This is a genomic window from Meridianimarinicoccus aquatilis, assembly GCF_004358675.1.
GTDB classification, from domain to species: domain Bacteria; phylum Pseudomonadota; class Alphaproteobacteria; order Rhodobacterales; family Rhodobacteraceae; genus Meridianimarinicoccus; species Meridianimarinicoccus aquatilis.
Window position 1 is genome coordinate 1 of sequence record NZ_SMZO01000025.1, and the last position, 54664, is coordinate 54664.

55 protein-coding genes and 5 pseudogenes are annotated in these 54664 nt (G+C 56.4%); 27 read left to right on the forward strand and 33 right to left on the reverse strand.

The window, feature by feature from the left end; all coding sequences use genetic code 11:
- The coding region (locus E2L05_RS11770; RefSeq protein WP_133343109.1) for an NAD(P)/FAD-dependent oxidoreductase at nucleotides 1-803 on the reverse strand (803 nt) is incomplete at its 3' end.
- Between the two features lie 102 nt (nucleotides 804-905).
- Between E2L05_RS11770 and mnmD the strand changes: the two genes are divergently transcribed.
- The gene (gene mnmD, locus E2L05_RS11775) at nucleotides 906-1577 is read left to right on the forward strand and encodes a tRNA (5-methylaminomethyl-2-thiouridine)(34)-methyltransferase MnmD (RefSeq protein ID WP_133343110.1); all 672 of its coding nucleotides are present in this window, start codon (nucleotides 906-908) and stop codon (nucleotides 1575-1577) included.
- Nucleotides 1578-1598: 21 nt separating this feature from the next.
- Here the strand turns inward: mnmD and E2L05_RS11780 are convergent, their stop codons facing one another.
- On the reverse strand, nucleotides 1599-3524 hold the full coding sequence (locus tag E2L05_RS11780) for a lytic transglycosylase domain-containing protein (RefSeq protein ID WP_165971747.1): 1926 nt from the start codon (nucleotides 3522-3524) through the stop codon (nucleotides 1599-1601).
- 213 nt (nucleotides 3525-3737) lie between these two features.
- On the opposite strand from E2L05_RS11780, the gene dapA reads away from it, so the two are divergent.
- The 5 genes from dapA to E2L05_RS11805 all read left to right on the forward strand — a co-directional run bounded on the left by dapA (nucleotide 3738) and on the right by E2L05_RS11805 (nucleotide 7030).
- Nucleotides 3738-4610, forward strand: a complete 873-nt coding sequence (gene dapA / locus E2L05_RS11785; protein ID WP_133343112.1) for a 4-hydroxy-tetrahydrodipicolinate synthase — start codon at nucleotides 3738-3740, stop codon at nucleotides 4608-4610.
- Complete coding sequence (locus tag E2L05_RS11790; RefSeq protein ID WP_133343113.1) at nucleotides 4610-5092, forward strand: TrmO family methyltransferase domain-containing protein; 483 nt, start codon at nucleotides 4610-4612, stop codon at nucleotides 5090-5092. The genes dapA and E2L05_RS11790 overlap by 1 nt, the downstream gene beginning before the upstream one ends.
- Before the next feature lie 45 nt (nucleotides 5093-5137).
- Nucleotides 5138-5614 (forward strand): SsrA-binding protein SmpB, encoded by a 477-nt coding sequence (gene smpB, locus E2L05_RS11795; RefSeq protein ID WP_133343114.1) that lies wholly within the window; start codon nucleotides 5138-5140, stop codon nucleotides 5612-5614.
- An 85-nt stretch (nucleotides 5615-5699) separates the two neighbouring features.
- A complete protein-coding gene (gene sseA / locus E2L05_RS11800) occupies nucleotides 5700-6551 on the forward strand; it encodes a 3-mercaptopyruvate sulfurtransferase (protein WP_133343115.1) in 852 nt (283 codons plus the stop codon).
- 92 nt (nucleotides 6552-6643) lie between these two features.
- Nucleotides 6644-7030: a rhodanese-like domain-containing protein gene (locus E2L05_RS11805; RefSeq protein WP_133343116.1), complete on the forward strand. Its 387-nt coding sequence runs from the start codon at nucleotides 6644-6646 to the stop codon at nucleotides 7028-7030.
- Between the two features lie 274 nt (nucleotides 7031-7304).
- Here the strand turns inward: E2L05_RS11805 and E2L05_RS11810 are convergent, their stop codons facing one another.
- Entirely contained in the window at nucleotides 7305-8639 is a 1335-nt protein-coding gene (locus E2L05_RS11810) for an ammonium transporter (protein ID WP_133343117.1), read from the reverse strand.
- Nucleotides 8640-8672: 33 nt separating this feature from the next.
- Nucleotides 8673-9011 (reverse strand): P-II family nitrogen regulator, encoded by a 339-nt coding sequence (locus E2L05_RS11815; RefSeq protein WP_133343118.1) that lies wholly within the window; start codon nucleotides 9009-9011, stop codon nucleotides 8673-8675.
- Between the two features lie 270 nt (nucleotides 9012-9281).
- On the opposite strand from E2L05_RS11815, the gene E2L05_RS11820 reads away from it, so the two are divergent.
- From E2L05_RS11820 to E2L05_RS11830, 3 genes are all read left to right on the forward strand, one after another.
- Nucleotides 9282-11537 carry a transglycosylase domain-containing protein gene (locus E2L05_RS11820; protein ID WP_133343119.1) on the forward strand — a complete coding sequence of 752 codons (2256 nt, stop codon included), beginning with the start codon at nucleotides 9282-9284 and terminating at the stop codon, nucleotides 11535-11537.
- Between the two features lie 586 nt (nucleotides 11538-12123).
- On the forward strand, nucleotides 12124-12582 hold the full coding sequence (locus E2L05_RS11825; protein WP_208016253.1) for a hypothetical protein: 459 nt from the start codon (nucleotides 12124-12126) through the stop codon (nucleotides 12580-12582).
- Nucleotides 12583-12955: 373 nt separating this feature from the next.
- Nucleotides 12956-13300: a DUF2794 domain-containing protein gene (locus tag E2L05_RS11830; protein WP_133343121.1), complete on the forward strand. Its 345-nt coding sequence runs from the start codon at nucleotides 12956-12958 to the stop codon at nucleotides 13298-13300.
- 27 nt (nucleotides 13301-13327) lie between these two features.
- Here E2L05_RS11830 and E2L05_RS11835 read toward each other — a convergent pair whose 3' ends face one another.
- The 3 genes from E2L05_RS11835 to E2L05_RS11845 form a co-directional block, all read right to left on the reverse strand.
- Nucleotides 13328-14092, reverse strand: coding sequence for a C40 family peptidase (locus E2L05_RS11835; RefSeq protein ID WP_133343122.1), 765 nt, complete (start codon nucleotides 14090-14092; stop codon nucleotides 13328-13330).
- A gap of 37 nt (nucleotides 14093-14129) precedes the next feature.
- A complete protein-coding gene (locus E2L05_RS11840) occupies nucleotides 14130-15524 on the reverse strand; it encodes a leucyl aminopeptidase family protein (RefSeq protein WP_133343123.1) in 1395 nt (464 codons plus the stop codon).
- Between the two features lie 105 nt (nucleotides 15525-15629).
- Nucleotides 15630-16004, reverse strand: a complete 375-nt coding sequence (locus E2L05_RS11845) for a hypothetical protein (RefSeq protein ID WP_133343124.1) — start codon at nucleotides 16002-16004, stop codon at nucleotides 15630-15632.
- A 129-nt stretch (nucleotides 16005-16133) separates the two neighbouring features.
- On the opposite strand from E2L05_RS11845, the gene E2L05_RS11850 reads away from it, so the two are divergent.
- Nucleotides 16134-16805, forward strand: coding sequence for a carbonic anhydrase (locus tag E2L05_RS11850; RefSeq protein ID WP_133343125.1), 672 nt, complete (start codon nucleotides 16134-16136; stop codon nucleotides 16803-16805).
- A gap of 5 nt (nucleotides 16806-16810) precedes the next feature.
- Here the strand turns inward: E2L05_RS11850 and E2L05_RS11855 are convergent, their stop codons facing one another.
- The 7 genes and pseudogenes from E2L05_RS11855 to E2L05_RS11885 all read right to left on the reverse strand — a co-directional run.
- Entirely contained in the window at nucleotides 16811-17371 is a 561-nt protein-coding gene (locus tag E2L05_RS11855) for an acyloxyacyl hydrolase (RefSeq protein WP_133343126.1), read from the reverse strand.
- Nucleotides 17372-17378: 7 nt separating this feature from the next.
- Nucleotides 17379-18401 (reverse strand): aspartate-semialdehyde dehydrogenase, encoded by a 1023-nt coding sequence (locus E2L05_RS11860; protein ID WP_133343127.1) that lies wholly within the window; start codon nucleotides 18399-18401, stop codon nucleotides 17379-17381.
- A gap of 83 nt (nucleotides 18402-18484) precedes the next feature.
- Entirely contained in the window at nucleotides 18485-19633 is a 1149-nt protein-coding gene (locus E2L05_RS11865; protein WP_133343128.1) for a capsular polysaccharide export protein, LipB/KpsS family, read from the reverse strand.
- A 5-nt stretch (nucleotides 19634-19638) separates the two neighbouring features.
- The gene (locus E2L05_RS11870; protein ID WP_133343129.1) at nucleotides 19639-20487 is read right to left on the reverse strand and encodes a universal stress protein; all 849 of its coding nucleotides are present in this window, start codon (nucleotides 20485-20487) and stop codon (nucleotides 19639-19641) included.
- Nucleotides 20488-20496: 9 nt separating this feature from the next.
- Nucleotides 20497-21978, reverse strand: a complete 1482-nt coding sequence (locus E2L05_RS11875) for a SulP family inorganic anion transporter (RefSeq protein WP_133343156.1) — start codon at nucleotides 21976-21978, stop codon at nucleotides 20497-20499.
- A gap of 249 nt (nucleotides 21979-22227) precedes the next feature.
- Nucleotides 22228-22512, reverse strand: a pseudogene (locus E2L05_RS11880) (IS3 family transposase); the annotation flags it as partial.
- A 23-nt stretch (nucleotides 22513-22535) separates the two neighbouring features.
- Nucleotides 22536-22966, reverse strand: a pseudogene (locus tag E2L05_RS11885) (IS66 family transposase); the annotation flags it as partial.
- A gap of 113 nt (nucleotides 22967-23079) precedes the next feature.
- Between E2L05_RS11885 and istA the strand changes: the two are divergent.
- A pseudogene (gene istA / locus E2L05_RS11890) lies at nucleotides 23080-24082 on the forward strand (IS21 family transposase).
- Nucleotides 24060-24289 (forward strand): annotated as a pseudogene (locus E2L05_RS11895) (ATP-binding protein); the annotation flags it as partial. The pseudogenes istA and E2L05_RS11895, both read left to right, overlap by 23 nt.
- A 79-nt stretch (nucleotides 24290-24368) precedes the next feature.
- Here E2L05_RS11895 and E2L05_RS11900 read toward each other — a convergent pair.
- Genes E2L05_RS11900 through E2L05_RS11920 form a run of 5 tightly spaced genes read right to left on the reverse strand, consistent with a single transcriptional unit; the run spans nucleotide 24369 to nucleotide 28761 of the window.
- Nucleotides 24369-26366: a hypothetical protein gene (locus E2L05_RS11900; RefSeq protein ID WP_133343130.1), complete on the reverse strand. Its 1998-nt coding sequence runs from the start codon at nucleotides 26364-26366 to the stop codon at nucleotides 24369-24371.
- Nucleotides 26363-27232 (reverse strand): flagellar motor stator protein MotA, encoded by an 870-nt coding sequence (motA, locus tag E2L05_RS11905; protein WP_133343131.1) that lies wholly within the window; start codon nucleotides 27230-27232, stop codon nucleotides 26363-26365. The genes E2L05_RS11900 and motA overlap by 4 nt, the downstream gene beginning before the upstream one ends.
- Nucleotides 27233-27288: 56 nt before the next feature.
- Complete coding sequence (locus tag E2L05_RS11910) at nucleotides 27289-27888, reverse strand: MotE family protein (protein WP_133343132.1); 600 nt, start codon at nucleotides 27886-27888, stop codon at nucleotides 27289-27291.
- Nucleotides 27885-28268, reverse strand: a complete 384-nt coding sequence (locus E2L05_RS11915) for a hypothetical protein (RefSeq protein WP_133343133.1) — start codon at nucleotides 28266-28268, stop codon at nucleotides 27885-27887. Before E2L05_RS11915 ends, E2L05_RS11910 begins: the two co-directional genes overlap by 4 nt.
- A 7-nt stretch (nucleotides 28269-28275) precedes the next feature.
- The gene (locus tag E2L05_RS11920) at nucleotides 28276-28761 is read right to left on the reverse strand and encodes a flagellar basal body-associated FliL family protein (RefSeq protein WP_133343134.1); all 486 of its coding nucleotides are present in this window, start codon (nucleotides 28759-28761) and stop codon (nucleotides 28276-28278) included.
- A 123-nt stretch (nucleotides 28762-28884) separates the two neighbouring features.
- Here E2L05_RS11920 and fliF point away from each other — a divergent pair, with 123 nt between their 5' ends.
- The 4 genes from fliF to fliP are packed head-to-tail and all read left to right on the forward strand — an operon-like array spanning nucleotide 28885 to nucleotide 32220.
- Complete coding sequence (gene fliF / locus E2L05_RS11925) at nucleotides 28885-30567, forward strand: flagellar basal-body MS-ring/collar protein FliF (RefSeq protein WP_133343157.1); 1683 nt, start codon at nucleotides 28885-28887, stop codon at nucleotides 30565-30567.
- Entirely contained in the window at nucleotides 30567-31172 is a 606-nt protein-coding gene (locus tag E2L05_RS11930; RefSeq protein ID WP_133343135.1) for a flagellar biosynthesis protein, read from the forward strand. The genes fliF and E2L05_RS11930 overlap by 1 nt, the downstream gene beginning before the upstream one ends.
- Nucleotides 31165-31464, forward strand: a complete 300-nt coding sequence (locus E2L05_RS11935; protein WP_243721954.1) for a FliM/FliN family flagellar motor switch protein — start codon at nucleotides 31165-31167, stop codon at nucleotides 31462-31464. The genes E2L05_RS11930 and E2L05_RS11935 overlap by 8 nt, the downstream gene beginning before the upstream one ends.
- A gap of 12 nt (nucleotides 31465-31476) precedes the next feature.
- Nucleotides 31477-32220 (forward strand): flagellar type III secretion system pore protein FliP, encoded by a 744-nt coding sequence (fliP, locus tag E2L05_RS11940; RefSeq protein WP_243721955.1) that lies wholly within the window; start codon nucleotides 31477-31479, stop codon nucleotides 32218-32220.
- Nucleotides 32221-32229: 9 nt separating this feature from the next.
- Here the strand turns inward: fliP and E2L05_RS11945 are convergent.
- The 9 genes and pseudogenes from E2L05_RS11945 to E2L05_RS11985 form a co-directional block, all read right to left on the reverse strand.
- Nucleotides 32230-32702 (reverse strand): annotated as a pseudogene (locus E2L05_RS11945) (IS5 family transposase); the annotation flags it as partial.
- A 6-nt stretch (nucleotides 32703-32708) separates the two neighbouring features.
- Nucleotides 32709-33548: a DUF1217 domain-containing protein gene (locus tag E2L05_RS11950; protein ID WP_133343136.1), complete on the reverse strand. Its 840-nt coding sequence runs from the start codon at nucleotides 33546-33548 to the stop codon at nucleotides 32709-32711.
- Entirely contained in the window at nucleotides 33545-33952 is a 408-nt protein-coding gene (flbT, locus tag E2L05_RS11955) for a flagellar biosynthesis repressor FlbT (protein ID WP_133343137.1), read from the reverse strand. The genes E2L05_RS11950 and flbT overlap by 4 nt, the downstream gene beginning before the upstream one ends.
- The gene (flaF, locus tag E2L05_RS11960; protein WP_243721956.1) at nucleotides 33949-34326 is read right to left on the reverse strand and encodes a flagellar biosynthesis regulator FlaF; all 378 of its coding nucleotides are present in this window, start codon (nucleotides 34324-34326) and stop codon (nucleotides 33949-33951) included. The genes flbT and flaF overlap by 4 nt, the downstream gene beginning before the upstream one ends.
- 88 nt (nucleotides 34327-34414) lie before the next feature.
- On the reverse strand, nucleotides 34415-35626 hold the full coding sequence (locus tag E2L05_RS11965) for a flagellin (RefSeq protein ID WP_133343139.1): 1212 nt from the start codon (nucleotides 35624-35626) through the stop codon (nucleotides 34415-34417).
- A gap of 697 nt (nucleotides 35627-36323) precedes the next feature.
- Nucleotides 36324-37349, reverse strand: coding sequence for a hypothetical protein (locus E2L05_RS11970; RefSeq protein ID WP_133343140.1), 1026 nt, complete (start codon nucleotides 37347-37349; stop codon nucleotides 36324-36326).
- On the reverse strand, nucleotides 37346-37708 hold the full coding sequence (locus E2L05_RS11975) for a hypothetical protein (protein ID WP_133343141.1): 363 nt from the start codon (nucleotides 37706-37708) through the stop codon (nucleotides 37346-37348). The genes E2L05_RS11970 and E2L05_RS11975 overlap by 4 nt, the downstream gene beginning before the upstream one ends.
- A 54-nt stretch (nucleotides 37709-37762) precedes the next feature.
- Entirely contained in the window at nucleotides 37763-39736 is a 1974-nt protein-coding gene (locus E2L05_RS11980) for an alpha/beta fold hydrolase (protein WP_133343142.1), read from the reverse strand.
- 338 nt (nucleotides 39737-40074) lie between these two features.
- Nucleotides 40075-40323, reverse strand: a complete 249-nt coding sequence (locus E2L05_RS11985) for a hypothetical protein (RefSeq protein WP_133343143.1) — start codon at nucleotides 40321-40323, stop codon at nucleotides 40075-40077.
- A 39-nt stretch (nucleotides 40324-40362) separates the two neighbouring features.
- Between E2L05_RS11985 and E2L05_RS20785 the strand changes: the two genes are divergently transcribed.
- Nucleotides 40363-40521: a hypothetical protein gene (locus E2L05_RS20785; protein ID WP_165971748.1), complete on the forward strand. Its 159-nt coding sequence runs from the start codon at nucleotides 40363-40365 to the stop codon at nucleotides 40519-40521.
- Nucleotides 40522-40632: 111 nt separating this feature from the next.
- On the forward strand, nucleotides 40633-41481 hold the full coding sequence (locus tag E2L05_RS11990) for a CPBP family intramembrane glutamic endopeptidase (protein WP_133343144.1): 849 nt from the start codon (nucleotides 40633-40635) through the stop codon (nucleotides 41479-41481).
- A 265-nt stretch (nucleotides 41482-41746) separates the two neighbouring features.
- Here E2L05_RS11990 and E2L05_RS11995 read toward each other — a convergent pair whose 3' ends face one another.
- From E2L05_RS11995 to E2L05_RS12005, 3 genes are all read right to left on the reverse strand, one after another.
- Nucleotides 41747-42145 carry a hypothetical protein gene (locus E2L05_RS11995; RefSeq protein WP_133343145.1) on the reverse strand — a complete coding sequence of 133 codons (399 nt, stop codon included), beginning with the start codon at nucleotides 42143-42145 and terminating at the stop codon, nucleotides 41747-41749.
- Between the two features lie 355 nt (nucleotides 42146-42500).
- On the reverse strand, nucleotides 42501-42836 hold the full coding sequence (locus E2L05_RS12000) for a hypothetical protein (RefSeq protein WP_133343146.1): 336 nt from the start codon (nucleotides 42834-42836) through the stop codon (nucleotides 42501-42503).
- 8 nt (nucleotides 42837-42844) lie between these two features.
- Nucleotides 42845-43159: a rod-binding protein gene (locus E2L05_RS12005; RefSeq protein WP_341776749.1), complete on the reverse strand. Its 315-nt coding sequence runs from the start codon at nucleotides 43157-43159 to the stop codon at nucleotides 42845-42847.
- A 105-nt stretch (nucleotides 43160-43264) separates the two neighbouring features.
- On the opposite strand from E2L05_RS12005, the gene E2L05_RS12010 reads away from it, so the two are divergent.
- The 3 genes from E2L05_RS12010 to E2L05_RS12020 all read left to right on the forward strand — a co-directional run bounded on the left by E2L05_RS12010 (nucleotide 43265) and on the right by E2L05_RS12020 (nucleotide 46207).
- Nucleotides 43265-44500 (forward strand): flagellar hook-length control protein FliK, encoded by a 1236-nt coding sequence (locus E2L05_RS12010; protein ID WP_133343147.1) that lies wholly within the window; start codon nucleotides 43265-43267, stop codon nucleotides 44498-44500.
- A 15-nt stretch (nucleotides 44501-44515) separates the two neighbouring features.
- The gene (locus tag E2L05_RS12015; protein WP_133343148.1) at nucleotides 44516-45181 is read left to right on the forward strand and encodes a flagellar hook capping FlgD N-terminal domain-containing protein; all 666 of its coding nucleotides are present in this window, start codon (nucleotides 44516-44518) and stop codon (nucleotides 45179-45181) included.
- Between the two features lie 177 nt (nucleotides 45182-45358).
- A complete protein-coding gene (locus E2L05_RS12020) occupies nucleotides 45359-46207 on the forward strand; it encodes an aminoglycoside phosphotransferase family protein (protein ID WP_165971749.1) in 849 nt (282 codons plus the stop codon).
- Here the strand turns inward: E2L05_RS12020 and ubiB are convergent.
- Nucleotides 46193-47728, reverse strand: coding sequence for a 2-polyprenylphenol 6-hydroxylase (gene ubiB, locus E2L05_RS12025; protein WP_133343150.1), 1536 nt, complete (start codon nucleotides 47726-47728; stop codon nucleotides 46193-46195). The two genes, E2L05_RS12020 and ubiB, sit on opposite strands and share 15 nt — an antisense overlap.
- Complete coding sequence (gene ubiE / locus E2L05_RS12030) at nucleotides 47729-48484, reverse strand: bifunctional demethylmenaquinone methyltransferase/2-methoxy-6-polyprenyl-1,4-benzoquinol methylase UbiE (protein WP_133343151.1); 756 nt, start codon at nucleotides 48482-48484, stop codon at nucleotides 47729-47731. It abuts the gene before it with no gap.
- Nucleotides 48485-48579: 95 nt separating this feature from the next.
- Here ubiE and mutM point away from each other — a divergent pair, with 95 nt between their 5' ends.
- The 6 genes from mutM to E2L05_RS12060 form a co-directional block, all read left to right on the forward strand.
- Nucleotides 48580-49443, forward strand: coding sequence for a bifunctional DNA-formamidopyrimidine glycosylase/DNA-(apurinic or apyrimidinic site) lyase (gene mutM, locus E2L05_RS12035; protein WP_133343152.1), 864 nt, complete (start codon nucleotides 48580-48582; stop codon nucleotides 49441-49443).
- Nucleotides 49444-49507: 64 nt separating this feature from the next.
- On the forward strand, nucleotides 49508-50284 hold the full coding sequence (locus tag E2L05_RS12040) for an enoyl-CoA hydratase-related protein (protein WP_133343161.1): 777 nt from the start codon (nucleotides 49508-49510) through the stop codon (nucleotides 50282-50284).
- Between the two features lie 111 nt (nucleotides 50285-50395).
- Nucleotides 50396-50659 (forward strand): 30S ribosomal protein S20, encoded by a 264-nt coding sequence (gene rpsT, locus E2L05_RS12045; protein WP_133343153.1) that lies wholly within the window; start codon nucleotides 50396-50398, stop codon nucleotides 50657-50659.
- Between the two features lie 582 nt (nucleotides 50660-51241).
- Complete coding sequence (gene dnaA, locus E2L05_RS12050; protein ID WP_133343154.1) at nucleotides 51242-52627, forward strand: chromosomal replication initiator protein DnaA; 1386 nt, start codon at nucleotides 51242-51244, stop codon at nucleotides 52625-52627.
- Between the two features lie 97 nt (nucleotides 52628-52724).
- On the forward strand, nucleotides 52725-53846 hold the full coding sequence (gene dnaN, locus E2L05_RS12055; protein ID WP_133343155.1) for a DNA polymerase III subunit beta: 1122 nt from the start codon (nucleotides 52725-52727) through the stop codon (nucleotides 53844-53846).
- A 116-nt stretch (nucleotides 53847-53962) separates the two neighbouring features.
- On the forward strand, nucleotides 53963-54664 hold a 702-nt coding region (locus tag E2L05_RS12060; RefSeq protein ID WP_341776750.1), incomplete at its 3' end, for an AAA family ATPase.

The window sequence follows — 54664 nt, forward strand, 5'->3', positions numbered from 1 at the left end:
GCCGCGATTGCACGGGCCAATATGTCATCAAGCTGTGCGTCTGTACTCGTCGGATCCGTGAAATCACGTTCGCTGGTTGATCCAATGGCAACTGTGCCGTCTTGATGCGGGACGATGTGCAATCCGTCTGCAAAAAGCTGGGGTTCGCCGCGTCTGTCCAAGTCCAGCAATATGGCTTGACCTTTGACACCGGCACCGACTGACCGCCCGAGGTCCACTGACAGGTGCGCCAAGCCCTCGTAGCCGGTTGCCCAAACCTCGGGCCCGACACGGTCGGCTTCGGTCACAATTTCGCCCCCTTGCGCGACAACAGATGCAGCAAGGGCGCGGCAGGCCTGCGCCGGGTGTAGTCGCGCGGTCAATGTATCGCGTACCAACCATCCAGATGGGCTGTGCGGTGCCCAATCGCCAGCCTCGCTGCTTTGAAGCAACGTCCAATGAGCGAAACTCTGCCAAAGGGTTGCTGCATTTTCAGCCCGTGACCTGGCCAAAACAACAGCCCGCTCATCTGCCAAAGGCTGCAGGCGTCCCAACCTTGCATATCCCGCCGAGAGGCCAGACACCTTGGTCACGTTGGCCCACCATGCTTCTGCCAACCTAAGACTTTCAAACTGAAACGCCTTCTTTGCATTCCAATTTTCGGGCGTGTGCGGGGCAAGCGCACCGACGATCCCGCCTGAAGATCCGGCACCAATACCGTTCGGATCGACCACCCGAACACGCGCGCCCTGCCCCGCGCAGGCATGCGCCACGGCGAGTCCAAAGATGCCAGCGCCGCGGATCGTCACATCAGGCTGAACCAAGGTAGATACATCCTTCTGATATCTTTATAATGACACTTGTATGTATGCCGTAGTTTCAGTCCTGATCGGACAGCGCGGCACCATGAACAGGAAGCGTCAGGTATGACAGCCGAAACAGTCGAAATCCAGTGGCGAGACGATCATGTTCCCGTCTCAAGAAAGTTCGACGATCCCTATTATTCGCTCGAAGACGGGTTGGCAGAAACACGCCATGTTTTTCTTGCAGGGAACGATCTACCCGAAAGGTTTCGACCCGGCTTTCACATTGCCGAACTTGGCTTCGGGACCGGTCTGAACCTGTTTGCGACTCTCTTGGCCTGGCGAGAAGCAGGAACGCCCGGCGTTCTGTGCTATACCGGCTTCGAAGCCTATCCGCTGCTTGCAGAAGAGATTTCGCTGGCCTTGCAAGCCTTCCCCGAAATTCGCGCCGTGGCAGAGCCATTCCTGGCAGCCTGGGAAGCTGGGGAAACGCAATTCAAAGCCGATGACTTAAATGCCCAGATCATAATTGGGGATGCCCGTGAAACCTTGTCGCGTTGGGATGGTGTGGCGGATGCGTGGTATCTTGATGGATTTGCTCCGGCGCGAAATCCAGAGCTGTGGGAAGCTCCACTGCTGACCGATGTGGCGCTGCACACTGTTCCCGGCGGCACGCTTGCCACTTATACCGCCGCGGGCGTGGTACGCCGCGGGTTAGAGGCTGCGGGCTTTTCCGTCAGCAAAGTGCCTGGATTTGGGCGCAAGCGTCATATGACCCTTGGCCGTCTGGGCTAACGGCCCCTTTCCAACACCAAATTATCTACCGGCAAGCTCTTTGGACAAACGCAGCGCTTCGGTTTGCCCGGACAGTCGCGCCCGATATGGCGCAAGGCTTTCTGACACACGCATCACGTAATTCCTGGTTTCGCGATAGGGAATCGCCTCAACCCACGCCACAACATCAACGCTGCTGCTGCGCGGATCGCCCAAGTCGCGCATCCACTGCCGCGCCCGCGCAGGCCCCGCGTTATACCCCGCCGCGACCAGAATCGGGTTGTTGCCGAATTCTTCGATCAACCCTTGCAGATAAGCCGTTCCAAGCCGCGCGTTGTATACTGGATCGGTGCCGAGGCGAGGCAGGGAATAGGTTATGCCAAGGTCGCGCGACACGTCAGCAGCCGTGCCCGGCATGACCTGCATCAATCCGCGCGCCCCTGCCGGGCTGACCACTGTCGGATTGAATTCGCTTTCGCGCCGGGCAATGGCGAGAGCAAGCTCGGGACTGACGCCCGCGCGCCCATCCACTGAAATCTCTTCAAGCGGAAAATAGTCGCGGTGGAACGTGTGGCCTTGGTCTGCAGCACGTTTAGCGATCACAAGCTGGATATACGGCTCGCCCAACTGCTCTGTCAGCGTCAGAAGTCTGCCAATGTCCCCTCTGTCCATCGACTCGGCCATATGCGCAAAGAACCGTCCCGCAAGGGTCAAATCCCCGATCGCGTTCAGGGCCACCCCTGCTTTGTAAACGCTCGACGCGGCGATCGAACTTTCGCGCGACACCGGGAATGTTTCAAAGCCCGTCAATCGCGGGTCCATGGGCACTCCGCCGCGTTCAGCCGCCAGCTGGCCATAAAAGCTGGTCTGGAATTCAGCGCCAAAGGCATAGGCTGCGGCCGCTTCCGCCGTTTGGCCCAACGCCTCGTGGGCGCGCCCTTCCCAATACCCGGCACGGCCAAGGCTGATCGGGCTGGAAACCCCCGCGCGGAACCGCCGGAAATGTGCCAGAGCGGCGGCAGGGCTGTCCAGCTTGGTCAAAGCCAAATACCCTGACAACCATTCCAGATCAGCGAAATTTGCGCCCTCTGTCAGATAGTTTTGGGACGCGACCAGATACGCCTCGCGCGTTTTTCCGTCCCCGAACAGGGTGCGCGCCACAAGCCTGCGACGCGGCCCCCAAGCTTCGGGTCGTCCAAGTCGGTCCGCAGAAATCGAGCGGTCCAGCAGAATTTCGATCACGCCGGCATCGCGGCCCTTGCGGGCACGCCACTGCATCCGTTCGAAGGCAAGGCCCGGATCATCGGACAGCCCGTCAGGCACGGCCGCAATCCGGCTGTCAACACCCGGTGCATCGTTGCGTAGAGCCGCGCGAGCATCGTGCAGCAACCGCCATTCTTCGGGAACGCGCGGGCGCTGACGCGCCGCGGCCTCAAGCTCACCGCGCCACAAAAGGTCGTCCATCCGGGCAATTTGGTGATCGGCCAGCGCCGGACCATGGCGCGACATCAGAACATTTTCCGCTTCCGTATTGAGCGTCATGGACCGCCACGCAAGCACAGCAAGCGCATCTGCATCCGCGCTCCGGTCGGTCTGCGTCAGCGCATTGGACAGACGCAGTACGCCGTCAGGTGTTTGCGGCAAATGATACGAGAAAAACTCAATGACATCTCGCGCTGGGGCTGACGGCGCAATCGCCTGTTCGCCACGGCGCACCAACAACGGCAAGCCCGGCCAATCCGGGTACGCGCGCAGGAATGCCAGGTACTCGTCCAACGTGCCTTGGCCCGACCTGAGCCGGTGCCATTGCGCCACCGCAACCGGGATCTCGCCGCCGCGCTGTGCGGCTGCCAATGCCGCCGACCAATCACCCGCACGCACATGGCCCATGGCCGCAGACAGGTCCGCCTGCGCAGGGCTTCCGCCTATCGCCAGTAGAGCCACGCCGATTTTCAGCCAATTGCGCATCGCATTCCCCGTTGTCACCTGTGACAGTCCCCTAGGCGCGAGACGTAGCAAGCCTGCCGCGCGGTGCAACTCAAAATCCCGGCACGTGTGGGCGATCTTGGCAATTCCCGCGCGTCCATGTATGTGCCACCGGGTCGCCCGGGTTGCCCCGGTGCGTCAACTTACAACAGACTAGGCCACATCCCAAAGGCCACTACAATTAAGGAGCGTGTCATGTTTAAAGGGTCCTTTCCAGCCCTGGTCACCCCGTTCAAGAACGGTGCGGTGGATCATGACAAGCTGAAACAGTTGGTCGAATGGCACATTGAACAAGGCTCGCACGGGCTTGTTCCCGTGGGCACCACCGGGGAAAGCCCGACGCTCAGCCATGTTGAACACCAACAGGTCATCGAAACTGTGGTTGCCGCTGCGGCAGGCCGCATTCCAGTGATCGCAGGCGCCGGATCGAACAACACCGCTGAAGGCATCGGCCTCATGCAACACGCGGCCGAGGTTGGCGCAGACGCCGCGCTGGTTGTGACGCCCTATTATAACAAGCCAACGCAAGCTGGGCTGATCGCGCATTTCACCGCGCTGCACGATTGCTGCGAGTTGCCGATCATCATCTATAACATTCCGGGCCGGTCCGTGGTGGATATGGTCCCAGCAACGATGGCGGCACTTGCGGCCCTCCCGCGGATCATTGGCGTCAAGGACGCGACCGGCGATCTGGCACGGGTCAGCCAGCAGCGTATGGCCTGCGGCAGCGATTTCATCCAACTGTCCGGCGAAGATGCCACAGCGCTTGGGTTCAATGCCCATGGCGGCGTCGGGTGCATTTCGGTCACGGCAAATGTCGCGCCGAAACTGTGCGCCCAGTTCCAAGAGGCAACACTGGCTGGTGACTATGCCGGAGCGCTGGCTCTGCAAGACCGGTTGATGCCACTGCACGAAGCGATCTTTCTTGAGCCCGGCGTTGCGGGCGCAAAATATGCGCTCAGCAAACTGGGCTTGTGCAGCGAAGATGTGCGGCTTCCTCTGGTTGGCCTGACAGACCCGGTCAAGTCGCGGATTGATGCTGCACTGGCTCATGCCGGCCTGATCTGATGGGCGATACGCTGCGCCCCGGCGAACAGACCCTGGCCTTTGATCCGGGCGCACGCGCCGATGCTTCGGTCTGCTTTATCGGGCATATCCGGTCCCCTTGGGGGCCGGACACCGAAACCCCGAAAAATATCGGCAAAGCCCGCGCGACCGGACAAGACGCGCGCATCGAACTCGCAGACGGGTTTGGCGACGGGCTTTTGGGCCTGAAGGTCGGGCAGCCGTTGATTGTCACCTATTGGATGCATCTGGGGCGGCGCGATCTGATCGTACAGGCCCCGCGCCATGCCGATGGACCATGCGGCACCTTTGCATTACGCTCGCCCCGCAGGCCAAATCCAATGGCGATGTCGACCGTCTTGATCACTTCACTTGACCAAGGCGCCGGTGTGATCGGGATCGACGCCATAGATGCGTTCGACCGCACACCCGTGGTGGACATCAAACCATGGCTTGGAACAGTAGACTTGCCCCCAAACCGCTGATCGCGGCTTGGCGCGGGGCTCACAAGCCACTATGTCTTGCCCGTCATGGCAAAAGAAAAACAGAATCCGAATTACAAGGTCGTCGCGGAAAACCGGCGTGCGCGGTATGATTACGCAATCGAAAGCGACATCGAATGCGGCGTGATGCTGTTAGGATCCGAAGTGAAATCACTTCGGGTTGGCGGCTCGAACATAGCCGACAGTTATGCAGCTGTTGAACAGGGCGAACTGTGGCTCGTGAACAGCTATATTGCGCCTTACAAGCAAGCCAAGACGTGGGGCCACGAAGAACGCCGCAGGCGCAAGCTTCTGGTCAATGCCAAGGAATTGTCAAAGCTTTGGGCCGCGACACAACGCGAAGGCATGACGCTGGTGCCACTTGTTTTGTATTTCAACCACAAGGGCATCGCCAAAATCAAACTTGGCATCGCCAAAGGTAAGAAAAATCACGACAAACGCGCCACGGAAGCGAAACGCGACTGGCAGCGCCAGAAGTCGCGCCTGATGCGCCACGAGGCTTGAAGGTCGCGGACAAGCCTCTCAGGCTTGCGCACACGCGCGCACCCGTCTAGCAATAAAATTACGTCCCCAGCGAAAAGAGATCGTAATGCCGAACAGCGACCCCAAGACACTGGTTTCAACTGACTGGCTGGCCGCCCATATGCGTGACCCTGACCTGCGGGTGCTGGATGCGTCTTATTTTCTGCCAGACATGGGGCGTGATGCGCGCGCCGAGTATGATGCAGTTCATATTCCCGGCGCCCGGTTCTTTGACATCGACGATATCTCGGACCACCGGTCGGATTTGCCGCATATGGCGCCGCCAGTAGAGAAATTCATGTCCCGCCTGCGCAAACTCGGGGTCGGTGACGGTCATCAGGTCGTGGTTTATGACGCGGCCGGGCTTTTTTCGGCAGCACGGGTTTGGTGGCTGTTCAGACTGATGGGCAAGACAGATATCGCTGTTCTGGATGGCGGATTGCCGAAATGGCGCGCCGAAGGGCGGGAAACCGAAGATTTGCCACCAGTTATCCGTGACCGTCACATGACCGTTCAGCGTCAGGCAGCGCTTGTCCGCGACGTGACCCAAGTGGCGCGTGCAGCCAAATTGGGTGATCAAGTGATCGTTGATGCCCGCTCACCAGACCGTTTTGCAGGCAGCGTGCCAGAACCCCGCGAAGGGTTGCGTGCCGGTCATATTCCCGGCTCGCGCAATGTGCACTACGCGACCTTGCTGAACGACGATGGCACCATGAAAGACACCGACGCGCTGCGTGCAGCATTTGAAGCTGGCGGTGTGGATTTGACCAAGCCGATCATCACCACCTGCGGGTCCGGGGTGACGGCGGCGATCCTCAACCTCGCATTGACGCGGATCGGCAAGAGCGACCACGCGCTGTACGATGGATCTTGGGCTGAGTGGGGCATGTTCGGCGATCTGGAAGTCGGCAACAGCTGATACGCCTTGCGTTCGCAATGCATAACCTTATGTGAATGTGATGCTGCGCCTCATTGGATGCGTAGCCCCATTGACCAAAGGCTAAAGCACCCATGAAACGCGAAGAGTCCGAAGAAGGCATTTTGGAAACCTGGACACCGGACGAAGTACAGGCCGCCTTTGATGCGAACGAGGTCGCGCTGATCGACGTCCGCACGCCGCAAGAATTCATGTTTGAACACATTGGCGGGGCCTTGTTGCTGCCGTTGTCTTTCTTTGACGCCAGCAAACTGCCTAGTCAGACAGGCAAACGCATTGTCTTCCACTGTGGGTCCGGCATCCGATCCGAAAAGGTGGCACGGGCCGCGCTCGCCGCTGGGTTTGGGACTGTGGCGCATCTCGAAGGGGGCTTTGCAGCGTGGAAGGCAGCTGGCAAACCGTATACGGGGACTGACATGGCCACAGGCGCCCCGATCAAGGTCGCTGCAGCTACCACCTGATACCTACCGCCCAAGCCACACGCACAAAGCCCACAGCGCGGCGCGAGAATGGAATCTCCACTTTCGGAACACCGGACGCGCCGCTTTCGGCGGTCTTTTCGCGCGTGCACCTCGCCCTTCAATGATGTGCATCACATCGTCACGATGGCGTGTCCACACGCCCTCAATCAATTGGCTTTGACTTCGATCTGCACGGGCATGTGGCCAAGCAGCAGACAGCAAAAAGCCCGGGCGAAAGACGCCCGGGCCAGGTTCAGGCTGACTGGAAGGGAGATCAGCCCTTAGAGAACTCAGGGTACGCTTCCATACCCATCTCGGCCATGTCGAGACCATTCACTTCGTCTTCTTCGCTGACGCGGATTCCCATCACACCCTTCAGGATCAACCAGACGACGGCAGATGCGACAATTGTAAAGCCACCGATCGCACCGATACCGTAGAGTTGCGCACCAAGCGTTGCATCAGAGTTGGTCCAGACAACGATCAGCGTGCCCCAGACACCGCAAACGAGGTGCACAGGGATTGCGCCAACAACATCGTCGATCTTGAGCTTGTCGAGCAGCGGAACCGCGAAGACAACCAACACACCACCGACGGCACCAATGATGGTCGCCTGCCCCAAGCCTGGGGTCAGTGGTTCTGCTGTGATCGACACAAGACCTGCCAGCGCGCCGTTCAGGATCATCGTCAGGTCAGGCTTGCGATACAGGATCTGCGTCAGGATCAGCGCGGCAACAGCACCACCAGCCGCAGCGGCGTTGGTGTTCGAGAAGATCCGCGACACGTCGGCAACATCCCCGACAGAGCCCATGGCAAGCTGCGAGCCGCCGTTGAAGCCGAACCAACCCAGCCACAGAATGAACATGCCGAGTGTGGCAAGCGCCAGGTTCGAACCGGGGATCGGGTGGACCTGACCATTCTTGTACTTGCCGATGCGCGGCCCAAGGATGATCGCGCCGGTCAAAGCAGCCCAGCCGCCGACAGAGTGCACGATAGACGAACCCGCGAAGTCAGAGAAACCAGCTTCGGACAGGAAGCCGCCGCCCCAGGACCACGATGCCTGCAAAGGATAGATGATGGATGTCAGGATGACGGTGAAGATCAGGAAGGGCCACAGTTTGATGCGCTCAGCCACAGCACCCGACACGATGGACGCGGTCGCCGCACAGAACATCAACTGGAAGAAGAAGTCCGACCCGGTTGACGCGTAGCCGTAATCATCTGCGCCGGCGGCATCAACGCCAACGGCTTCAAGCACGCCAACGGCAGGGAACAGTGCCGAGAACACGCCATCGACGGCCCAGTCGCCCAGCGGGTACATCAGATTGTAACCGATGAGGTAGTAGAAGATCGCGGCAAGCGAAAACAGCGCGACGTTTTTTGTCAACTGCATGGTCACGTTCTTGGACCGCACAAGGCCCGCTTCGAGCATGGCAAAACCGGCAGCCATAAAGAACACGAGGAAGCCGCCCACGAGGAACAGCAACGAGTTAAGGATAAATACTACATCAGTGGGCACTGCGGCAGGAACTTCCGCCTCCTGCGCCATACCGAGTGCCGGAAGAGCCGTAACAGCGGCTGCCAGCAGGAGTGTCTTAGTCATTTTCATAAGGTTTCTTCCCCTTCTCAGGTCGCGCTGGAGTTACAGAGCGTCTTCGTTGGTTTCGCCGGTCCGTACGCGCACAGCTTGCGCAACGTCCAAAACGAAAATCTTGCCGTCGCCGATCTTGTCGGTTTTGGCCGTTGTCTGAATGGTCTCGACGACCTGGTCTGCCATCGCGGCGTTGACGACGATCTCCAGTTTGACCTTAGGCACGAAATTCACGGCGTATTCGGCGCCACGGTAGATTTCGGTATGGCCGGACTGCGAACCGAAGCCTTTGATCTCGGTGACCATCATGCCGCGCACACCGATGGCGGTGAGAGCTTCGCGCACCTCCTCGAGCTTGAACGGCTTGATTGCTGCTATGATCAGTTTCACGTTGTTCCCCTTCCATTGGGCTGGATGCCTTTGGTCAACACCCCGCATATCTTCACGCCGCCAATAGCGCCGGTCGCGCCGAGGTTCACAAGAACGCCATGCATGTGAAACTGGCAGAATCCACGCCTTTATGCACAATTTTTGCACATTTGGTGTTTTGAGATTACTTTTTGGGCGGTTTGAAATCTTGCAGTCGCAGCATCGTGGGTCCACATGCCGCCAGAGGTGAGATAGAGTGTTCCCAACAAATACCCGTAAAGAGGGCATGTCATGAGCAGAACAGGCAAGGGCAAGGGCCCGCTTCGGGCCGATCGGCGCTACCCCGCGTCAACCGCGACTCGCAAGCGATCAACTGCCGCGAAAACAGGCAAGTCGCCTGCGGTTAAGTCATCGGCAAAGACCGCCGCCAAGCGGGTACGCAAACCTGCCCGCCGGACAAAGCGGTCTGGCGGCGGTGGTTTCTTTGGCCCAATCCGCGCGTTGTTTCGTTGGATTCTAAGGCTGATTTGGTCCATTGGCTGGCGCGTCGGCGCCGTGCTTGGTGTTGTTGTCGCGGGTGCAGTGGCGTTTGTCTATAACACGCTGCCAGACGCGACGGCGCTGATCGATGGGCGGGCCCGCGGGTCTGTCACAATGATGGACGACACGGGCGAAGTCTTTGCATGGCGCGGCGACCAGTTTGGCGGGATGATCACCACAGACACCGTGTCACCGCATCTCAAAAATGCGATCATCTCGACAGAAGATAGGCGATTCTACAGCCATTTCGGCGTCAGTCCGCGCGGTGTTGCAAGTGCGATTCGCATCAACCTGACCGAGGGGCGCAGCGCGTTGTCCGGGCACGGTGGGTCCACTATCACGCAGCAGACAGCAAAACTGCTGTGCCTTGGAACGCCCTATGATCCTTCGGAATGGAAAAGCGAGACAGAGTACGAAGCAGATTGCCGACGTGGCTCGCTCGCCCGCAAGATCCGCGAAGCGATCTATGCACTGGCGATGGAAGCGCGCTACACCAAGGATGAGATCCTGACGATCTATATGAACCGGGCCTATTTGGGCGCCGGAGCACGTGGGTTTCAGGCCGCCGCGCAACGCTATTTTGGCAAATCCGCCGCCGAAGTGAACCCAGCAGAGGCTGCAATGCTGGCGGGACTTCTTGTTGCACCAACCCGCTATGCGCCGACGTCCAACCTTGAACGTTCGCAAGAGCGAGCCAGCCTCATCATCGGCCTGATGGAGCAGGAAGACTACTTGACCGCGGCCGAGGCGACGCAGGCCCGCAACGCGCCCGCGCAGTTGTCAGAAGCCGCAGAGGCGCGTGCCGGCGGCTATTTCGCCGATTGGGTCATGGAAAGCGTGCCTTCTTTCCTTGCATCCGAAACAACAGAAGACGTGCTGATCCGCACCACCTTCGATTCGCGCCTGCAACGCGCCGCAGAAGGAGCGATGCAGACCGTTTTCGCCGAAAAGGTCCGGGAAGGATCAAAAGCTCAGGCCGCGATCGTCGTGATGAGTGCCGATGGCGCTGTTCGGGCGATGGTGGGGGGCCGCAAGACACGCGTGTCGGGCCAATTCAATCGCGCCACGCAAGCGCTGCGGCAAACAGGGTCCGCCTTCAAACCTTTCATCTACGCGGCCGCACTTGATCTGGGGTACAGCCCGAACAGCATCGTCGTCGACGAACCGATGACGCTAAACGTGCCCGGCTCTGGCCCGTGGTCCCCACAAAACTACACCCGCAAATTCGCGGGCCGCGTCACACTGACTGAAGCGTTGGCCGACAGCCTGAATATTCCTGCTGTCAAAGTGTCAGAAGCCGTTGGGCGCGACGCGGTTATCGCGGTTGCGACTGGTTTCGGGATCAGCACGAAAATCGACAATGTGCCGGCGATGGCGCTTGGCACATCTGAAACGACGCTTTTGCAAATGACGGCCGCCTATGCGGGCATCCTAAACGGTGGCAGTTCGGTTACTCCATATGGCCTGACTGAATTGAAACTTCTGGGGGATGAGAGCGCGCTGATCGGGCAAGATGGTGGCATCGGTGAACGCGTCGTCTCGCAAAGTGCGGCACGGCAATTGGTCTGGATGATGCACGAAGTGATTGAATCGGGCACCGGACGAAGAGCCAAGCTTGACGGGCGGCCTGCGGCCGGAAAGACCGGCACCACGTCAGCGGCACGGGATGCCTGGTTTGTCGGGTTTACCGGCGAGTACGTGGTTGGTGTCTGGATGGGGTATGACGACAACACGCCACTGACAGGCACAACGGGTGGCGGGTTGCCTGCCGACATTTGGCGCGAAACCATGGTCCGCGTGAACGACGGTCTACCCGTTACCCCACTCCCGATGGACCCACCTTCGAACGGAAGCGACAATCGCCTCGCTGGTGGCGGCTCGTCCGATGGCCAGCCGTCAAACGGAACCTCCGCCCCGCTGGAAGACTTCGGGAATACGGGTGACCGGATTGTACGCGATACCGAAAGAGCAATCACCAATGTCCTCAAATCGCTGTTCGGCGGCTAAGAAGGGCTGTGTTGCACAAATCGGCTGAAGGCCGTGGGGCCCGTTTTCCCGGACGGCACTTCCCACAGATCCAGTGAAGGTGAGCCACGGCCCAATTTTAAGACAGGATTTGCTGCAAATTCAGCTACTCTTTGCACCTGCTGATCTGGTTGGATTGTTTCATTTCGCTGGCGATAGATCTAAGCGGGTGACTTTTCACCCCCCGCGGAATGCGTGCGCTTGTGATTGCAGAACTCATTCCGTTTACGGATGCTGTTGATTTCCTGTGAGAAGTTTCCCGGTGGCCCTCCAAATCGTCACTGAGAATTGACCCATGTGAAAACGTTGCCCCGACGGATTCGGTCGGGGGGATTTGGAGTGATCGACATGGGATTTTTGAGTGTCATCAGCCGCTGGGCATTGCGTGGCAAAATACCAATCCGCGAGAATTCTTGGCGCACCGTGCTGTCTCGCAACACCATCAGAAAGTACCTGCNGCCAGCACCGCGGGCATATTGACGCCGCTGCACACGCACGGCGCACCGGCCCGCTGGCCGCACAAGAAGATCTGATAGGGCGGTTGGGCGCGCGACTGGGCAGCACCGGCGTGACGCGGTTGCACCCCGGCGACAGCCATATTCCAGAGAAAACGGCGATTACGCTGACCGCAGGCTGGTCGCAAGCGGCGCAGGACTGGCCCCCGGCCCCAACCCCGCGCCCGGTGCTGGTTTGGCAAGCCGAGCAGATCACACCAGTAACCGCAGCCTCCCCCACTCTGGATGCAGAGAACATTCAAACCCTTGCACCCCACCAGGATTACAGGGTGCCAAACGTGCTCAGGCCGCCGCCTGCGTGGTTCCGCTGGCGCAGACAAGACCATGCCTGCCTTGAGGTTATCGGCCCCGAACGTATCGCACCAGAATGGTGGTTTGACGACCCGCTGTGGCGCAACGGCGTGCGGGATTATTGGCAAGTCACAACCGGCAGCGGGGCGCGGTTATGGCTGTATTACGCGCATGGCGCGGCGATACCGGGCGGCTGGTTCTGTCAGGGCGCCTTTGCCTGAAACGCAATATCGCCTGAACGGCATACACACCCCGCAAAAATCCAGCAGATTTCAAAGATGATGCGGGATCAAGATCAAGGACACAGCGGGCGGCGTCCTCTTCCGCCCGCCGTCATATCTTGCCAAGTCACCGCAAGGTGATCCCAGTTTACCCCCCCAACCCCCGGCGCCGCAAATGTGGGGGCAATTGATATGGCGCCGGGGTATGACGCAACGCGCCACAAACCATCAATAGCAGAATTAACTAATGAATATCAGGGGCTTCCGAGGTCTAAATGCCAATGTTTAGACACAGCTTTTCAGCAAAAACCGGCTATCTTGCAAGCCTCTGGAAGTGCTTGATTTCACCTCTGGACGGCCCCACACTCAGGGCATGACAATGCAACCGCCCTCCATGTCTCCCTCGCCCGGATCCACCCCTGAACAGGTGTCTTTTCACCGAACAGAACTGTCTGTGATCCTTACGCTTTATGGCCGCATGGTCGCTGCTGGCGAATGGCGGGACTATGGTATTTCCTGCCTGAAAGACCGCGCCGTATTTTCTGTATTCCGCCGCACGGCCGAAAACCCGATCTATCGAATCGAGAAGACTCCAAAGTTGAGAAACCGGCAGGGCATGTACGCAGTAATCGCAATGGACGGCCAGATCCTGCGCCGCGGGCATGATCTGCGCACCGTCATGCGGGTGCTGGAGCGTAAACTGATCAGGCCCGTCTAACGAACCACCTGTAGCAGAACCCGGCTATCAGCCCAAGCGACGGCGCCCCGTGACGGCCCCACCGCCTTGCCCCGAAATGCGCCGGATCGCATCTTCCGCCCCTTCATAGACAACAGCCATGTGATGAGCGTTGGCATGGATCAGCGTCGCATCATCAATCGCCATCGCCACGTGGCCGCGCCAAAATACGAGATCCCCCCTTGCCAGAGGCGCATCTGCCGCAACCGGGTTTCCTGCGGTTTCTTGCTGTTGGCCGCTATCACCCGGGCAGGCAATGCCGCAGGCAAGGCACGCGGCTTGCACCAGACCTGAGCAATCCAAACCCAGCCTGCTGTTTCCACCCCACAAATAGGGCGTACCCAAGAACAGATCCGCCACAGCAACCGGGTCTGAAAACCGCCGCCGTATCGGCGCAATGTGGGCCATCGGAACGAAATATCCCGCATGCGTCCGGCCAAAACTGCCCGCTTCCGCAACCACGGCAAGCTCGGCACCAAGGGACAGACTGGCAAGGTCGGGCGATTTGATGTCGGGTGACGTGTACAGATGCGTGGCAAGCGACGTGACATGATGCGTGGCCGCGACGGCTGCGCCAAGATCATCGGCGCGGACAAAACCCGTGTACCCATCACGACGGGCAGAAATTTGCCGCCACTCACCATGACTGCCAGTCACGTCGACGACAGCGCCATACAGGATCTGACGCTGACGCGCGCCCTCAGGTTTGTCTAAAATATCCACGACCGGTACGACGGCCTGTGCCACGGGGTGTGTCTGGGTCTGTCCGGTCATCGCATTCGCCTGTCATGAGCTATGCAGCGTGCCTACCTCATGCACCGCCGGCGTCAAGCAGCCCCGGCAGCGCATGCAAGATTGCGCGCACGCCTTGCCCCGCGCCCCCCTTGGGCCGCGCAGGTGCCGGGCTGGGCTGCCAGCCATAGATATCGAAATGAACGTAGCGCGGCGTATCAGTCACGAACCGGTTCAGAAACAACGCCGCCGTGATCGATCCCGCGAAGCCGCCGCTTGGCGCATTGTCCAAATCAGCAATGCCCGGCTCTAGCATCGGTTCATAAGGCGCATGCAAGGGCATTTGCCAAACCGGATCACGGATCACGGACCCAGCTGCCGCAAGCGCTGATGCGGTGCCCGCGTCATGGGTAAAGAAGGGTGCGATATCCGGGCCAACGGCAACGCGTGCGGCCCCTGTCAGCGTCGCCATGGACACCATAAGGTCTGGCGGCGTCTCATCCGCCAGTGCCAGTGCATCGGCAAGAACCAGCCGACCTTCGGCATCGGTATTATTGATCTCAACGCTGAGTCCCTTGCGCGAGCGCAAAATGTCGCCGGGCCGAAACGCAGATCCGGACACCGCGTTTTCTACGGCGGGAATCAACACACGTAGTTTGAAAGGCAATTTCAGCGACATGATCGCGTGGGCAAGCCCAAGCACCGCTGCCGCTCCGCCCATATCTTTTTTCATAAGGCCCATGGACCCGCCTGGCTTCAGGTTCAGTCCGCCCGTATCAAAACAGACCCCTTTGCCAACCAGAGTCAGCGTCGGCCCCGCGCTTCCCCAGGACATATCAATCAACCGCGGCTCTCGCGGCGACGCGCGCCCCACCGCGTGGATCATCGGGAAACCTGCTGTCAGAAGATCATCCCCCTTGGTCACATCAATCTGCGCACCATGGTCCCCCGCCAGATCCCGGGCGGCTTGTTCCAACTCGTCCGGCCCCATGTCGTTGGAGGGCGTGTTGATCAGATCGCGCGTCAGCGCCTCACCTGCGGCCATGGCTTCGACCCGAGCAGCATCGACACCTTCGGGGGCGATCAACTGCGCAATCTTGCGAGGGCCACCGGCATACTGCGTGAACCGGTAGCCCGCCAACAGCCAACCCAGCGCCTGCTCTGCAGCATCTTCACTATTCTGGGTTCCGGACAGCCGCCAAGGCCCCTCCGGCAACTGCCCGACTGCAGCCGCGACCGCAAAGCGCGTTCGGGCTTGCGCCGTACGATCACCCAGACCAAAGGCAGCCCCTGAAACCTCGCCAGTCTCTCCGGGCAACAGACACAGCGCCCCAGCGGTCGCTGAAAACCCCGAGGCCTCAACCCAAGTCTGCTGTGCCTTTGGCAAACTGTCACGCCAGCGGGACAAGTCATCCGGCGCCACAAGGTGCAGAACGCGCGCATCTGGCGTGTCGGGAACGAAGGTCACAGGCATGGAGATCCTTTCAAGCGGAACGGAAGTACCACCCGACCCTAGGCCCCGGCATTGCTGCCGAAAAGAGGGCGCACAGCTATTTTACGTCACGAACGGTCCGACACACTAAACAGTGTGATATTGTGGGTCCCAAACGGCAGAAAGCGATCTATCTCCCACGCGCGATAGGCGCGACAAGGTCGCTTGCAGGGCGGGAACATCAGTTCGGCGCGCGCAAATGCTAACGCTACCTGCAACATGCGCGAGCTTTGGCAGCCCGATTCTCGCACATAAGGCAACCATACCATCGGCCAAATCAGCGATGGCCTCTAGATCATCTGCCCGGTGTGCCCGGCCGATCCTCGCAAGTGAAAGCGCAAGATCCTCCATCGCGTCACAGATCAACCTGTCCGCCTCGCGATCGCCATGATCCCGATACAATCGCATCAACCTCACTGCGTCGACTCCGACTGTTTCATCAAACTCCAGAACACGCATCATGCTCACCCCTTACTAGAAAACGGGTGCCCCCGCCGACAGTGACCATAGAAAGGGCAGATTGAACAAAACCTTGCCCCTGCGGCGAAAACTGCCTCGAATTAAAATCTGTTTGCGCGTATCCCTTGATCTATGAATAGCAAAGTTACCGTTCCGTACCTGACCAAACCCCTGCCCGGCTACCTGCTACAGCGGTATCGTGGCTGGAAGGCTGTCGACTATTCCGAAAACCAGGTTTGGTACCGCCGCCTGGCCACGGAAGGACAGAGGCCACGCTGCATGGTGATCAGTTGTTGCGACAGCCGGGTCCATGTCACACAATTGTTCGGCGCGGGGCCGGGCGAGTTCTTTATGCATAGAAATATCGCAAATCTTGTCCCGCCTTATGCGCCCGACACGGACCACCACGGCACATCCGCGGCTGTGGAATATGCCGTCAACGTTCTGAAAGTGACCAACCTTATCGTGATGGGGCACTCGATGTGCGGCGGCGTCGAAGGCTGCCGGACCATGTGCAGCGGACATGCGCCAGAGCTCGAAAAGCCGGAAAGTTTCGTTGGGCGTTGGTTGGATATCCTCCGTCCGGGGTACGAACGGGTGAAAGACATCGAAACGCCTGAAGCACAGCAAACAGCCCTGGAACAGCAAACTGTTCTGGTATCCCTTGAGAACCTGAGCACATTTCCCTTTGTCCGCGACGCTGTCGAGAATGGCAATCTCAGCCTTCACGGGGTCTGGGTCGATATCGCATCAGGTGAATTGCAGGTGCTCGACAACGCCACGCAGAATTTTACCACAGTTTGACGCGCTCAGCGGGGGCTGTTTCCCAAGGGCATACGGAGCCCTAAAAGCACAGCATTCGACCCTGTGCGCGCGTCAAATGTCTCCCACGCATGGGATCGGTGATGCAGTCGCAGATACGGCCGCACATGTGTGTCGTCATTGCCGAATTCTAGCTCGAAAAACCAATGGGCCAGCAATTCGGTGCTCTCACCGGTGCGCGCGATTTCGGTCTTGGACGGTTCGGTCGCATACGACAAGCCAAGACCATAGGCCAGCGACGGCAGCGCAACATGGCGCGGGCGCGGGGTCCGCAGGAATATTGGTGTCGTGATTTCGAAATGGGTCTGCTCGCCAAAATGCCGAAGCGCCTGAAGTTCGGCCCCAATGAACCCGAACCGGCCCAGCGACCATTCATGCCCTGCATTTGCCCCAACTTGAGTGGCATCGCGCCAACGAACCGCGCCCCAGTTGTCGAACAATTCGCCCCATTCATTGTCAGTCATCTGCCCGGCGAAAACAGAGACATAGCCGCGCCCATCCGCAAGAGCGCTGACAGGAAGGGTCGCGCTGAAAGCCAGCGCGACCAAGGCAAGTTTAGCCTTTCTTAAGTACCCTGTTCCCCAGAGTTTCGGCGATCTGCACCGCATTGAGGGCCGCCCCCTTTCGCAGGTTGTCACTCACGCACCACAGGTTAATCCCGTTGTCGATCGTGCTGTCCTGGCGGATCCGGCTGATGAAAGTCGCATAATCGCCGACGCATTCGATCGGAGTTGTGTATCCTCCGGGCTCGCGCTTATCGACGACCATGATGCCAGGCGCCTCCCTAAGGATATCTCGCGCTTCCTCTTCGTCCAGATGATCTTCGAATTCGATGTTGATCGCTTCTGAATGACCCACGAAAACCGGAACCCGAACGCAGGTCGCCGTGACCTTGATCGACTTGTCCATAATCTTCTTGGTTTCAGCGACCATTTTCCATTCTTCCTTGGTCGATCCGTCCTCAAGGAACACGTCGATCTGCGGAATCACGTTGAAGGCGATCTGCTTCTGGAACTTGTTGGGCGGAACCTCCGTTACCGGATTATAGATGGACTTTGTCTGGTCCCAAAGTTCATCCATGCCCTCTTTGCCCGCGCCTGACACGGACTGGTAGGTGGACACAACGACCCGCTTGATCCGCGCACGGTCATGCAGCGGCTTCAGCGCGACAACCATTTGTGCAGTCGAACAGTTCGGGTTCGCGATAATGTTCTTGGCCGAATACCCGACAATCGCGTCGGCATTCACCTCGGGAACGATCAGTGGCACCTGCGGGTCGTACCGGTACAGCGACGAGTTATCGATGACGACACAGCCGGTTTTGGCGGCCTTCGGCGCATAGATTTTGGTCGCTTCCGATCCCACAGCGAACAAAGCCATGTCCCAACCGGTGAAATCAAATGTGTCAAGATCCTGCGTCGTGAGTGTTTTATCGCCAAAGCTCACTTCGGTTCCCAGCGATTTGCGCGAGGCAAGCACTGCGATTTTGTCCACGGGGAACTGACGTTCCGCGAGGATATTGAGCATTTCGCGGCCCACATTACCTGTGGCACCTACGACGACGACGTTATAGCCCATTGGCCGGGTCTCCTTTGTCTGCGACGCACGCCACATAACCGACATGCGTACCGCGCGAAAGGGGGGTGTCGCGCTATCGCTTGTCAGGCTGCTGGATAGGGCAGTTTGGGCAACACAAGGTCTGGCACGACGCGAACCGTGCCATCTGCGCCGGTTTCGACCCTCGGATAGTAGACCTGATCGAGGTAATTCATGAACACGTCCCTGAGGGGCGCATCAAATGCGAGCATGTCAATTCGCGCAAATATGTCTGCGAGATGTTCGGCACTGTCCGCAGGAGCGACCAAGCCCTCTATCCGGAAAAACGCCTGCCCCAGAACGATCACAGGTTTGTCGAAAAAGAACGCCTGTAGTCCGACAGAGGAATTCAGTGTTACGACCGCGCGCGATGCCGCGACCTGTTCAAAGGTGTCCGTTGCGTTATCAACGACGACCCGCGGCCCATGCTTGTCCGTGATCCGGGCCAAAGCTTCCGTCAGGGATATCTTGGAAGATGGGTGCTCTTTAAAACGCAGATGCCACCCATCGGGAAGCGCGGCCACGGCAGACGATACGGCGTCAAGAAACCCATCAAGGGTCTGAACCCAGCCAGAGAACTGAGTGATTTGAGTGTCATCCGGAACTTGAAGCGGACAAAAGACAAAGGGGCTATCGGCCAAGCCTTCACGCCCTTTTCCTTGCGTGACATCGGACCTCTTAGGGGCGCGGGCAACCAATTTCGGCGCCATGTCGCGCCAGCTTGCGCCCTGCCGCTGGGGGATTTCAGCGGCCCAATCACGATAGAAGTGCGGCTCTCGCGGGATGCTTCCGGTTTGATTGACCCCGACAGGATCCACGGTGATCCGGCCCGGCAGTGGCGCACGCTCAAGATAAAGGCACGGGCGGCCCGCATCACGGGCGGCCGCCATAAACGCAGCCCGTGTGCCTGTGATCCCGTTCCAAGCAACGGCAACTGAACGCGGCATTGTTTCAAAGCGGTGCCGGAACGCATTGTACTGATGCGCATAAAGCCGCCGCTTCAGTGCGCGGTGCAGTCCGCTTTTGGGTTGCTTTCTCGCCGTTTCAAGCGATTCAGCCGCGCGCCGGGCCGTTTCCGGATACCCGGAAAGGCGTAGTGATCCTGCCGACATATGTTGTATCGGCCCGCCAATTTCCGCGACAGCATCCAAAAGCGCGTCAGGCTCTTTTCGGCCGTACCGCAAAACAACGTAGTGTCCGGGGCCTTCGTTCATTACGGTCAGCGGAACAGCAGGATCGGCACCTGACAGGACCGGACCAACTCTGTTGTGGTTGAGCCAATGATAAGGCTGCGAATCCGCGTGTGGTTGAATGCCCCCATGACAACCAGATCAGCGTCACCCGCCGTGACCCGCTTGGAAATAACCTCGTCAGCTTGCCCCGGCAAAATGTCGATTTCCACTTCAAACCCACCGCCACTTAAGAGGGCTGCGGCGCCTTCCAGTTTGCGGCGAACGTCAGGGGTGTCATTTCCAACCGAAAGGACGGTCATCGCGCGCCCAGCCAAAAGTGGACTGCGCGCAACGTATTCCACTGCCTTCATCGCACTTGCACCGCCGTCAAAGGCGATCAGAACGCGCTTGATCGGCCGGAAATTGCGAGAGCACACCAAGATGGGTTTCTTTGTCGAACGCGCAACACGCTCAAGGTTCGACCCGAGATGCAGCTTGGCAAAATCGGCCGCCTCTCCACGCTTGCCAATCAAAACAAGTTCGGCGTTTTCTTCCATCTCATGCAGTGTTTCCACGAGATCGCCGTTACGCAGCCTTGTTTCAACAAGATCGACGCGCTGTGCTTCGATCCGCGCTTTGGCATCCTCAAGGATCGCACGGCCACGCTTCTGCGCCAACCGTGCCTTGGCTTTGTCGAGCTCTGCCAATTCCTCTAGCAGGGCAGTGCGAGCACCAAGACCAATGTTCCCGCTTAAATCGGCCTTTACGCCTTGCCGATGGCCAAGAATATGAGCAACCGTGACCGAGCTGGACAGCCTGGTCGCCGCCCAAGCCGCATGGTCACAGACGCTTTCAGAATAGGTGGAGCCATCCACCAGCGCGATCAGTTCGGACATGGGAACTCCTTAGTGATCCATCAATTTGTCGAGCCCGCCGGGCTTATCGTGCAGTGCGAGTTTATCGACGATCGTCTCGCTCGCTTCGTTCATCCCGATGATCTCGACATCTGCGCCCTCGCGGCGGAACTTGAGAACCGCCATATCAAGCGCGGCGACAGACGAGATATCCCAAATATGGGCTCGGCTGACATCAATCACAACGCGCTCCAAAGCCTCACCAAAGTCGAAAGAGTTTGAAAAATCTTGAGCCGAGGCAAAGAACAGCTGCCCTTCAAAGACATAGGTGCGTTCGCGCTCATCCGCCGACAACGTCGACGTCACTCGGAAAATTTGCGCAATCTTGCCGGCGAAGAAGATGCCGGACATCAACACGCCCGTCAGAACGCCGATGGCCAGATTGTGGCTGAACACAGTGGTCACAACCGTCGCCAGCATAACGATCGATGAGCTTGCCGGGTGTTCACGCAACGATTTGACCGATGACCATGAGAAGGTGCCGATGGACACCATGATCATGATAGCCACAAGCGCCGGCATCGGGATGATTGCAACGAAATCGCCCAATCCAACGATCAGGATCAATAGGAACACCCCAGCCGCGAAACAGGACAATCGCCCACGCCCACCAGATTTCACGTTGATCATGGATTGGCCGATCATCGCGCAACCAGCCATACCGCCAATAAAGCCAGTCGCCGTGTTGGCAACACCTTGGCCAATACACTCGCGATTCTTGTCGCTCGGCGTATCGGTCAGATCGTCAACCAGTTGCGCCGTCATCAGGCTTTCCAAAAGCCCGACCACTGCAATTGCAGCAGAAACAGGTAAAATGATCTGAAGCGTTTCCAACGTCAGTGGAATGTCCGGGATCAAGAATACAGGCAAGGTCGAAGGTAATTCGCCCATATCGCCGACCGTACGTACATCGAGATCAAGCAGAACGGACAGCAAAGTCAGAACGACGATTGTGATCAATGGCGAAGGCACGGCTGTGGTCAATCTTGGAACACCGTAGATGATTACAAGCCCCGCGACCACCATGGCATACGTCACCCACCCGACATTGATCAATTCGGGCAACTGCGCCAAAAAGATCAAGATCGCCAATGCGTTGACGAAACCGGTCATTACCGAACGAGACACAAAACGCATCACGTTCCCCAGCTTTAGAACCCCGGCACCTATTTGCAGAAGGCCGGCGAGTACGGTCGCGGCCAGCAGATACTCCAGACCATGATCCCGCACGAGAGTGACCATCAAGACCGCTGTCGCCGCTGTTGCCGCCGAAATCATACCCGGCCTGCCTCCGACGATCGCCGTCAAAACGGCAATCGAAAAGGATGCGTACAGACCCACTTTCGGGTCGACGCCGGCTATGATCGAAAACGCAATCGCTTCGGGAATCAGCGCAAGTGCAACGACAAGACCCGCAAGCAAGTCGCCTTTTACATTTCCAAGCCATTCGGCCCGAAGGCCCGTTAATCGCACAGTTGCCACGCGTCACCTTCCAGCTGTTTGGCGTCTCTGTAGAAGGGATCAATCCAAATTACTACCCAAACGGTGGCGACTTTGGCTTTGATTGTCACAGTATGGCAGCAGTCGGCGTTGCCCCTAGGTAAGGGTGTGTGTGACCTGCTCCACGCCGGTGGCTCATTCATAACGAGAGCCTGCAGGTTGCTGCTGTGCTACCGGACGTGTCCCCGCTTGAGGCTCGTTTTTCCTCCCTTTGATCACACAGACGGGCTGGATGCGTATCTTGCGACCTGTGGCCAGCTGATCATGCACGAAGTCCATTGCCCAAACATCATTTGGATTTACGGCCTCTTTACGGCCTTCGCGAAGCTTTGCCATCACACGGCGTTTTGGGGTCTTATTGCGCAACTGCATGCCCAACTCCTTGTAAACACGATACGTCTTCTTCGCGTTGATCTCTCAACCCTTCCGGCGCGGAAGCCCATGGACGCGCCGATAGCCGAACCGCACACGTGTCTCGCAAATCTCCTTGATCCGCTGTTCCAACGTAACCGCCCGATTGATACCGCGGTTTAGGTGGTGGTCCAGTTCCACGGCAGCAGATCGTGGATGCGGTCGAGAAGGTCTGCGAGGTAGGTTTGGGGGGCGAGGCCATTGCTTTGGTTGTTTCGATGCTCTTCATCGCACGTGCCAGGGTTTCCGCGCCGGTGTCGGCCCCTGCAAATAGCCAGTTTTTCCGGCCGATCCCAATTGGGCGCACCTCTCGCTCGGCGGCGTTGTTGTCGATAGCCACGCGACTATCCTCAAGGAACAGACAGACCGACGGCCAACGGCTAAGGCCATAGCGAAAGGCTTTTGCCAGATCGCTCTTGCCGGGGGTCCGCGTCAGTTGTTGTTCGGGCCAGAGTTTGAAGGCCTCAACCTTTGGCTTGCTCGACTTTTGACGTGCAGCAAAGCGCGTATTTGCTAGTTGACCTGCGATTTCGCGCTCGATGTCGTAGAGTGTTGATTGTCACTGAGAACTGGCCCGGTATGCCCGCCAAATCGTCACTGAGAATTGACCCATATGAACACGTTTCCCCGACGGATTCGGCCGCGGGATTTGGAGTGATCGACATGGGATTTTTGAGTGTTATCAAACGCGGGGCATTGCGTGGCAAAATACCAATCCGCGAGAATTCTTGGCGCACCGTGCTGTCTCGCAACACCATCAGAAAGTACCTGCGCCAAGGCGCTGTAGAGCCGAAGTTCAAGACGCTCAAGCGTCCAAGCAAGCTGGATCCCTATGCGGATCGGCTGTCTGCATGGCTTCTGATCCAGACTCGGAAGTCACGCAAAGAGCGGCGAACGGTGAAGCAGATGCATGCTGATCTCGTGAAGCTGGGATATGACGGCTTCTATGAACGCGTCGCGGCTTTTGCGCGGTCTTGGCGTGACGACCACCATCGCGCTGAACAGACGACGGGGCGCGGCACCTATGTGCCTCTGGTGTTCCAGCCGGGTGAAGTCTTCCAGTTCGATTGGAGCGAGGACTGGGCCAATATTGGCGGTGACAGGGTCAAGCTGCAGGTCGCCCACCTTGGACCTGTCGCACAGCCGAGCGTTTCTGGTGCGCGCGTACCCTCTACAAACCCATGAGATGCTGTTCGATGTGCACTGGCATGCTTGCCTTGTGTTTGGCGGCGTGCCGAGCCGTGGGATTTATGACAACATGAAGACGGCGGTGGATCGCGTGGGGCGCGGCAAACATCGCGACATCAATGCCCGCTTCAAAGCAATGGACAGCCACTATCTTTCTGTTGTGAAGGGCAAATTTGGTGCCCTGCGCAATGGCGCACCGTTCACGGAGATGCCGGATGCCTTCCGCCGTCTGCAGGATCACATGCTACTCAAGGACGGCGGTGACAGGGAAATGCTCGACATCCTCTCACTGGTTCTCCAGCACAGCGAGGCAGACGCCCTGTGCGCAGTGGAGCTGACACTTGAAGCAGGCGTCCCCACCGAGACACATATCCTGAACCTGCTGCACCGATTGATCGACCGCAGACCGACACATCACCCAGAGGTTGATCCGCCAGAAGCTCTGGCATTGCAGACATCTGCTCAGCAAGCTTTATGAGCGCACCAGCGTAATCATAACCAAAACCTCAGCTTCTCGGAATGGGCACAGGTCTTCGGTGACGCAAAGATGACCACCGCGCTCCTCGACCGCCTCACACACCGCTGTCACATCCTGGAAACCGGCAACGGCTGCTACCGCTTCAAGGCCAGCTCTGAAGCAGCGAGGAAAATACGAAAGGAGACCAAAACATTGACCACGTCATAGACAACGGCGCATAACTGAGGGTGGGTCAAATCTCGGTGAAAATACCGGGTCAGTTCTCAGTGACAATCAATAGGGTTGCTCACCAATTCGTAAGAAGCGTATCCATTCTGTCTCTGATAGCCACAGCTTCGGCCAAAGAACGCTCGCCTCGAGCGAGCACTTCGTTCAGAGCTGACTCATGAGTTGATCGCACGTTGGAAGTATCATCGTATAGCGCGTCACTTTCAACCGCACTATGGGAAGTGTCATCTAATGTCGGATTTACGATAACGTTCCCTCGGATAGTCAAAGCATTGGAGTCCTCTAAACCGGTTCCATTATCCATTTCGGCTGCTTGCAGTCCAGATTCTTGTTTAATCTCAGCAACGCGTTTCAGAAAATTATCCTTTCCGGAACCGTTCAATTCAGTGAACCAAGTTCGGTTATGAAGTGATGCAGAGACCGCCAAGATCTCTCCGCGTGTCGCGGTTTCAGCAACCGATGAAAGAGTTTCTTCAAACACGGGATGCAGTGAAGCGGGCAATAACTTAGTTTCGCTTTGCAGTTGGTCTAGATACGACAGCGCAGTTGTTGCCTGACCTTTCTTTGAAAGGCTCTGAGTGTAGAATGCAATTGCCTCCAGTTGGCTCTCTTGGTTTGGTGAATCCTTGATAGATGCCTCAATGAATATACGGTCCGAGAGGTCCAATCTAGAATTGGTGATAACTTCCAACACAGTGTCACCGAAATGTTCGTTTGCTAGCTCGCCTTGCCATCTACTCGGAATACCTGTCTGAGCTCTTTCGTGTCGAGCGCCCACTTGTTGGTCGGCGAGGGGGGGCCGTTCTATTGGGTCAAATTGGGTTGTAGATGAAACGCTTGCGCGTCCCACTGAGGCCAAAGCAAGTGATGCATCTTCAGGGCGGAAGATATCCGTGAATTTCTGCGCGATAGAAGGTGCCAGATGTGATCTAAGCGTAATTGGCAGGGCCGACAGCGTTCGCAGCAGGCTTTGAGCGTCGAAATCGTACCGAGTAAGTTGTGTGGGAGGCGCAGCCAAAAATGCCCAAACTGATGCCATACCAGAACAGGAAATAAACTCGATTGGATAGGCCGCATTCGGATTTCCTGGGGTGTCTACAATATCCGCAATTGGGTCTAGAAATTGAACGTCCGATTCTTTATTCGAAAATGTAGACAGAACCAATTTCGCCTCTGCGCCAAACCCGAGTAATAGGTAGGTATTGAAGAGTTCAAGCACAGTTTCCTCTGTGGGGTTATCAATTTCCGAAGCAAGATTCTTCATTGCAATCGCAAGCGCGAATAATTGTTCGCCGGGTTGCATAGAGGCATTTTTCAAATTCATGAAGTCCAGTGTAGGGCAGATGTCTTCTGATTTCATTGTGGCAGCAGATGTCGCAGGATATGCGTCGAGCGCATTGGAGATAACAATCCCTTGGTCTATGAGACTTGTTCCGCCTAAGGATCGTTCTTGGGGAGTTGGTGAAAGAATTCCACCCGCGACATTCTCAGAAATTGCACGAAGTATTTTGAAGTTTTTGGGTAGGGTTTTGGATAGTGCACCCGGCATAAATCCTACTAGTGATGGGGCCCGTTGCAGATCGATTGACTTCGTTGTGACGAAACCACTCGGCAGCGAACTGCTGGGAAGTGGCTCTCTTAGGTCACTAGCGGTTGAAGCAATAAGTCCACTATGTCTTGGTGTATTCAAGTTATCGCTGTCACGGACATCGACAACGAGTGTGCTTTGATCATGCGCGAATGCATGCATCTTGCACTTGCAGCTTGAAATAACTTCAAGTCCCTCTGAAGATCGAAATACATCGGTAATACGAGTTCTCGGAATGAATTCGAAAATAGAAGACAGATCAAATTGTAGCGCTCGCGAATTAGGTGGTGATACCAGTCGAACTCCAGATTTACTTTTCTCTATCTTCCAATTCTCAGCAGGAGAATCGAGGTAAAAAACAAGTCGCGAGAAGTTCTCGTGCTCACCTGAGCGCACCAGTATTTGAGCTTTAGCTGATAGCGGGCTTAGAGCCGTAATAATGGAAAGAAGTAGAGCAATTTTTATCATGCCGCACTCTGTTTGGTTGATTTAATTGCTTCATCAAGGTCTGTAAATGTTGGTCGCACATGGCCGGGCGCACTTTGCCTGCCTACTTCAATACAGATATTAGTTGGATGATTGTGAAGGTTGGCCACAAGAACTTCGCGAATAAGTTGATAAAAATAGTTATCTTCTTCAATAACAGTCTTCATGCGTGCGGCGAACGGACCGACTAAACCATATGCCAGAAAAACTCCAAGGAATGTACCGACGAGTGCACCACCAATTAGTCTACCAAGAACCTCTGGTGGCTGATCGATTGAAGCCATGGTCTTTATAACTCCCAGAACTGCGGCAACAATTCCTAGCGCGGGAAGCCCATCTGCCATGGATTGTAGTGCGTGACTCGAGTGCATTCGATGGTGAAAGGTCTCTTGAATTCGTTTTTCTAAAACCTCTTCTACCTGATGAGGATCATCAAAGTTCATTGCGGCTGACCTTAGGGTGTCACAAGTTAGTTCAACAGCCTCGGAATCTGATTGTATCTTTGGATACTTAGAGAAGATCGACGATGCTTTGGGGTTTTCTATGTGGAGTTCTAATTCTACAGGGTTCTGTTTTGCAAGCCTAATCAACTCGAAGAGTAGGCACAGTAAATCTTTGTAGTCATCCGGCCGCCAATTTGGACCCTTAAAGACCTTTCCAATATCCCCTATTGAATGCTTAATCGACGACTTGTCGTTTGAGATAGTGAATGCACCGATTGCAGCACCTCCAATCATAATAAACTCAAAGGGCAACGCCTTGAGTATTATTCCCATTTTGCCACCGGCAGCGATGTATCCGCCAAAAACCATTACAAAAACGATAGCGATGCCAATAATTCCAATCATGTTCAGTGTCCCGTCGTTTTAATTCCAGAAGAGAATTATCACATTATAGTCGATAGCTATTTTTGAGAGGGTTCGATATTTCTTCCTGCCATAACAACACTTATCGAGTAGGCGCTTTCCGGCTCCAGACTCGCAACAATATTCGCTGCTGTTTCAGGTTGCATGCGAGCAAGAAATCCAGCCGCGAAACTAGGCGGCATTTTTTGAAACACCTTTGCTGCATCTTTCGGCTTCATGCGTTCATACACAGATACCAACTGTGTCACGTCTTTTTCTGCTGCTGTTCTAGCAACGGACATCATTCCTTCTAGGTCCTGCTGCACATTAACCAGTTGCTCCATTCTCGATTCAGCTTCTTGCTTTAGTTCTTCAAGTCTCTTTCGACGCCATTCTAGTTCGCCCTCTTTTTTCTCAAGAAGGGCTTTGCGCTGTTCTAGGTCCAGTAGGATTTCATCGATTTGTGTTGCGCCAAATCCAATATCTGATTGGGGATACTCCGTCGTCCGCTCCATAAGGCCGTCCACCTCAAGGGCGATGGCTGTCGCCGTGCCTCCGGCGAGACGAATTGCAGCGGAGGTCACAAGCAAGGCAGCGATTATTGATGTTGTGCTTCCCCAATGGGGCCTTCGGCGTGGAACTCGGTTCTGTACGCTCATTCACCTGCCTCCATTCTGGCCGCTACAAGTTTTCTGCGTCGAAAAGTTGGCTGCGCTACGTCTGCTCGTGTAGGCGGTGGGATATCTGAGGAGACAGGGCTGATTTCTGCAACCCGCTCCAATAGCTGTCTGAGTTCATTGGACGCTTGTTCAGCTCGCTTCGCGCTTTCGTCGAGCGACGATGTTGATGCTTGCGCTTCGGAATTGGCACGTTCGAGTGCGCGGGTCATCTCATTGACTTCTCTTGACAGATTGGAAATCGCGCCGCCGACACCAGTTTCTAGATTTCGAAATTGATTGAGCTTTCGAGACAGGATCAGGCAGTAAAACGCAGCCCCAAGGGCGCCTGCTATGAGAAAGATGTCTGCAATAAGAGCCATTTTACACCTATGAAATCAGAAATTTGGTGACGAGTAGGCTTTTCACTTTGCCTTCGCCGACGGTCACCTGAATACGCCTGAGGAGTTGCATCCTTGTGCGAAGCAAAACGGCTGGATTTTCAATGTCGGCCAAGTCTATCGCACGCAGATAGGTGTTCATGACATCGAGTATTTTGGGCATCATTGCTGCGACGTCTTTTTCATATTCAGAGGAGACTTCAAGTTCAGCTTCCAAGCGCAGTTGGCGAATGGGGTTTGTCCGAGTCAGACTGATCATAAGGGGCTCAATCGGAACAAATGCTATCTCACTTGAAGCCTGCAAAGAGGGTCGATGGCCTTCTAGATCGTCGGAGCCCTCACCGCCAAGCGGGTTGGGAATCAACCCCGTGCTACTCAAGAAAAAACTCGCGCCACCTAGAATAGCTGCGCCCAACACCCCAAGAACAAGTGGTTTTCTAGATGCTGCAGGTGCATCCTGCGATTGGTCTGTCATGATTTGCTCCGAATCTGCCACCTGCGGATACGTAACATCATGGTGGCTAACCGATTGTTAAGCCGCGTCAGCGCATGGTGCTTGCAAGTTGGCGACCAACCACTCCTGGAAAGGGTTTTGATCGTGCAGAATGTTGCTGCCATTTGGTCCGCTCTAAGTATGCGGAAGAAACTTGTCGTAATAGTCGCAACCCTCGGCGTCTTTGCATCGGTTCTTGCTCTGTCTAGGATGGCCGCAACACCGACACTGGCCCTGCTTTACTCGGGTCTGGATGCGAAGCAGTCTGGCGAGGTCCTCCAAGAGCTCGAACAACAAGGGGTTACATACGCGATCCGCGGTGATGGGATATTTGTACCCTCAGGGATACGCGACAGCCTGCGCATGCAGCTTGCCGCAAATGGTGTTCCGTTGACCGGCGGAGCTGGTTACGAACTGCTTGACGGGCTGTCAGGCTTTGGGACGACGTCTCAGATGTTTGATGCAGCTTACTGGCGCGCCAAAGAAGGCGAGTTGGCCCGAACCATATTATCAAGCCCCGAGGTTCGTCAGGTTAGGGTGCATATAGCCAATCCGATGGGAGGACCGTTTCAACGCGGGGCAGAAACTACGGCGTCAGTAATGATAACGTCGAAATCTGGGTTAATTTCCAATTCTTCAGCTCAAGCTTTTAGCTTTCTAGTTGCTTCGGCTGTGCAGGGCATGCGCCCAGAAAATGTTGCGATCATCGATTCATTGTCTGGCCGGATCATCGGTCAAAACAATGCCGCAGGAAGCTTACAGAACGGGAGCGTGACCCAAGAAGCTACGCTCAAAAGAAGTGTTGAACGGCTCTTGACAGCGCGCCTGGGTCCCGGGAATTCGGTTGTGGAAATTGCAATTGATCCAGTCACCGAAACAGAAACGATCCGGGAACGTCGCCTTGACCCTCAATCTCGCGTCGCGATAAGCACAGACGTTGAGGAACTCACCTTTTCTGACCAGAACAGCGGCGGCGGCGGATCTGTTACAGTTGCAAGTAATTTGCCTGGAGGGGATGCTGCGCAACCGGGCGAGGGATCGCAAACCCAGAACTCTGAAACGCGTACAGTAACAAACTTTGAGATTTCGGAAATCACACGCGATGTCGAACGGCAAGCCGGAGCAATCAAGCGCCTGACAGTCGCCGTCCTTCTAAACAGTTCGGCCTTTGCGAATTTTGATGACACCGAACGCACTCCTTCGCTTGAACAGGAACTGAGTGACATTCAAGATCTCGTGTCCGCATCCGTAGGTTTTGATGAAGCGCGAGGCGATCAAATTTCAGTCAAGGCAATGATGTTTGAGCCTCTGGTCGCGCTAGGAACGTCCGCACAGGAAAACAGTTGGCTGTCGGTAATGAACACGAATTCAATGCAACTGATCCAATTGCTCGTCTTAGCCATCGTTACAGTAGCAATTTCTGTCTTCGTGGTGCGGCCAATTCTTGTCGGTTCAAGGGCTGCGCAGTTTAAACAGGAAGCACTTGAGAGTTTTCCCATTGAAAATGCGGAAGATCAACAGTTGGCGGATCGATTAGACTCAACCCAGTTTATCGCTCACCAGGGGACGATTCAGAATGTTTCAAGTGCAAGAACAAAAAACGGTGTACTTTCTCAAGAATCATTGGATATCACCGGGGTCGACGCTGACGGTGATGCCATGAAGTTAAAGACAGAAAAAATTGATACTATTTCACAATTGAAATCGCTTGTTGAGATGCGCCAGCCAGACACCGTTGAAATCCTCCGAAATTGGCTCGAGGACGATACATTCGAGGAGAGAGCTTGATGACCATTGTTTTGGTTCTAGAGGACTTTGATTCACCTCCGTCCAAAAGAGAGAATGAGGGTGAAATGGTTGCTGCGCAAGATCAAGAAAGCGACCGCCTCAGCGCCTTCGAAAAAGGATACAAAGCCGGTTGGGACGACTCCTCCAGCGCACTTTCAGCCGAGAACCAGCGCCTATCAGTCGACTTTGCAACAAACCTGACAGACCTTTCCTTCACATATCACGAAGCGCGCACCCATATTTTAAAAGGTTTCGAGAGTCTTTTAAAGCAATCGACAGAGAAACTGTTGCCTCAAATTGCGAAGGCGGCTCTCCCTCAACTGATTTGGGAACAAATCGAACACTTGGCTGAGACCTCTGCCTCGCGTCCCCTTACTTTGCTTGTTTCCCCCGAAGCTCGTGCAGATGTTGAGAGCATTCTACCAAAGGACACCAGTATTCCGATTGAAGTTCGGGAAGAGCAAACTTTGGCAGAGGGGCAAGTGTACCTTCGCTCTGGCGTGACGGAAGTGGGAATCGACACTTCTGCGGTGCTTTCAAAAATTGAAGTGGCTGTTAATGAGTTTTTCCAAACACAGACAGAGGAAAACAAAGCGCATGGATAAGACTCAAAGAGGCATGGATGCCATTGCAGCGGATTCCGTAAACAATTCTTTCTCTAAGCTGCCAATAGAGGTGAGGGTGACCGTTGGTCGTGCAAGGCCAACAATTGATGAATTGCTATCGATGTCTGTTGATTCCGTTCTTACGCTTGACCGCAGCTTATCTGATCCCGTTGAGTTATTTGTTGGGGAAAAACTCATTGCAAAAGGCGTTTTAGAGGAACTTGGAGGAAACGGCGTGGGTCAACTTGCTGTGCGTTTGTTGGAGGTCGCTAATGACAACGAACAGTTATGAAGGCCGATTTTAGTGCCGCGCCCTAAATCTTCATATTGCGCCCTGGTAGCCACCTGGCTTTTTATTTGCTGGCCGAACTTTGCCGAACCGCAAGGCTTAGGTGAGGTGTACCTTGGGCCCGATATGTTGTCGGCCCGCGCCGTGCAACTCTTCGTTTTGCTAACTGTGCTGAGCTTAGCGCCAGCCATCGCAATTATGGTTACAGCATTTCCTTTCATAGTTACAGTATTGGCAATATTGCGACAAGCGATTGGCTTGCAACAATCTCCACCAAATATGTTAATTGTAAGTCTTGCACTATTCCTCACCTACTTCGTAATGGATCCGGTTTTTCAATCAGCCTGGGAGGCGGGTGGTGCCCCGTTAATGAACGGCAGCATGAGCATTGAAGATTCATTTCATGCCATCTTAGGACCTTTTCGAAACTTTATGTTAGGTCGGCTGGATCCGGAAACCTTTAAAGCGCTTTCTGAATTAAGGAATGGTACACAGCTAGAATCTCTTGGTGCAGATTCCGCGCTCTCGATTATTATTCCCTCCTTTTTGCTTTCTGAGATATCTAGAGCATTTGAAATTGGTTTTCTTATCTTCCTGCCGTTTCTAATTATCGATCTGGTCGTAGCTGCTATTTTGATGTCGATGGGGATGATGATGGTTCCACCAGCAATCGTGGCGCTCCCTTTCAAACTAGCGTTTTTTGTGATTTCTGACGGATGGACACTTGTATCTGAAGCGCTGGTTCGAAGCTACTTTTAGGGTTAAGATTCACAACCAGAAGACCACGACAGCAGCGAGTGCGATGGCTGAGAGGAAGACTTTGGAACAGCGGTCATAGCATGTCACCACGCGTCTACAATCCTTGAGCCCGCCAAACATGATCTCGATGCGGTTGCGCCGTTTGTATCGGCGCTTGTCGTATTTGACTGTCGTCTTGCGCGGCTTTCGACCCGGGATTCAGGCGCGTATCCCTTTGTCTTTCAATGCTTCTCGGAGCCAGTCAGCGTCATAGCCACGATCTCCGAGCAGCCATTTGCCGTTTGGCAGGCCGCTGAGCAGCGCTGGTGCGCCGATATAATCGCTGATCTGTCCCGCGGTGACGAACAGATCCATTGGTCTTCCCTGGCTGTCACAGATTGCGTGCAGCTTGGTGTTCATGCCGCCCTTGGTGCGACCGAACAGACGACCACGCCCCCCTTTTTAGCGGCCATGCTGGTCGTTGTTCGATGTGCCTTGAAGTAATGACCTCAGCCGGAATACAGTACCGAGAGAAGGGAAGTAGTTCCAAATCCACCTGAGATACCTGTCAGCAAACTCAACGCAGGTGATGTGGCCAAAGATGCTTGGCCATTATTGATTTCATTCATCAACAAATAGCGGTTTCGCAGACTTTCTGCAGCATTGGGGTCGATAAAATCTGCGACTTCGGGAAGTCCAAATACTTCCTCCGACCTAGCTCTGAATACAACCAATTGCTGATCAATATCAAGCGCCGCAAAGGTTTCTGGCAAATTCAACGCGGTTTCGAACACTTCTCGCAACGGCGAACTGCCCATAACCCCATACCATCGGGCATCGGCGGATGACGAATTCTCCAAAACAGTTTCTAGCTCTCGCTCCAATCCCAATGCGAGCCGCAGTTCCGGTTGAACGTCCCCAACGGCGACCTCGAACGTTTGGTCTTCATAGGCGGATAGGATTTCGTCGGGAAATGACGACAATGCTGTGCGAGGCTCGCCTAATCCTCCAAACCCAAACGCCTTTGAAAGTGCTGCATAACGAGCGTCACTTAAGCGATTAGCCAAACTGTCATCGGCTATAACGCCTTCTTCTAGAACCTTGCGTATAAAGAACTTGTTGGAAACATCTTCTTGCAAACCAAAAGCGCTCAGAGCTACTTTCATAAGAGTAAAGTCGCCAACCAATTGTTCTGCCGAGCTTATATTGCCAATATTCTCGCGGAAATAGTTCATTTCGCGCTGAGCAACTGGCGAAGCATTCTGAAGCAGCTTTTGACTTTCAATAGTTCGATTAAGGAAGTTCCAGCCAGTGAGTCCTCCAACCGGCAGTAGGGGTTGAAAGGTCATGATGAAAGACCAGCTGCCATAAGCCTATCTTCCCGAGGGAGCAAAACTCGCAATGCCTTCAGTGCCGGGTAGAACTGGCTCTGTGTCACAAATCGAGTGGCATCAGACAAGAGTATTCGGCTATCCCTATCGGTAAAAACTTGACTCAATTGCTCTATTCCGACCAACAGTTGGCGTCGGGCCTTGGCGGGATTCGCGTCACCGGTCAGAACAAGTTGTGCAAGGTAACAAACGCGTCGTACCGGCGTAGTTACATCATCCGGATGGATGGCATCTTTAAGACGCAGGATATTTGCATTCGGGGTCACTATATTCAGGCGGCTTCGACGCTCGCCATTTTCAATGACAGCACCATTAATTAAAATTCGTTCGCCAGGACCCAGCTTAAGGACCAAACCGGTCATGTTGGTCTCACACTTGAGCGCAGACCGCCCATAACCGCGGTATTGACATCAATCAGAGCATCTACAGTGGCCTCGCGCTTTAGTACTTTCCGACTGTGCGCCACCGTAAACTCTGCAAGATAAAACAAACCAGCGCGCGTTTCTTGTGATAGCCTGTTTCCGCCACTGGCCACATCGGCGGCAAGCATTGTCCAAAGACGCCTATTATCGTGCACGGCCTTTGCCAACTTGACCGTTTGTGTTGGCGAAGGCACAGACGCCTGATTGAGCGCCCGCGTGACACGAACAAAGGCTTCATACTCAATACTTTTTGGGCATCGTACCGCTTGGTTTACCGGATCATAGGCCGTTCGAGCCCTATCAATGACGCTCACTGCGTGTCCCTCCATGGTGCTTCATTCCCGTTTCACGGCTATCGTGTGCTGAAAAGAGTGACGCCAGTTAAGGCGCCACCCGTATCTGTTAACGGAACAGTGAAAGCACGCTTTGCGGTGCCTCGTTTGCAATAGACAGTGCTTGAATACCCAACTGCTGCTGCACCTGAAGTGCTTGAAGCCGAGCTGAGGCTTCTTCCATGTTCGCATCGACCATCGAACCGATCCCCGTTTTCAGCGAGTCGGTCAATTTGGACACAAAGTTCGATTGGATTTCGACCTGCGCAGCGTCAGACCCGAAAGCTGCTGCCGCATCAATGGCGGTCTGGGTCAAAGTCTCAATTGACGACAGTGCGGCCTGAGCGTTAGCAAGGGAACTCACATCAAGGCCCGCCAGCGCACCAAGACCGCCTGAGCCGGCATTCGTGAATTGCCCCCCGACCTGCACCGATTCGGTGCCAGAGTTGGTGATTACCAAAGTGCCGCTGACCGAACTGTCATAGTCGACGGTCACGTTTTCCCCAGTCGCTTCGATCGCACTTTTCAGGCCCACCGCAATAATGTCTTCCGTTGTGGTCGAGGCCACATCGGAGGCCGTCACGGTGTAGCTTACTTCACTTTCACCAACACGCATCGTGATCTTGTCGCCGGCAGCGTAAGTCGGGTCTGCAATAACAACTGTACCACTATCGGCCGTACCGCCGGTTCCATCCAGTGAGAAGCCGAAAGCATCGGCGTCATCGGCAGCCACACCAGTTGTTCCAGTAAATGCGGCCTTAGCTGTATAGCCACCTGTCGACAGATCCTGCCCTGAAACTGTGATGTAAGACGCAGTGACATTCCCCGAACTATCGCGATCAAGCGACGATAGGACGTCAGTGCCCGATGTATTTCCGTCGACAAGATTCAAGCCGTTGAATTGAGCGGCACTGACAACCGAGGCGATCTGCTCTTTCAGAGCTGTTACGTCGCTGTTCAACTTTGTACGGTCCACGTTGTCGCCAGTAGCAGCTGCGACCTTTTCCTTCACTTGGATCAGCAAATCAGTGATGGTTTCGGCAGCCTGCTGAGCAACCGCTACGGTCGACTCACCAAGTGACAAGCTGTCAGAGATCGATTTGAAACCGCTAACATCTGATTCCATCACTTTTGAAATCGCCCAAACAGCAGAATTGTCCTTTGCGTCAGCCACACTTTTACCAGTGGCGATCTCGCTTTGCGTATCCTCGAGCCCCGAGTTAATCCCTTTGAGTGTTTGAAGCGCGACCATTGCGCTGGAGTTAGTCAGAATGCTGGACATGTCTATTCTATCCTGTGCTCAGGTGCTTTTGCACCTATTTAGATGAACCGCGCCTTTGCGCAGCACGAGTGTCGTTCTGACATGTGCGGATGCCTTCTCGATCCGCGCCATCCTTTCGAATGCCCTTCCTAGGTACCGCCCGACTTCCTAAGAGTTGGCTAAGGCACAGAAGTCATTACATTGCATTTTATTGAAATTTATTGGGTTTCAGAGAATTTTGGTGGGCTTCGACGTATTCACAAGAAGTTGGATGTCAAAAAATGTGGGCGGAAAGACTTGCCGGTCTATTGGTTGGCTGAGGCTATATATTTGCGACGGCGGCGCTTTCTGTGCGTCGTGCAAGCAGGCACGCTTCGGGCGAACCGAACTTTCTCTTCTGTTACACTCAAGATCACTTCCACGATGACAATGTAACGACGCACTGACAGTCGCCGTTAGGTAAACTCAGCGAAACAAAGCTCAGGAAAATTTCGAAGAAACGTGCATTTTCTGGGCCACGAGGCGTTCGGAAATACAGCGGTAAGGAGAAATTCTGCTAACTGGTTTTGGGAAAAAACGGCGTGGCTCGAAACGATCGTAAACTATATTGCGCGGTCATTGTCCTTGGCTTGAGCCCTATCGATGGTAACACGCCCCACGTTGAGGGCGTTCAGTCCATGACTAGCGCCGCAGATCGCAGGCCAGCGTTTCGGTACGTTCAACCAAGGGTCGCGAGGAGAGCCCGCATCAATTCCCGAGGGTCCTTTTCCATATTCGGCAGCAAAACGTCACGGACGGCGCGGTTAAGCGCTCTGTCGGCTGCGGCTGCACTCGCGTCTTCGTGGTCGACGGCAATCTCCAACGCCTCAACGGCATATAGAACGGCGCCCGGAACGTTGGCCACACCTTGCAGAAGCGCACTAAGGCCCATGTGTTCGACCTGATTATCGTTAGTTGGCGGCCCGACGAATGTTGGATCAAACCCCTCGACACCCCAAACCTGACTGGGTGTCAGCCCTTCACCGGTCGCGTACTGATGGATGTGCGGCACGCTGAAATGCCCCACAAACCCATGGCTAAAGAGAGGTCGGTGCGTGAGAGGGTTGTTGCGACTTGTGCCAGAAAGAAGCGCTTGCCAGATGAGAATGGTCGCCTCCCCGTCTGTTTTAGCATGAACTGCGTGCTCGGCCCGGGCTGCTTCCGGTAAGGATCGCACATAACTCCCAGCAAGCGGTAGAAGGGCCAGAGCGCCCTCCAATGCATCCGGCCGGGTGGCAAGAAACGCCCCATAAGCGTCGGACAAAAGATCGATGTGAATGGCACTTGCTTCAGACGCGAGAGCTTCGGTCAGGGAATAAACCGTCCAGCCGGCCTCAAGCAGTGCGGGTATCGAAACGTCCCAGAGCGAAGGCGGCAAGGATTGCCCGCGCAAGGTGCTGCGCGTGCTCAGTTCATCGATTGCGTCGGCATAGCCCAGAAGCGTGGCAGCGTCGACATGCCCGGCGGCAAGCCGTCCAAGATGATCGTCGACGCCAAGATCGCTTAGAACTCCGGTCGGGTGCAAACCGACCTCGAGAAGACGCGTTCGGATCACCTCGATATCAGCGTCAGTCGCGAGCGCCGCCACTTGGTTGCCGGGGTTGGTAATTTGCTCGATCGACAGACCTCCGCGCGATAGCAACCAAGACCCCGCGCCAATCGTCACGAGTGCAATGGAACCTAAGATGATGACCCATGACTTCATGGATGCCGTTCCTCACCGAAACCCTTCGGGGCATTGAGTGCCCGCGCCGCCACACGCGAAGCTGTCTCGATGCGATATTCACTTCTCGCGTAATCCTCGACCCCTTCCAACGCCGCGTCGATGATCGTGCAGTTTCCGGCGGCCCGCAGCATCGGCTTGCCCCAGAAGACCATGATGGCGTTGCTGTCCATCAAACCCGAATAGACTGATATCGCCGCGTTAGGCAGCTCGTCAAAAGCCGGCACATCCCAAAGGTAGTCGTGACACTCCGTCAGAACTTGCGTCCGCCGCTGGTCGAACGCCTGCGCCGGCATTGCCGTCAGCGCGAGGGTGGCGAAAAGGAGAAGGGGTTTGAGCATCTTACACCTCCTTTTTGCTCATTAAGGCCGCCGAAGCAGCGATGGTGAATGATGTCAACGGACGTCCAGAAGACTTCCGTCAGGCATCAGATACGGCAACCGCAGGTCGCTCGCGCAAGATGTGTCGATGGTGCTGCCCGGGGCTTCAAGAAATGCCTCGCCGATATCGCGGGCGCATTGGCTGAACAGCAACGCGCCGTGGCCAGCCTCGGGGAAAACGATGGCCTGACTGTTGGGCAAAGTCTCGGCCACCAACGGCCCCCAAGAGGACGCGGTCTGTGTGTCAATCTCGCCTGAAAAGACAAGGACGGGAAGGTCGGACGTTACAGGCTCCAGCCAGTTGTCGCGGGGCCGTTCCTCGAACAGATCGCAGATTGTGAACATACTCGGAACCGGGTCGGTCAGCGCAGATGCGAGCAGCGGCCCCATGCCAACGCTCTCGGTCGTTTTCACGAACCCTTCCGCCGAATTGAACCCATCGATAAAATCTTCTTGGCAGGCATAAAGAAGCAATTCGAACTCACCCTCTGCCACGGCCTCCAGAGTCGCGTTGTCAACCGCGATCAGATCGAAGACACGCGCAACATCGTCAGCACCCAGCAGAGCGATCATCGATGACAAGCGCGCGGCGGTGAGATCGTCGAAATGAGTCCGGACCAGATCGATCAGGGCACCCGCGCTTGGCGTCACGAACCGGAGGCTGAGGTAGTCGCGCGAAAAAGCGACCTGATCTGAGCGCTCCGGCAGGGCGGCAAGTGCGCGCTCCAACTCGTCATCGAAGTATTCGCCAAAAGTGACAGGCGCAGCTGCAGCGTCAATGTCTTCTTCCAATTGCGCCAGCATTTGGGCGGCGGTTCCCGACGCGAGCTCGATCTGATCCAGTGCATTCACGAATGCCTGCGCCAAGGCTTGCTCATCCGAGGTCAAGCCGATCGCCGCAGCCAGCGCGTCTTCGGCAGAAGGCTGCGGCGGGATGGCTTCTTGGAGCATTTGGCGCAACATCGTCACGTCTCCCTGCTCTAGCTGGGTAACGAGGGCCGGCGCGTAGGTCGTGAAGCCGCGAGTGGTCGGGTCGGCCCAGTTGTTCCGCGCCGCGGTGAAGATTGAAAAAAGCGTTCGCCCATCCACAGTGGTGCCATCCACCTCTAGCGGAGTGTCCTGCAATTGCTCAGCAAGATCCCAGAACCGTTGGGAAATTTCCGGATAAGCCTCTGCGCAGGTTGCATTCGCCTCGCACGGTGCAAAGGTATTGATAATCGACTGGCTGTGCGGCACGTAAAGCGTGTCATACAGCGCGACTTGTGGTGGGGCGACGCTGTCCAACACCACCGACCGCACTCTGTCGGGGGCTGTCCGCATCGTCTCCAGCGCCAGTTTGGTCCCGTAGGAGACGCCATAGATATTGTAGTCCCCATATCCCAATGCCGACATCACCGAGCCGACATCACGGGCATTCTGCGTCGTATTGAAAAGCGGCAAGTCAAAACCGCGCCCTTCAAGTTCGAGGATACACTCTGAGACGAGTCTGCCTTCAAGCTCTGGCATTTCGGCACCGGCAAGGCTGTCGGCGACGTCTTCAACGTTTTCCGCTAGCGTTTCAAAGCAATCCATATCCGGACCACTCGCATCGACGCCACGCTGGTCGAACGCGATGACGTCCCGGCGCCCACGCAGGTGATCGAAGAACAAACTGACGGAAGCCACAGACTGTACGGTCCCACCGCCGGGCCCCCCATGCAAGTAAACGACCGGATCGGCCACCGGCGCGAGAGAATGCGCACGGTACACAATGAAGGCGAGGTTAAGGCGATCACCGTCAGGACTGTCGTGATCCTCTGGCACTGATATCGTGCCGCAGACGACCGTCTGCCCGTCGATCTCGCTTGGTGCCACCGGCCGTGTGCATGGTGCCCGCGTGACCGGAAAGCGCGGATCGGGGCCACCGTTTAGCAGTTCCGGGAAAGTCGGTTCGTTCATCTCCCCGCCAAGCAGCGCCAGAAACACTGCCAAATACTGCTCTGGCGTCATTGGTGAACCTCGTGGACGACATATTGAAGCGAGACAACGGTACTACAGACTTTGCAAGGAATCCACGCTGATCCGTTTTGCGATCGCCACAACAGAGCTGTATCAGCTTTGGACCGCTGGAAAGTCCGGTCATCACGAATGGTGGGCTTTTCAAGCCAATCACGTACTTTCAACAACTGCCAATCAACAGTAAGCGTGAATGTCGAAGTTTCACCCATTTCTGAACGCTCTTGCATCAGTCGTTGCATGCGCGGCCAGTCAGCTTTCTCGCTTCCTGCAAGCGCCCTATCGGCGCAGAACGGTCTGTGCTCGGCCACTTCGAACGCCCCAGATGCTCTTTAAGAAAGGCTGAATGAAGTGTTGTCGCAGACGCTCGCCTCGACGCATGGGTCGGCACCCATCGCCGTCTTGTCGATGCGCACGGACGCGTGACACTGCATTGCGGCTGCGGGCTTTGCAAACCCTGACGCAGGCACGCCAATGGACTGCGCGTTGCCTTTCCAGATCGGAAGAAACACGAAGATGATCACAGCCTTCAAGTGGTCGAGGAAGGGCGGCGCGGATTGGACGATGCGTGGTCCCCGCACCTGGCTGACATCGCGGCTCGGCTTCCGAACGACAAAACCATGACCCTATGGCAATTCGCTCGACACACAGCCGGGGTCTTCACCTATACCGACAATGCCCCTGATGGAACGCCGGGCCTGATGGAAGGTGTCGTGACAGATCGCGCCGCGCTTCTGAGGCAAGTCGTCCCGCAGGACATGATCGATTTCGCGCAATAGACCCATTTTTTCGCATCCCTCAACAGGCTAGTCAGAAAAATGGAGTGGCTTTGACGAACGTGTGTTCCGTTTTCAGACGGCCAGAACCTAGGGATACGTTGGGGCGAAGCAGTGCTTCAGAACATTCAAAACTGGGCTGACAAAAAGCCATTGGCGGTCGCTAGCCTGTTTCTGCTCGCGGCAGCGTTATACTTTCTCGCACCAATCGTCTTTTCTGATCCGTCGCAATTATTCGGCCATGGAGGCAGGGATGTCGGCACCGATAGTTTCGCTCAGGTTCTCTGGCCTGAAATGAGACTAGCGGTCGCCATCATGTTGGCCGTCATGCTTGTCGGGATGGGCCGACGAACCGGGCTGACGACCTGGCCAAAAGCACCAGCGCTCCTTTTGACCTTCCCTTTTGTTGCATTCTGTATCTTCGTGATATTCACCCCCCTGCTTGTGAACAGGACTGGCCTTGATGGTGTCACGCTTTCGCCGTCAGACTGGAAAAGCATCTGGACCACTTGCATCGTGGCGGTGCTGGTGGGCTTCTTTGAAGAACTCCTGTTCAGGGGTATACTTCTTCGATCCTTGATGACCCGCATGAATGCTGCGCTGGCCGTGATTGTCGCTGCGATCGTTTTTGGCCTGTTTCACTATGTGAACTGGGTCAGCGGGCAGCCCCTCGGCATCACCACAATGCAGGTCCTTGGCGCGATGGCGGGTGGCCTTCTCTTCGGTGCCATCGTTCTGTGGACGGGATCGCTTTGGCCTTCGGTTTTCCTGCACGGCCTGTGGGATGCAAGCGTGTCTGTCTCTCAGACGCTTCAGCTTGACCTTTCCCCCAAAGGCGAGGTGACCGAGGTAACCCTCGATCCGCTCTCTGTCCTGACCAACCCGGAATTTGTTTACGGCGCACTCCTGTTGGCGGTATGGCTGCTCGTTGACAGTCGCAGGCGGCGCACCGGAACAAAGTGAATTGATGCCCTAATGTCTGAAGCATTGTTCAGAGCGACGCAAAGAGCACGATCAGACGGCGGCAAACGACTCATACCTCGGGAAAATCAACGCAATCTCAAAGCCCCGATAATATTGCAGCCTTCGATAAATCAGCGCGACCATCGTTTCACCACACAGCGTCATGTCAGACTTGAGCGCGACCATCGTTTTACAATCTACCGCCCAGTCTGACGAGTCCACCGAAACGAAAAGATGAAACGCGCCGATGTTCTATGGGCTCGTGTCATTGCTCGAGTGCAGCCAGCCCAGATGTATCAATACCGCTCATGATGTCTCTGGCGTCGATACCGTCTGCGCCGTGGCTACTATTCATCCCCGCAGCGATAGCCCCACCAATGGCAATAGCAGTTGCTTCGTTCTGGCGCTCCTGACCCCGACAACTGAGATAACCGTAGTCCCACCCCGTTCGATAGTCACCATTTGATGAATAGGCACCGTCGTCCAACGAACGCTGGGCCACAGGGTCGCCGCCCGCACGTTTTCCGCTGGGACACCCGTCATGGAATCCTGCAACATACGCCGCTGAATAGCCGTGCTGACGCAGCGTTTCCTCGCTCCTTTGCTGAGTTGCGCAACCTACGAGCAGCGCCCCAGCCGACAAGATGACAATCCTTTTCATCATTCGCTTTTATCTCTTTCCGCTGCGGATACGGCGTAGAAACCGTCATCTGCTCCATTTTCAAGACGATCAATCCACGGCTCGTCAATCGTGGGACGCCATGCTGCTAAGACCTGACGCACCAAACCAGATTTCACAGAAAACACTTTACCGCGCCCTGTAAACTAAACATTTGAGCATCGTGCAGTATTTATACCGTTGTGCTTGGGCCGGACCTTGGCCGCGCAGCGCATGACCCCCCCGGTCTGGCGGCAAGTGCCACTGACGATCACAGTTTCCAATCGAATGCGTGGCTGCACGCATTAACCTCCTGTCGCGAGGGTCCACCACATATCTTAGACGCCAAATTGTTTCAGCTTCACACTCGCCGAAGGGTTCGCGAAACGTTGGGCGTTTTTGTGCGGGCCCCGCAGCTTGAGTAGTGGCCGGTTCCACCATCAAGGCGCTCAACTTCGCCCAAGCGCCGCATAGCAGCCTTCAAACCTTCACCGGCAGCCTCGGCGAGGCGCTGATTCGATCTGGATCGCGCGAGAATACGCTCGACGCGCGCTGTGCCTGATTCCCGGCCCGGCAGGGATGTGGCGAGACTCATTTTCTCAAGATTCAACTCCTCAAGAGCCTCGAACCGACCTGCCAACAAGCTCGTTCTTTCCCGCTCAAGATTTACCTCCAAAAGCGTCAACGGATCTTTCATGGCACCGCTCATTTCTCACGCGCCTTGAGTGCTTGAAAGATGGACTCGGCAAGGCCGATCCCACCTGCCTCAGCCATTCTTTCAGCCTGTTTTTCTCTAAGAAACGATCCAAATTGCTCTTCACCTTCACCGCCAGAGAAACCAGATTCTTCGCTGCCAATACCAACATTTCGACCGAGCCCGGCATGCTTCAACATTTCAGACAGAAACTGAGATTCGAGTTTGATCGCAACCTTTCTCAAAGCTGTATCCGGGGCACGGTCTGTGATCTGACCGCTGGTGGTTTGCAGCGGCGTAGTCGCAGGGCTTGTCATGATTTGCATAGGAAACTCCATTCTTTGGACCGATGCGCCAACATCGACCATGTCTGGTAAACATTCGGTAAGGCTGTTGCGCGATTGTTTCAAAAAGCGAACGCAGGATTCCAGATGCAATCAGAAATACCTCAGCCACCCATGCGAATGGCCGCGCCACATCGGCTCGACGGTTCCCAAACCGTTAAACCCACCGTACCCGAGCCTGAAAAACCGGCCGATGATGCCGATTTCGGCTTGGCATGGCTTGGGACAAACACTCCAAGTCCAGAAGGCCAAACCCCAGTCACGATGGAGTATGCGCCCCGCACCGCACCGCCACATTGGGCGAACGCTGCAACTGTCGAACATTCCAATGCGAGACCACAAGGCGATTCGCCAGCCGTTTTCGGGCAAATGACGCCTGAGTCGGGCGACCAGGTCACACAGTTGACCGCATCCGCACCAACGGCTGGGGCACACTCGAAAAATGAAAATGTGCCGACCGCAGAATTCGCCGCGGTCCACAAATCTCAACTGCCTGAAAAAACTGCCGCGCCGGCCGTGCCGCCCCCCGCCACAGAAACCGCAACCACAGGTGCACGTCCTGACGCAAATCCAAACGCAGCGCTCATTTCACAAGGCGCGTCACCGCAAGCTGCATCCGCGCAAGACCGGACCCTGCGCTCCGGAGCGCAGAACCTAACTCCACACTCCGCATCCAGTGAAGAATTAAGAGGAAATTCAACGCCAAAACCCGAACCATCAGCTCGTCAGGTAACACCCGCCGTCGCTCTCCCACAAACGACTGCGGTTCCGGCACCCCCAGAAAAAACGTCGCTTCCCGGCGATTTTGAAGTACATGACGCAGCGCTAGAAGACATTGAATTTCGCCATCTGGACAACGCCAAATCAGACCAAATTCGAACTGAAGCCCCAAAACTCGACACCGTTCGCAGTGAAATGGGGCGCCATGCCAGCACGCAGATTGTGGATGCCGTTCGCCAAGGTCGTGACGGCGTAATTGAGGTTTCTCTCAGCCCGGAAGAACTGGGCCGGGTGAAACTGACTTTGACAGGCAATGATGGGCAGATGCATGTCTTTGTGCAGTCCGACAGGCCCGAAACACAGGAATTGCTCAGGCGCCACATCGCCCAACTGCAGCAAGATTTCCGTGATCTCGGCTATGCTGATGTTTCATTTGATTTTGGCAATTCGGAACAACGCAGCGGGCAATTTGCGGAAAATAGTCCTGAGGCATCCGACTCATATGCGGAAACACACCCAAACTCCGAAACAAAAAACCCGGCAAGCTCTGACGCATCTCGTTCTCGCACGCTTGCCACCGCAAACCTGGATCTGCGGCTTTAAAAAAGGATTAGATGCATGGAAATTTCAAGCACAACCACTGCTGCGACCCAGTCCACAACGACATCTGCGACCGATAACAGCAGCGAGTCGGCGCTGAGTTCAGACTTTGAAACGTTTTTGAAGATGCTCACGACCCAAATGCAGAATCAGGACCCGCTCAACCCGATCGAATCTTCCGATTTTGCGGTTCAACTCGCGACGTTTTCCGGCGTGGAACAGCAAGTACAGACCAATAATCTGCTGCGCGGCCTAGGTGCCGACAGTTCCCTTGGCGGGCTTTCGCAGCACGCCTCTTGGGTCGGGATGGATGCTCGTGTTGACGGTCCGATCTATTTCGGCGGCTCCCCGGTAGACGTGTACTACGACCTTCCGCTGGATGCCGCGTCGGCCGAACTGATCGTGTCCGGGCCGAGTGGCCAGGAATTGCACAGATCTTCGATTTCCGGGGCAGGCCCGCTGGCATGGGATGGTGTTTCACCAACGGGCACACAGCTCTTGGCGGGAAGCTATAACCTGTCCATAGAAACCCGGACCCTATCTGGGCAATCGGAAACCTTGCCGGTCAGCAGCTATGCCCGCATCACCGAAGTTCAATCGGGAACAGATGGTCCGTTGGTGGTTCTCGACAGTGGTGAAATTGTGTCCACTTCGGGCATCACCGCTTTGCGAAACGGCAGTTGACTGCCTGCCTCGGCGTTCTCAAATCCGCAGCATCCGGGTTTTTGCCTTGTTCGGACCCGGGCGCCAAGGGTACTGCGGACGCGTAATGTTGGGCCAGACAGGGCACTTTTCATGGGGCACATGGATGGCCTAAGACGCAAGGGTGCACTCCCACCTCACCTTCGAAAGCGGCTTTTCGTGCGCCTCGGCATTCCTGCCAACGTACAAGTCGAGCAACTGACAGGTGGGCGCAGCGCCAAAAGTTACGTGCTAGCCGACCGCAAGAACCCGCTGGTGCTCAAAATTGCCCAGACCAGAACGGGCGATCCTCTATTCCCAATTCGCCCCCGAGTCGAAGCGGCCGTGATGCAAAATCTTGCACCGAGAGGGCTTTGCGCACAGCCCGTAGATGCCTTTGCATACGGTACGGCCCAATGTCTGATCTATCACTACCTTCCGGGAACGAGTCGTGCGGTCCCTGGTCCGGCCCTCGCCCGCCTCCTGCGCAAAGTGCATGAAACGCAGTTCCCTCATCGGCATACACTCCCACAAAGCGCAGATTTGCCCGCACCATTGATCTTAAGGGCCCGTGCCTTCCTCGCTGATCATCCAAACGCCCAGAACCTTATGGACGCGATTCACAGCGCGTCTCAACGTTCAGCAACAGCGGGGCAATCGTTGCTACATGGCGATCCGGTCCCCGGCAATGTTGTTATGAACGGATCACATCCGATGCTGATCGACTGGCAATGCGCCTGTCTCGGCGACCCGTCTCGCGATATTGCCATCGCAATTTCACCAGCAATGCAGGTGATCCATGACAGACCACCACTGTCGCACGATCAAATCCAGGTTTTCCTCAACGCATACGGGAGGCCAGACCTATCCGAACGGGTGAAAATGCTATCACCCGCACGGCACGCAGCAATGATCGGTCACTGCCTGTGGCGCCTCGACCAGGGCGATACGGCCTATGCCAACGCGCTTACGGCAGAGGTTGCGGCACTCGAAAACTCAGTTCTGGACCATGCGCTAAAGCAGGAATAATTCCAACAGACCAGCCAGCCCAAGCCCGCCGAACACCCCGACGCCTGCCCAAAGTCCCCGAGTTTTCCAAGACGCCCGCACTGGGGGCTCCGCAGGTTTGCCGCTCTCCAGCAACGCTTGCTCAACCAAACGGGGCAGTCTTGGTCCGAACCGAGACAACACCCTCGCAGTGCGTAACAGATCGCGCGCCGCGGCGCGCGGGCCCACATTCTTGGTCACATAGTCTTCGACGACGGGGCGCGCCGCGTCCCAGATATTAATATGCGGGTTCAGCGAACGGGCGACACCCTCCACAACCACCATCGTTCGTTGCAGAAGAATCAGTTCAGTGCGCGTTTCCATCCCGAACCGTTCTGTCACTTCGAACAGATAACTCAGCAGGCGCGCCATAGATATGCGGCTGGCATCCATGCCGAAAATCGGCTCACCAACGGCACGCAACGCACGGGCAAACTCGTCGATATCGCGATCCGCAGGAACATACCCGGCTTCGAAATGCACTTCGGCAACACGGCGATAATCCTTTCGGATAAAGCCAAAGATAATCTCGGCATAGACGCGGCGCGTGTATTCGTCGATCCGGCCCATGATCCCGAAATCAATTGCAATCAGATCACCGTTTGGTGCGATCTTGAGATTCCCCTGATGCATGTCCGCATGGAAATATCCATCGCGCAAAGCCTGCTTCAGGAACAGTTGCAGCACCCGCATGCCCAATTCTGAACGGTCAAGCCCGGCAGCATCAAGCTTGGCAGTATCGTTGGCCGACACACCATCGACCCAATCCAGTGTCATGACCCGCCTGCCAGACAAGGACCAATGCACAGCCGGCACACCGAACTGTGCGTCATCCGCCGTCGTTGCTGCAAATTCCGCCGCCGAGGCCGATTCGAGACGCAGGTCCAGCTCGCCCATGACCACGCCCTCAAAATGACGGATCACATCAAGCGGGCGCAGGCGCCGGGCAGACGGGGCCAACATGTCGATCACCGACGCGATCAGATAGAACGCGTCAATGTCCTTACGGAATGCCTTTTCAATGCCCGGCCGCAGAACCTTGACTGCGACCTTTTCATGGGTCGATCCAATTCGGGCACAATGGACCTGCGCAATAGACGCTGCTGCAACCGGCTCCGAAAATTCGGAGAACACTGTGTCCACATCGATACCCAATTCGCGCGCGACTTCTGCCTTGGCCTCTTCCACAGGGAAGGGTGGCAATTTGTCTTGCAGCACGCTCAACTGCCGTGCCAGCGCGTCCCCGACCACATCCGGCCGTGTCGATAGTATCTGCCCAAACTTGATGTAGGCCGGGCCAAGAGCGGTCAGGGCCCGTGTGACCGGCGGCACGGCTGGATCGCCCTTCAGACCAAGTGGGCTAAATGGCCAACCAAGAATGCGCGCCAGCAATCGAATATGCGCCGGCGCCTTCATCGCATCCAGTATGACCCCCATCGCGCCGGTCCGCTCCAGCGTTGCGCCGGTTCGGACAAGCCGCCAGATATTATGCGGGCCGCGCACTTACAGTTTCCAACCAGAATGCAGTGCCGCGATGCCAAAAGACAGGTTGCGATACTTCACCTGACCGAAACCCGCCTCGCGGATCATGGCCGCAAACGTCTCTTGATCGGGAAACTTGCGGATCGATTCCACAAGGTACTGATAGCTGTCCCGGTCATTGGCGATTACCTCGCCCATGCGCGGGATCACATTGTAAGAATACTTGTCATACGCCCATTGCAGAGCGTCGTTGGGGATCTGACTGAACTCCAACACCATCAACCGCCCGCCGGGGCGCAGCACGCGGTACGCTTCTGACAACGCATCTGCGATCCGCGTCACGTTCCGGATGCCAAAAGAAATCGTATACACATCGAAACTGTTATCCTCGAACGGCAACGCCATGGCATCCCCGACAATCCAATCGATTCGGCCTGCCATCGCTTCAGCTTCTGCGCGGGTGCGCCCAGCCTCGAGCATGGACGCGGTCAGATCCAGTACCATCGCCTCGGCCCTTGGTGCGCGCTTGAGAAACCGGAACGCGATATCGCCGGTGCCGCCTGCCACATCCAAAAGCCGCTGGCCCGGACGCGGCGCAAGCCAGTCCATCATCGCGTCCTTCCAAAGGCGGTGCACCCCAACCGACATGACGTCGTTCATCACGTCATACCGCGACGCAACGCTGGTGAAGACGCCCTGCACCAACCCGGCCTTGTCGGCCTCGGGCACATCGCGATTGCCAAAATGGGTCGTGCGGTCAGGGTTCGTGTCATTCATGGTCTTGCCGTTCTGTTGCCTGCCCTTTCTTATAGGGCGCTGCCTCGCCGATACAACGCGGGGCCGGGGATTCCCATGCCGCAGGAGCCATCGCAATGCCAGAACTTCCCGAAGTTGAGACCGTGCGCTGTGGGCTAAGCCCAGTCATGGAGGGCTTCCGTATCGATCAGGCCGATATTCGCCGCCCCGACTTGCGCTGGCCATTTCCCGAAAACATGGCAGACCGATTGACTGGCCAGACCGTTTTGCGCCTGAGACGACGGTCAAAATACATTCTTGCCGATCTTTCGGGGGGCGAGTCGCTACTGATTCACCTTGGGATGTCGGGGCGGATGCTTATTTCGCAGGCAGATGTGCGCAGCGCGCCAGGAATTTTTGTCCACGCCCATCCTGCCCCTGAAAAGCACGATCATGTGGTCCTCGATATGTCTGGCGGAGCGCGGATCACCTTCAACGACCCCCGCCGGTTCGGGGCGATGGACATGGCCCCCACCCCGGAAATTGATGCCCACAAGTTACTCACTGGGCTGGGGCCTGAACCGCTTGGAAACAGCTTTGACGAGCCATATCTGATCGCCAAACTGAAAGGGCGCAACACGCCGATAAAATCCGCGCTTCTCGACCAACGGATCGTCGCGGGATTGGGAAATATTTATGTCTGTGAAGCGCTTTACCGGGCCGGTATCGCACCGACCCGCAAGGCGGGCCGCCTCAGTGCAGCACGCGCCGCCAGCCTCGTTCCCATTATCCGCGACGTTCTTGGCGATGCGATAAAAGCGGGCGGATCGTCCTTGCGCGACTACCGTCAGGCCGACGGCGAATTGGGGTACTTCCAACACAGCTTTCGCGTCTATGGCCGCGAGGGCAATCCCTGCAACACAGAAGGCTGTGACGACACCATCCGCCGGATTGTGCAATCAGGCCGCTCCAGTTTCTACTGTCCGACCTGCCAAAGATAACTTGTACGGTGTGAGCGCAAACTGCTAAAGGCGAAGATTGCTGCAACAAGAATGGCTGGACCTTATGGCGTACGAGACGCTGATCGTCGAAATTGAAGACCACGTCGCGCTGATCAAGCTTAATCGCCCCGATGCGATGAATGCTTTGAACGCTGCGCTGATGTCCGAATTATGCGATGCCCTTCGTGGTATCGAGGAAAACGACAAAGCACGGTGCACCATCATCACCGGAACGGAAAAGGTCTTTGCCGCCGGGGCCGATATTTCGGAACTGGCAGAAAAGAGCTTCACCGACGTTTTTTGCACCGATCATTTTGGGAAAATTACGCGCGCCTTCAGGAACCATCGCAAACCGATCATCGCCGCTGTGTCGGGCTATGCATTGGGCGGCGGGTGCGAGTTGGCCATGATGTGCGATTTCATTATCGCTTCGGAAACCGCAAAATTCGGGCAGCCAGAAATCAATCTCGGGGTCATTGCTGCGATCGGCGGAACCCAACGCCTGACCAACGCTGTTGGCAAATCAAAAGCGATGGACATGCACTTGACCGGCCGGTTTATGCTCGCCGACGAAGCGGAGCGGTCTGGCTTGGTCAGCCGCGTCGTTCCCGCAAAGAAGCTGATGGAAGAAGCCCGCGGCGCTGCCCTGAAGATCGCAGACAAGTCGCGCATGACCACGATGGCCGTCAAAGAAGCGGTCGACCGCAGTTTCGAAACACCACTCTCGGAAGGGCTGCTGTTTGAGCGGCGGCTTTTCCATTCTCTTTTCGCCACCGCAGATCAATCGGAAGGCATGGCAGCCTTCCTCGAAAAGCGGGATCCTCAGTTCCGCGACAAGTAACCAGCTTAACCGCAGTCAGGGAAATATGCCCGGCTCCGGTTGACTTGGCGGCGACTCGTCCGTAAAGAGCCGTCTTTATCGGAATTCACCCCAAACTTGGGAAGACACGTCATGGCTAATACGCCCCAATCCAAAAAGCGCGCGCGCCAGAACGACCGCCGCAAGGTCATCAACTCGGCGCGTCGCTCGCGCATCCGGACTTACCTCCGGAAAGTCGAGGAAGCGATTGCGACCGGCGATCAGGCCGTCGCGGCAGCAGCTCTGAAAGCTGCACAACCTGAATTGATGCGTGGTGTCACCAAAGGCGTGCTGCACAAAAACACGGCATCTCGCAAGATGTCGCGTCTTTCAGCACGCGTTAAGGCAATCGCCTGAAGCTACGGCATTTGAAGCTACGATAGACGGGCGCGTTTTTCGCGCCCGTTTGCGTGCGATATGACCAAACGAAAGCCACACGCAGAGATAATTTCCAAGCCTCTGTTTTGAAATGACTAAAAATCAAATTCAGATTCGGTCATGCATATTCGATGTGTCAACGAGTAAGTTCTATTGCGGAAATTGCCCCCCGATTGGTAGTGTCTCCAAGCGATTCACATCGTCTTGGGGGACACAGAGAAGCGTGGCAGACCACTTCGTGTAACAATAGGCCTAGTGCCATAGTGTTACTGAATACCGGCCTGACGACTGCTTTTCGAAACCGGAATGCCAGAGGGGTTTGGCAATTTCCGGGAGGGGCTCAAGCAGAGCAATCTGCTTGATACCTTGTCCAAAACTACATGCCCGACCCGGACGGTGCGCCTGCCAGCGCACCCACTCCGGGCGCACCGACCGAGCCAAATCGGTCATGCGGCAGCGAACCCGTTTTGCGGGGCTGTAAGGTCGTGCCAAGTCGCGTGCATTGTGGGAACAGGGGCAAAATGGCCGGAAATCGCTGGCTACAATAAGAATGGCATGTAAATGACGCATGAAACTTGGGGCGAAGTGCAAGACGCGTTGCTGCACTCAATCGGCGAAAACAACTACAAAACCTGGATTCGCCCGTTGGAATTTGCAGCCCTTGAAAATGGTGTTGCGCATTTCCGGGTTCCGACAAATTTTATCGGCAACTGGGTAAACCGCAATTATTCCGACCAGATCTTGCGCCACCTGCACACCGCAGGCGCAAGCGTGCGCCGGATTGAATTCAACGTGTCGACCGGTCGGGACGCCGCACCGCAACCACCTGCCCAGACCAAAAGCACTGCCGCCCCGGCTATCACCACCGGTACAGCCATCAGCCCAGACACCGACGACGCCGACATTCTCCCCGGCGCAACACTGGATACGCGGTTCACGTTTGATCGTTTCGTGGTCGGCCCGCCGAACGAATTGGCCCATGCCGCGGCCCGCCGTGTGGCCGAAGGTGGCCCCGTCACCTTTAACCCGCTGTTTCTTTACGGGGGCGTTGGCCTTGGCAAAACGCATCTTATGCATGCCATCGCCCACCACATGCGCCAACGCGATCCCTCCCTTCGGATCGTCTATTTGTCGGCAGAGCAATTCATGTACCGGTTCGTACAGGCCCTGCGTGACCGGGACATGATGACCTTCAAACAGATTTTCCGATCCGTGGATGTTCTGATGGTGGACGATGTGCAATTCATCGCCGGAAAAGACAGCACGCAAGACGAATTCTTCCACACCTTCAATGCCTTGGTGGATCAGCAAAAGCAAATCATCATCTCGGGAGACCGCGCCCCCGGCGAAATGGAAGGGATCGAAGACCGCATTAAATCGCGCCTTCAGTGCGGCCTTGTCGTCGACCTGCACCCGACCGACTACGAACTTCGCTTGGGCATTCTACAGCAAAAGGTCGACTTCTACGCAGCGCAGTACCCCGGTCTGGCCATAGCGCCCGGTGTCCTTGAATTTCTCGCGCATCGTATCTCAACCAACGTGCGCGTGCTCGAAGGCGCGCTTGTCCGACTCTTTGCCATGGCCAGCCTCGTGGGCCGCGAGATCACCATGGACATGACACAAGACTGCCTTGCCGATGTGCTGCGTGTGTCCGAACGCAAAGTCACCGTCGAAGAGATCCAGCGCCGCGTGTCCGAACACTACAACATCCGCCTGTCTGAACTGATCGGGCCAACCCGTGTGCGCAATGTCGCCCGCCCGCGCCAGATCGCCATGTACCTGAGCAAAAGCCTGACCAGCCGATCCCTGCCTGAAATCGGGCGTCGTTTTGGCGGGCGTGATCACACCACCATCATGCACGGCGTCAAACGCATCGAAGACCTGCGCGTCCGGGACAGCCAGGTTGCCGAAGATCTGGAATTGCTGCGGCGCGCCCTTGAAGCCTGAGACCTCTGAAAACCTGCGTACAGGCCATCAAATGGGGCTTGTACGCCGGCAAGAATCAGATAGCGTCACAGTCCCTTCAGTCTAAAGGATCGTCGGCATGAAACTGAGTATCGAGCGCGGCACACTGCTTAAAGCCGTGTCACAAGCCCAGTCGGTGGTTGAACGGCGCAACACTATTCCCATCCTTGCCAATGTGCTGATCGAAGCCGAAGGTGATCAGGTTCGCTTCCGTGCGACCGATCTCGACATCGAAGTTGTCGACAATGCCCCTGCGCAAGTGCATCAGGCCGGGGCAACCACCGTTTCCGCAGTGACCTTCCACGAGATCATTCGCAAAATGCCAGACGGCGCACTGGTGGAACTGACCGCTGACAGCGCGGCAGGTCTGCTCCATGTCGCCGCCGGCCGGGCGAAGTTCAAATTGGCCACCCTGCCAAAAGAAGACTTCCCCGTCATGGCCAGCTCAGAATACACGGCGAATTTCACCGCCGCCGCCGGGGTTCTGCGCCGCCTCTTCGACAAGTCCAAATTCGCCATTTCGACCGAAGAAACCCGCTATTACCTCAACGGTGTCTACATGCACGTCGCCGATAGCGGTGGGGGCGACCTGAAACTGCGCTGTGTGGCAACGGATGGGCATAGATTGGCCCGGATCGACGCCCCCCTGCCCGCCGGGGCCGATGGCATGCCCGGTGTGATTGTTCCTCGCAAGACCGTGGGTGAACTGCGCAAACTGCTGGATGATGATGAAGCGGAAATCGCAGTGTCCGTGTCAGAAACCAAGGTTCGCTTTGCGACGCCGGGTCTGACTCTGACCTCAAAAGTGATTGACGGCACATTCCCGGATTACACACGCGTCATCCCCGTGGGCAACACGCGTAAGCTCGAAGTAGACGCGGCTGATTTTGCCCGCGCCGTTGACCGGGTCGCGACTGTTTCGTCGGAACGCTCCCGCGCCGTGAAAATGACACTGGACGAAGATCGCCTGACCCTTTCCGTGACCGCGCCCGATGCCGGCGCTGCCGAAGAAGAGCTCGCTGTCGCCTATGGCGATGATCCGCTCGAGATTGGGTTCAACGCAAAATACCTTCTGGAAATCGCCGGTCAGGTGGACCGCGAAAATGCAACTTTCCTGTTCAACGCCTCTGGCGACCCAACCTTGATGCGCGAAGGGGATGATGACAGCGCCGTTTACGTTGTCATGCCCATGCGGGTCTAAAACGCCCCGGCACTTTTGCGCGCATTCGGCCCCGCCCCTGCGCGGGGCCTTTTCATGTTCTCCGCTATTTCACCCGACCACTGGCCATTACGCCACCGCCGCGCTAGGCCCATCTCATGCGCCTCGCAATCACTCGCCTGACCTTATCCCAATTTCGGTCCCATCGCCGCGCGGCGGTGGTGTGTGATGGTCGGCCCGTGGCTATCCACGGCCCGAACGGCGCCGGCAAGACCAACCTGATCGAAGCCGTATCGCTGTTGTCGCCCGGCCGGGGCCTGCGGCGCGGTGCGACCACGGACTTCGCACGCAAACCCGATCCGGTCGGTTGGCGCATCGGGGCCGAGATGCTAACCCCCACCGGCCAGCACGACATCGACACCCGCGCCGAACCCGGCGCAGCGCGCACAACCCGGATTGACGGCAAGACAGCGCCCCAAACCGCCCTTGGCCGCATTGCTCGGGTGCTGTGGCTGACCCCAGCGATGGATCGTCTGTGGATCGAATCGGCAGACGGTCGTCGGCGTTTTCTTGACCGGGTCACGCTCAGCTTCTTTCCCGAACACGCCGAAACCGCCCTGTCCTATGAAAAAGCCATGCGCGAACGCAATCGGTTGCTTAAGGATCAGGTGCGCGACGGCCGCTGGTATGACGCGCTTGAACACCGCATGGCTGACAGCGGCGCAGCGATCACGCAAGCTCGCACGGCTGCGTTGGCGCGATTGGCGCAGGCGCAGGATGGGGCGCAAACCGCATTTCCCGCAGCGGCGCTGGCCCTAATTGATCCGCCGGATGGCCCCGCATCCCTGCCAGACACAGCC

Bases quoted from the DNA above. Each gene is read 5' to 3' on its own strand.
- E2L05_RS11915 (WP_133343133.1), bottom strand. From the start codon at position 28,268: ATGGCTCTTATTGCAGACATCTTTCTCATAGCAGGCGCCCTTGGGGCT.
- E2L05_RS11820 (WP_133343119.1), top strand. From the start codon at position 9,282: ATGAGCAGAACAGGCAAGGGCAAGGGCCCGCTTCGGGCCGATCGGCGC.
- E2L05_RS11845 (WP_133343124.1), bottom strand. From the start codon at position 16,004: ATGATGCGTGTTCTGGAGTTTGATGAAACAGTCGGAGTCGACGCAGTG.
- E2L05_RS12040 (WP_133343161.1), top strand. From the start codon at position 49,508: ATGGCGTACGAGACGCTGATCGTCGAAATTGAAGACCACGTCGCGCTG.
- smpB (WP_133343114.1), top strand. From the start codon at position 5,138: ATGGCAAAAGAAAAACAGAATCCGAATTACAAGGTCGTCGCGGAAAAC.
- E2L05_RS11870 (WP_133343129.1), bottom strand. From the start codon at position 20,487: ATGTCCGAACTGATCGCGCTGGTGGATGGCTCCACCTATTCTGAAAGC.
- E2L05_RS11810 (WP_133343117.1), bottom strand. From the start codon at position 8,639: ATGAAAATGACTAAGACACTCCTGCTGGCAGCCGCTGTTACGGCTCTT.
- E2L05_RS11805 (WP_133343116.1), top strand. From the start codon at position 6,644: ATGAAACGCGAAGAGTCCGAAGAAGGCATTTTGGAAACCTGGACACCG.
- dnaN (WP_133343155.1), top strand. From the start codon at position 52,725: ATGAAACTGAGTATCGAGCGCGGCACACTGCTTAAAGCCGTGTCACAA.
- E2L05_RS11865 (WP_133343128.1), bottom strand. From the start codon at position 19,633: ATGAACGAAGGCCCCGGACACTACGTTGTTTTGCGGTACGGCCGAAAA.
- E2L05_RS12015 (WP_133343148.1), top strand. From the start codon at position 44,516: ATGGAAATTTCAAGCACAACCACTGCTGCGACCCAGTCCACAACGACA.
- mnmD (WP_133343110.1), top strand. From the start codon at position 906: ATGACAGCCGAAACAGTCGAAATCCAGTGGCGAGACGATCATGTTCCC.
- E2L05_RS11900 (WP_133343130.1), bottom strand. From the start codon at position 26,366: ATGATAAAAATTGCTCTACTTCTTTCCATTATTACGGCTCTAAGCCCG.
- mutM (WP_133343152.1), top strand. From the start codon at position 48,580: ATGCCAGAACTTCCCGAAGTTGAGACCGTGCGCTGTGGGCTAAGCCCA.
- rpsT (WP_133343153.1), top strand. From the start codon at position 50,396: ATGGCTAATACGCCCCAATCCAAAAAGCGCGCGCGCCAGAACGACCGC.
- E2L05_RS11930 (WP_133343135.1), top strand. From the start codon at position 30,567: ATGACCATTGTTTTGGTTCTAGAGGACTTTGATTCACCTCCGTCCAAA.
- E2L05_RS11790 (WP_133343113.1), top strand. From the start codon at position 4,610: ATGGGCGATACGCTGCGCCCCGGCGAACAGACCCTGGCCTTTGATCCG.
- ubiE (WP_133343151.1), bottom strand. From the start codon at position 48,484: ATGAATGACACGAACCCTGACCGCACGACCCATTTTGGCAATCGCGAT.
- E2L05_RS11835 (WP_133343122.1), bottom strand. From the start codon at position 14,092: ATGACCGGACAGACCCAGACACACCCCGTGGCACAGGCCGTCGTACCG.
- E2L05_RS12000 (WP_133343146.1), bottom strand. From the start codon at position 42,836: ATGAAAGATCCGTTGACGCTTTTGGAGGTAAATCTTGAGCGGGAAAGA.
- sseA (WP_133343115.1), top strand. From the start codon at position 5,700: ATGCCGAACAGCGACCCCAAGACACTGGTTTCAACTGACTGGCTGGCC.
- E2L05_RS11970 (WP_133343140.1), bottom strand. From the start codon at position 37,349: ATGAAGTCATGGGTCATCATCTTAGGTTCCATTGCACTCGTGACGATT.
- dnaA (WP_133343154.1), top strand. From the start codon at position 51,242: ATGACGCATGAAACTTGGGGCGAAGTGCAAGACGCGTTGCTGCACTCA.
- E2L05_RS11850 (WP_133343125.1), top strand. From the start codon at position 16,134: ATGAATAGCAAAGTTACCGTTCCGTACCTGACCAAACCCCTGCCCGGC.
- E2L05_RS11910 (WP_133343132.1), bottom strand. From the start codon at position 27,888: ATGAGCGTACAGAACCGAGTTCCACGCCGAAGGCCCCATTGGGGAAGC.
- E2L05_RS11980 (WP_133343142.1), bottom strand. From the start codon at position 39,736: ATGACGCCAGAGCAGTATTTGGCAGTGTTTCTGGCGCTGCTTGGCGGG.
- E2L05_RS12010 (WP_133343147.1), top strand. From the start codon at position 43,265: ATGCAATCAGAAATACCTCAGCCACCCATGCGAATGGCCGCGCCACAT.
- E2L05_RS11935 (WP_243721954.1), top strand. From the start codon at position 31,165: ATGGATAAGACTCAAAGAGGCATGGATGCCATTGCAGCGGATTCCGTA.
- E2L05_RS11780 (WP_165971747.1), bottom strand. From the start codon at position 3,524: ATGCGCAATTGGCTGAAAATCGGCGTGGCTCTACTGGCGATAGGCGGA.
- E2L05_RS11920 (WP_133343134.1), bottom strand. From the start codon at position 28,761: ATGACAGACCAATCGCAGGATGCACCTGCAGCATCTAGAAAACCACTT.
- E2L05_RS11975 (WP_133343141.1), bottom strand. From the start codon at position 37,708: ATGCTCAAACCCCTTCTCCTTTTCGCCACCCTCGCGCTGACGGCAATG.
- flbT (WP_133343137.1), bottom strand. From the start codon at position 33,952: ATGACCGGTTTGGTCCTTAAGCTGGGTCCTGGCGAACGAATTTTAATT.
- E2L05_RS11995 (WP_133343145.1), bottom strand. From the start codon at position 42,145: ATGATGAAAAGGATTGTCATCTTGTCGGCTGGGGCGCTGCTCGTAGGT.
- E2L05_RS11840 (WP_133343123.1), bottom strand. From the start codon at position 15,524: ATGCCTGTGACCTTCGTTCCCGACACGCCAGATGCGCGCGTTCTGCAC.
- dapA (WP_133343112.1), top strand. From the start codon at position 3,738: ATGTTTAAAGGGTCCTTTCCAGCCCTGGTCACCCCGTTCAAGAACGGT.
- E2L05_RS11830 (WP_133343121.1), top strand. From the start codon at position 12,956: ATGACAATGCAACCGCCCTCCATGTCTCCCTCGCCCGGATCCACCCCT.
- motA (WP_133343131.1), bottom strand. From the start codon at position 27,232: ATGATTGGAATTATTGGCATCGCTATCGTTTTTGTAATGGTTTTTGGC.
- E2L05_RS11965 (WP_133343139.1), bottom strand. From the start codon at position 35,626: ATGTCCAGCATTCTGACTAACTCCAGCGCAATGGTCGCGCTTCAAACA.
- E2L05_RS20785 (WP_165971748.1), top strand. From the start codon at position 40,363: ATGACCCTATGGCAATTCGCTCGACACACAGCCGGGGTCTTCACCTAT.
- E2L05_RS11860 (WP_133343127.1), bottom strand. From the start codon at position 18,401: ATGGGCTATAACGTCGTCGTCGTAGGTGCCACAGGTAATGTGGGCCGC.
- E2L05_RS11950 (WP_133343136.1), bottom strand. From the start codon at position 33,548: ATGACCTTTCAACCCCTACTGCCGGTTGGAGGACTCACTGGCTGGAAC.
- E2L05_RS12005 (WP_341776749.1), bottom strand. From the start codon at position 43,159: ATGCAAATCATGACAAGCCCTGCGACTACGCCGCTGCAAACCACCAGC.